At 45.0% G+C, this 57,671-nt stretch carries 51 protein-coding genes, 2 tRNA genes and 1 pseudogene; 16 read left to right on the forward strand and 38 right to left on the reverse strand.

Translation table 11 applies throughout. The features are described from left to right. Window positions 1–170 precede the first annotated feature (170 nt). Window positions 171–255, reverse strand: a tRNA-Tyr gene (locus CDZ87_RS11650). Between the two features lie 287 nt (window positions 256–542). Here CDZ87_RS11650 and CDZ87_RS11655 point away from each other — a divergent pair. Both CDZ87_RS11655 and vexH read left to right on the forward strand, forming a co-directional pair. After that, window positions 543–1,598, forward strand: coding sequence for an efflux RND transporter periplasmic adaptor subunit (locus tag CDZ87_RS11655; protein ID WP_100753709.1), 1,056 nt, complete (start codon window positions 543–545; stop codon window positions 1,596–1,598). Then, window positions 1,598–4,720, forward strand: coding sequence for a vibriobactin export RND transporter permease subunit VexH (vexH, locus tag CDZ87_RS11660; protein WP_100753710.1), 3,123 nt, complete (start codon window positions 1,598–1,600; stop codon window positions 4,718–4,720). Before CDZ87_RS11655 ends, vexH begins: the two co-directional genes overlap by 1 nt. Window positions 4,721–4,799: 79 nt before the next feature. On the opposite strand, the gene CDZ87_RS11665 is transcribed toward vexH, so the two are convergent. Further along, window positions 4,800–5,402 carry a YitT family protein gene (locus CDZ87_RS11665; RefSeq protein ID WP_100753772.1) on the reverse strand — a complete coding sequence of 201 codons (603 nt, stop codon included), beginning with the start codon at window positions 5,400–5,402 and terminating at the stop codon, window positions 4,800–4,802. Between the two features lie 366 nt (window positions 5,403–5,768). Here CDZ87_RS11665 and glyA point away from each other — a divergent pair, with 366 nt between their 5' ends. Further along, window positions 5,769–7,019 carry a serine hydroxymethyltransferase gene (glyA, locus tag CDZ87_RS11670; RefSeq protein WP_100753711.1) on the forward strand — a complete coding sequence of 417 codons (1,251 nt, stop codon included), beginning with the start codon at window positions 5,769–5,771 and terminating at the stop codon, window positions 7,017–7,019. A 69-nt stretch (window positions 7,020–7,088) separates the two neighbouring features. Here the strand turns inward: glyA and CDZ87_RS11675 are convergent, their stop codons facing one another. The 13 genes from CDZ87_RS11675 to leuS form a co-directional block, all read right to left on the reverse strand. Beyond that, window positions 7,089–7,418 (reverse strand): hypothetical protein, encoded by a 330-nt coding sequence (locus tag CDZ87_RS11675; protein ID WP_038175476.1) that lies wholly within the window; start codon window positions 7,416–7,418, stop codon window positions 7,089–7,091. A gap of 145 nt (window positions 7,419–7,563) precedes the next feature. Continuing rightward, window positions 7,564–8,529, reverse strand: coding sequence for a lipoyl synthase (gene lipA, locus CDZ87_RS11680; protein ID WP_100753712.1), 966 nt, complete (start codon window positions 8,527–8,529; stop codon window positions 7,564–7,566). Window positions 8,530–8,557: 28 nt separating this feature from the next. Next, window positions 8,558–9,205 carry a lipoyl(octanoyl) transferase LipB gene (lipB, locus tag CDZ87_RS11685; RefSeq protein WP_100753713.1) on the reverse strand — a complete coding sequence of 216 codons (648 nt, stop codon included), beginning with the start codon at window positions 9,203–9,205 and terminating at the stop codon, window positions 8,558–8,560. Between the two features lie 179 nt (window positions 9,206–9,384). After that, window positions 9,385–9,663, reverse strand: a complete 279-nt coding sequence (gene ybeD / locus CDZ87_RS11690) for a DUF493 family protein YbeD (RefSeq protein WP_038175479.1) — start codon at window positions 9,661–9,663, stop codon at window positions 9,385–9,387. A gap of 139 nt (window positions 9,664–9,802) precedes the next feature. Continuing rightward, the gene (locus tag CDZ87_RS11695) at window positions 9,803–10,981 is read right to left on the reverse strand and encodes a serine hydrolase (protein ID WP_100753714.1); all 1,179 of its coding nucleotides are present in this window, start codon (window positions 10,979–10,981) and stop codon (window positions 9,803–9,805) included. Window positions 10,982–11,071: 90 nt separating this feature from the next. After that, on the reverse strand, window positions 11,072–11,851 hold the full coding sequence (locus tag CDZ87_RS11700) for a septal ring lytic transglycosylase RlpA family protein (RefSeq protein WP_100753715.1): 780 nt from the start codon (window positions 11,849–11,851) through the stop codon (window positions 11,072–11,074). After that, window positions 11,852–12,973 carry a rod shape-determining protein RodA gene (rodA, locus tag CDZ87_RS11705; protein WP_100753716.1) on the reverse strand — a complete coding sequence of 374 codons (1,122 nt, stop codon included), beginning with the start codon at window positions 12,971–12,973 and terminating at the stop codon, window positions 11,852–11,854. It lies immediately after the preceding gene. Continuing rightward, window positions 12,973–14,853 (reverse strand): penicillin-binding protein 2, encoded by a 1,881-nt coding sequence (gene mrdA, locus CDZ87_RS11710; RefSeq protein WP_100753717.1) that lies wholly within the window; start codon window positions 14,851–14,853, stop codon window positions 12,973–12,975. Before mrdA ends, rodA begins: the two co-directional genes overlap by 1 nt. Before the next feature lie 6 nt (window positions 14,854–14,859). Further along, window positions 14,860–15,330 carry a 23S rRNA (pseudouridine(1915)-N(3))-methyltransferase RlmH gene (gene rlmH, locus CDZ87_RS11715; RefSeq protein ID WP_100753718.1) on the reverse strand — a complete coding sequence of 157 codons (471 nt, stop codon included), beginning with the start codon at window positions 15,328–15,330 and terminating at the stop codon, window positions 14,860–14,862. A 2-nt stretch (window positions 15,331–15,332) separates the two neighbouring features. Then, window positions 15,333–15,650 carry a ribosome silencing factor gene (rsfS, locus tag CDZ87_RS11720; protein WP_100753719.1) on the reverse strand — a complete coding sequence of 106 codons (318 nt, stop codon included), beginning with the start codon at window positions 15,648–15,650 and terminating at the stop codon, window positions 15,333–15,335. A 64-nt stretch (window positions 15,651–15,714) separates the two neighbouring features. Then, a complete protein-coding gene (gene holA, locus CDZ87_RS11725) occupies window positions 15,715–16,728 on the reverse strand; it encodes a DNA polymerase III subunit delta (RefSeq protein ID WP_100753720.1) in 1,014 nt (337 codons plus the stop codon). A gap of 5 nt (window positions 16,729–16,733) precedes the next feature. Beyond that, window positions 16,734–17,387 carry an LPS-assembly lipoprotein LptE gene (locus CDZ87_RS11730; protein WP_100753721.1) on the reverse strand — a complete coding sequence of 218 codons (654 nt, stop codon included), beginning with the start codon at window positions 17,385–17,387 and terminating at the stop codon, window positions 16,734–16,736. 125 nt (window positions 17,388–17,512) lie between these two features. Further along, on the reverse strand, window positions 17,513–20,101 hold the full coding sequence (gene leuS / locus CDZ87_RS11735) for a leucine--tRNA ligase (RefSeq protein ID WP_100753722.1): 2,589 nt from the start codon (window positions 20,099–20,101) through the stop codon (window positions 17,513–17,515). Window positions 20,102–20,291: 190 nt separating this feature from the next. Between leuS and CDZ87_RS11740 the strand changes: the two genes are divergently transcribed. Then, on the forward strand, window positions 20,292–20,762 hold the full coding sequence (locus CDZ87_RS11740) for a zinc ribbon-containing protein (protein ID WP_100753723.1): 471 nt from the start codon (window positions 20,292–20,294) through the stop codon (window positions 20,760–20,762). A gap of 69 nt (window positions 20,763–20,831) precedes the next feature. Here the strand turns inward: CDZ87_RS11740 and lnt are convergent, their stop codons facing one another. The 5 genes from lnt to miaB all read right to left on the reverse strand — a co-directional run bounded on the left by lnt (window position 20,832) and on the right by miaB (window position 26,468). Further along, complete coding sequence (lnt, locus tag CDZ87_RS11745) at window positions 20,832–22,340, reverse strand: apolipoprotein N-acyltransferase (RefSeq protein WP_100753724.1); 1,509 nt, start codon at window positions 22,338–22,340, stop codon at window positions 20,832–20,834. A gap of 35 nt (window positions 22,341–22,375) precedes the next feature. Then, window positions 22,376–23,275, reverse strand: coding sequence for a CNNM family magnesium/cobalt transport protein CorC (corC, locus tag CDZ87_RS11750; protein WP_100753725.1), 900 nt, complete (start codon window positions 23,273–23,275; stop codon window positions 22,376–22,378). 103 nt (window positions 23,276–23,378) lie between these two features. Then, window positions 23,379–23,843: an rRNA maturation RNase YbeY gene (gene ybeY, locus CDZ87_RS11755; RefSeq protein ID WP_100753726.1), complete on the reverse strand. Its 465-nt coding sequence runs from the start codon at window positions 23,841–23,843 to the stop codon at window positions 23,379–23,381. Further along, a complete protein-coding gene (locus tag CDZ87_RS11760; protein ID WP_100753727.1) occupies window positions 23,843–24,949 on the reverse strand; it encodes a PhoH family protein in 1,107 nt (368 codons plus the stop codon). The genes ybeY and CDZ87_RS11760 overlap by 1 nt, the downstream gene beginning before the upstream one ends. A gap of 94 nt (window positions 24,950–25,043) precedes the next feature. Continuing rightward, on the reverse strand, window positions 25,044–26,468 hold the full coding sequence (gene miaB, locus CDZ87_RS11765) for a tRNA (N6-isopentenyl adenosine(37)-C2)-methylthiotransferase MiaB (protein ID WP_100753728.1): 1,425 nt from the start codon (window positions 26,466–26,468) through the stop codon (window positions 25,044–25,046). Window positions 26,469–26,750: 282 nt separating this feature from the next. Between miaB and CDZ87_RS11770 the strand changes: the two genes are divergently transcribed. After that, window positions 26,751–27,923: a 2-octaprenyl-3-methyl-6-methoxy-1,4-benzoquinol hydroxylase gene (locus tag CDZ87_RS11770; RefSeq protein ID WP_100753773.1), complete on the forward strand. Its 1,173-nt coding sequence runs from the start codon at window positions 26,751–26,753 to the stop codon at window positions 27,921–27,923. Window positions 27,924–28,018: 95 nt separating this feature from the next. On the opposite strand, the gene crr is transcribed toward CDZ87_RS11770, so the two are convergent. From crr to cysZ, 5 genes are all read right to left on the reverse strand, one after another. Further along, window positions 28,019–28,528, reverse strand: coding sequence for a PTS glucose transporter subunit IIA (crr, locus tag CDZ87_RS11775; protein ID WP_038175495.1), 510 nt, complete (start codon window positions 28,526–28,528; stop codon window positions 28,019–28,021). A gap of 104 nt (window positions 28,529–28,632) precedes the next feature. Then, window positions 28,633–30,357, reverse strand: a complete 1,725-nt coding sequence (gene ptsI / locus CDZ87_RS11780) for a phosphoenolpyruvate-protein phosphotransferase PtsI (protein WP_100753729.1) — start codon at window positions 30,355–30,357, stop codon at window positions 28,633–28,635. A 137-nt stretch (window positions 30,358–30,494) separates the two neighbouring features. Then, on the reverse strand, window positions 30,495–30,752 hold the full coding sequence (locus tag CDZ87_RS11785) for an HPr family phosphocarrier protein (RefSeq protein ID WP_032552209.1): 258 nt from the start codon (window positions 30,750–30,752) through the stop codon (window positions 30,495–30,497). A 297-nt stretch (window positions 30,753–31,049) separates the two neighbouring features. After that, a complete protein-coding gene (gene cysK / locus CDZ87_RS11790; RefSeq protein ID WP_100753730.1) occupies window positions 31,050–32,018 on the reverse strand; it encodes a cysteine synthase A in 969 nt (322 codons plus the stop codon). Window positions 32,019–32,211: 193 nt separating this feature from the next. Next, window positions 32,212–32,958 carry a sulfate transporter CysZ gene (gene cysZ / locus CDZ87_RS11795; protein WP_100753731.1) on the reverse strand — a complete coding sequence of 249 codons (747 nt, stop codon included), beginning with the start codon at window positions 32,956–32,958 and terminating at the stop codon, window positions 32,212–32,214. A gap of 203 nt (window positions 32,959–33,161) precedes the next feature. On the opposite strand from cysZ, the gene zipA reads away from it, so the two are divergent. From zipA to CDZ87_RS11815, 4 genes are all read left to right on the forward strand, one after another. Continuing rightward, window positions 33,162–34,019, forward strand: coding sequence for a cell division protein ZipA (gene zipA / locus CDZ87_RS11800; RefSeq protein WP_100753732.1), 858 nt, complete (start codon window positions 33,162–33,164; stop codon window positions 34,017–34,019). 143 nt (window positions 34,020–34,162) lie between these two features. Then, window positions 34,163–36,178, forward strand: a complete 2,016-nt coding sequence (ligA, locus tag CDZ87_RS11805; protein ID WP_100753733.1) for an NAD-dependent DNA ligase LigA — start codon at window positions 34,163–34,165, stop codon at window positions 36,176–36,178. A 512-nt stretch (window positions 36,179–36,690) separates the two neighbouring features. Then, window positions 36,691–37,803 carry a porin gene (locus tag CDZ87_RS11810; protein WP_100753734.1) on the forward strand — a complete coding sequence of 371 codons (1,113 nt, stop codon included), beginning with the start codon at window positions 36,691–36,693 and terminating at the stop codon, window positions 37,801–37,803. A 125-nt stretch (window positions 37,804–37,928) separates the two neighbouring features. Continuing rightward, window positions 37,929–38,732: a DUF2057 domain-containing protein gene (locus tag CDZ87_RS11815; RefSeq protein ID WP_100753735.1), complete on the forward strand. Its 804-nt coding sequence runs from the start codon at window positions 37,929–37,931 to the stop codon at window positions 38,730–38,732. A 58-nt stretch (window positions 38,733–38,790) separates the two neighbouring features. On the opposite strand, the gene CDZ87_RS11820 is transcribed toward CDZ87_RS11815, so the two are convergent. From CDZ87_RS11820 to CDZ87_RS11845, 5 genes and pseudogenes are all read right to left on the reverse strand, one after another. Continuing rightward, window positions 38,791–39,246: an NfeD family protein gene (locus CDZ87_RS11820; protein WP_100753736.1), complete on the reverse strand. Its 456-nt coding sequence runs from the start codon at window positions 39,244–39,246 to the stop codon at window positions 38,791–38,793. A gap of 8 nt (window positions 39,247–39,254) precedes the next feature. Continuing rightward, the gene (locus CDZ87_RS11825) at window positions 39,255–40,175 is read right to left on the reverse strand and encodes an SPFH domain-containing protein (RefSeq protein WP_100753737.1); all 921 of its coding nucleotides are present in this window, start codon (window positions 40,173–40,175) and stop codon (window positions 39,255–39,257) included. Window positions 40,176–40,316: 141 nt separating this feature from the next. Next, window positions 40,317–41,171, reverse strand: coding sequence for a thioredoxin family protein (locus tag CDZ87_RS11830; RefSeq protein WP_100753738.1), 855 nt, complete (start codon window positions 41,169–41,171; stop codon window positions 40,317–40,319). A 379-nt stretch (window positions 41,172–41,550) separates the two neighbouring features. Next, window positions 41,551–41,631 (reverse strand): annotated as a pseudogene (locus CDZ87_RS11840) (short-chain dehydrogenase); the annotation flags it as partial. 50 nt (window positions 41,632–41,681) lie between these two features. Next, window positions 41,682–42,599, reverse strand: a complete 918-nt coding sequence (locus tag CDZ87_RS11845) for a TIGR01777 family oxidoreductase (RefSeq protein WP_100753739.1) — start codon at window positions 42,597–42,599, stop codon at window positions 41,682–41,684. Between the two features lie 253 nt (window positions 42,600–42,852). On the opposite strand from CDZ87_RS11845, the gene yfcE reads away from it, so the two are divergent. Further along, on the forward strand, window positions 42,853–43,398 hold the full coding sequence (gene yfcE, locus CDZ87_RS11850; RefSeq protein WP_100753740.1) for a phosphodiesterase: 546 nt from the start codon (window positions 42,853–42,855) through the stop codon (window positions 43,396–43,398). Window positions 43,399–43,455: 57 nt separating this feature from the next. Here the strand turns inward: yfcE and CDZ87_RS11855 are convergent, their stop codons facing one another. The 3 genes from CDZ87_RS11855 to CDZ87_RS11865 all read right to left on the reverse strand — a co-directional run bounded on the left by CDZ87_RS11855 (window position 43,456) and on the right by CDZ87_RS11865 (window position 45,341). Then, a complete protein-coding gene (locus CDZ87_RS11855) occupies window positions 43,456–43,734 on the reverse strand; it encodes an Rdx family protein (RefSeq protein WP_100753741.1) in 279 nt (92 codons plus the stop codon). Window positions 43,735–43,958: 224 nt separating this feature from the next. Then, window positions 43,959–44,474: a regulatory protein ToxS gene (locus CDZ87_RS11860; RefSeq protein ID WP_100753742.1), complete on the reverse strand. Its 516-nt coding sequence runs from the start codon at window positions 44,472–44,474 to the stop codon at window positions 43,959–43,961. Window positions 44,475–44,483: 9 nt separating this feature from the next. Next, the gene (locus CDZ87_RS11865; protein WP_100753743.1) at window positions 44,484–45,341 is read right to left on the reverse strand and encodes a winged helix-turn-helix domain-containing protein; all 858 of its coding nucleotides are present in this window, start codon (window positions 45,339–45,341) and stop codon (window positions 44,484–44,486) included. A gap of 263 nt (window positions 45,342–45,604) precedes the next feature. Here CDZ87_RS11865 and htpG point away from each other — a divergent pair, with 263 nt between their 5' ends. From htpG to hemH, 3 genes are all read left to right on the forward strand, one after another. Beyond that, window positions 45,605–47,509, forward strand: coding sequence for a molecular chaperone HtpG (htpG, locus tag CDZ87_RS11870; RefSeq protein ID WP_100753744.1), 1,905 nt, complete (start codon window positions 45,605–45,607; stop codon window positions 47,507–47,509). 311 nt (window positions 47,510–47,820) lie between these two features. Further along, window positions 47,821–48,465, forward strand: coding sequence for an adenylate kinase (gene adk, locus CDZ87_RS11875; protein WP_100753745.1), 645 nt, complete (start codon window positions 47,821–47,823; stop codon window positions 48,463–48,465). A 130-nt stretch (window positions 48,466–48,595) separates the two neighbouring features. Continuing rightward, complete coding sequence (gene hemH / locus CDZ87_RS11880) at window positions 48,596–49,552, forward strand: ferrochelatase (RefSeq protein WP_100753746.1); 957 nt, start codon at window positions 48,596–48,598, stop codon at window positions 49,550–49,552. Window positions 49,553–49,585: 33 nt separating this feature from the next. Here the strand turns inward: hemH and CDZ87_RS11885 are convergent, their stop codons facing one another. Then, window positions 49,586–50,026 (reverse strand): DUF411 domain-containing protein, encoded by a 441-nt coding sequence (locus tag CDZ87_RS11885; RefSeq protein WP_100753747.1) that lies wholly within the window; start codon window positions 50,024–50,026, stop codon window positions 49,586–49,588. Between the two features lie 10 nt (window positions 50,027–50,036). Then, on the reverse strand, window positions 50,037–52,733 hold the full coding sequence (locus CDZ87_RS11890; protein WP_100753748.1) for a heavy metal translocating P-type ATPase: 2,697 nt from the start codon (window positions 52,731–52,733) through the stop codon (window positions 50,037–50,039). A gap of 265 nt (window positions 52,734–52,998) precedes the next feature. Here CDZ87_RS11890 and gltX point away from each other — a divergent pair, with 265 nt between their 5' ends. Beyond that, the gene (gene gltX, locus CDZ87_RS11895) at window positions 52,999–54,426 is read left to right on the forward strand and encodes a glutamate--tRNA ligase (RefSeq protein ID WP_100753749.1); all 1,428 of its coding nucleotides are present in this window, start codon (window positions 52,999–53,001) and stop codon (window positions 54,424–54,426) included. Between the two features lie 104 nt (window positions 54,427–54,530). Here gltX and CDZ87_RS11900 read toward each other — a convergent pair whose 3' ends face one another. The 3 genes from CDZ87_RS11900 to CDZ87_RS11910 form a co-directional block, all read right to left on the reverse strand. Continuing rightward, complete coding sequence (locus CDZ87_RS11900) at window positions 54,531–55,037, reverse strand: Fe3+-citrate ABC transporter substrate-binding protein (protein WP_100753750.1); 507 nt, start codon at window positions 55,035–55,037, stop codon at window positions 54,531–54,533. 119 nt (window positions 55,038–55,156) lie between these two features. After that, window positions 55,157–55,233 (reverse strand) — tRNA-Arg (locus CDZ87_RS11905). Window positions 55,234–55,284: 51 nt separating this feature from the next. Then, entirely contained in the window at window positions 55,285–56,418 is a 1,134-nt protein-coding gene (locus tag CDZ87_RS11910) for a flagellar assembly protein FlgT (RefSeq protein ID WP_100753751.1), read from the reverse strand. Window positions 56,419–56,581: 163 nt separating this feature from the next. On the opposite strand from CDZ87_RS11910, the gene CDZ87_RS11915 reads away from it, so the two are divergent. Together CDZ87_RS11915 and flgP are read left to right on the forward strand one after the other, a co-directional pair. Then, window positions 56,582–57,217 (forward strand): FlgO family outer membrane protein, encoded by a 636-nt coding sequence (locus CDZ87_RS11915; RefSeq protein WP_100753752.1) that lies wholly within the window; start codon window positions 56,582–56,584, stop codon window positions 57,215–57,217. Between the two features lie 8 nt (window positions 57,218–57,225). Further along, window positions 57,226–57,657, forward strand: coding sequence for a flagellar assembly lipoprotein FlgP (gene flgP / locus CDZ87_RS11920; RefSeq protein WP_100753753.1), 432 nt, complete (start codon window positions 57,226–57,228; stop codon window positions 57,655–57,657). The last annotated feature ends 14 nt before the right edge of the window (window positions 57,658–57,671 follow it).

Genomic DNA, 57,671 nt, shown 5'->3' on the forward strand with positions numbered 1-57,671 from the left:
GTGCCAGCAGATTTACAGTCTGATCCCTTTGGCCACTCGGGAACCCCTCCAGGGTATTTTCCTATTCCTAACAGGAATAAGCTTAATTAGTATTTTCCCAACACGCTAATCAAGGTTTCTCGCAATTTATCCAGAGGTTTATACACCGCAAGAAAATCGCAAGGAAAATATGGTGGAGGGGGACGGATTCGAACCATCGAAGGCAGTGCCAGCAGATTTACAGTCTGATCCCTTTGGCCACTCGGGAACCCCTCCAGGGTGTTTTTCTATTCCTAACAGGAATAAGCTTAAGAAATGTTTTCCCAACACATTGCTCAAGTGCGGAGCGCATGATAGCAAACTCGTAAAAGCTGTAAAGCGTTTTTCCTATAATTTTACGCTGAATGATGTCTTTTTGGGCAAAGATGGTGAAAATCAACCACAAAGGCTAAACAATCAACGACTTTGCTTACATATTATTTCTCGTTCTTTACATTCCTTGACGTTTTTAATCCGTATAACTCGCTACAATATATCGAGTTTATTTATGCAGAATCTAAATCATGAAAAATAAAATTATTCTGAGTTTACTCTCCGTGTCTATGCTTGTTGCAGCGCCGAGTTCTTTTGCTAACCGAGTAAAATCGTCAGCAGTGACGGTGGTGACTGAACCGGTGCAAATCCATCAAGTATCTCAGTCGTTGGCTTTAGTGGGAAAAATGGATGCCGAGCAAGCGGTGATGATCTCATCGGAAGTGACAGGCAAGATTGACGTGATAGCGGTCAATGCCAACCAAAAGGTCAATAAAGGACAGTTATTGATAAAGCTTGATGACGATAAATCACGGGCGGCATTGGCTGAAGCCAAAGCGTATTTGAAAGATCAGCAGCGTATTTTGCAAGAGTATGAACGACTGGTAAAAAGTAGCGCAATTACACAGACCGCGATCAATGCGCAGAAAACCAACGTGGACATTGCTCAAGCTCGTCTTGATGCCGCCAACGCTAATTTAAAAGATTTGCATATTACCGCTCCCTTTGCAGGCACGGTCGGCTTGATTGACTTTAGCCGCGGCAAAATGGTGACAGCGGGCAGTGAGCTCATCACGCTCGACAACCTTTCGGTGATGCAACTTGATTTGCAAGTACCGGAGCGTTACCTCTCTCAACTGGCTAAAGGAATGAAAGTCAGCGCCACTACCGCAGCTTGGCCTGGTCAAGTGTTTGTCGGTGAATTGGTCGCGATTGACTCTCGTATTAATCAACAGACGCTAAACTTGCGAGTTCGTGTTCATTTTCCTAACCCAGACTTAGTTCTTAAACCGGGGATGCTCGTGTCCGCAGATATGAACTTCCCAGCGATTGAAGCGCCGATTATCCCGGTACAAGCGCTGGAGTACTCAGGCACTAAACGTTACGTCTATGTGGTAGATGAAGACAATAAAGCAACGCGAACCGAAGTGAGCTTAGGCGCTCGGATTGAAAACCAAGTGGTTATTGAGCAGGGCATCGCGATTGGCGATAAAATCGTCGTTCAAGGTATCGTCAATATGCGCGATGGCGTTGAAGTCAAAGAGCTTGGTCAAAACGCTAAAATTAGTCAGCAAGGAGTGAACTAATGCTGCTGTCTGATATTTCTGTCAAACGCCCGGTTGCCGCTGTGGTGTTGAGTTTGCTGCTGTGTGTCTTTGGTATTGTTTCTTTTAGTAAGCTCGCGGTGCGCGAGATGCCAGACATCGAAAACCCAGTTGTGTCGATCAGTACGCGTTATGAAGGTGCATCAGCGACCATCATTGAGAGTCAGATTACGTCGGTTCTAGAAGATCAGCTGTCTGGGATTAGTGGCATTGATGAGATTGAATCGACGACACGTAATAGTATGTCACGCATTACCATCACCTTTGAATTGGGTTATGACCTCAATACTGGCGTAAGCGATGTTCGTGATGCGGTTGCGCGTGCGCAGCGTTCACTTCCTGATGAAGCCGACGATCCTGTGGTGTACAAGAACAATGGTTCAGGGCAAGCCTCAGTGTATATCAACTTGAGCTCGTCTGAGATGGATCGAACGCAATTGACCGATTATGTTGAGCGGGTCTTACTCGATCGTTTTAGTTTGATTTCGGGGGTGAGTTCAGTCGACGTTTCTGGCGGTTTGTACAAAGTTATGTACGTCAAACTTAAGCCTGATCAAATGGCTGGCCGGGGGGTGACTACTTCAGACATTACCTCTGCACTGCGCAATGAAAACCTTGAGAGCCCAGGTGGAGAAGTGCGTAATGATCAAATTGTAATGTCGGTCAGAACAGCGCGCAGTTATAAGCAAGCGCAAGATTTTGAATACCTAGTGGTCAAGCGTGCTGGCGACAATACCCCCATTTATCTGCGTGATGTTGCCGACGTTTACATTGGCGCAGAAAACGAAAACTCAACCTTTAAAAGCGATGGTGTGGTCAATGTCAGCATGGGGATAGTGCCTCAGTCTGATGCCAACCCGCTCGATGTAGCTGAGTTAGTGCATAAACAAGTTGATGATATTCAAAAGTTTTTACCTGAAGGTACCCGTTTGGCGATTGATTATGACTCGACGGTGTTTATCGAGCGCTCAATCTCGGAGGTGTACAACACGCTATTTATTACTGGGGGATTGGTGATTCTAGTGTTGTATATCTTTATCGGCCAAGTCAGAGCAACTTTGATTCCTGCAGTAACGGTGCCAGTGTCTTTGATTTCCTCTTTTATTGCCGCTTACTACTTCGGTTTTTCGATTAACCTGATCACCTTAATGGCGCTGATTTTGTCGATAGGTTTGGTGGTCGATGATGCCATTGTGGTGGTCGAAAACATTTTCCATCACATCGAAAGAGGTGAGAAACCACTGTTGGCGGCTTATAAAGGCACACGTGAGGTCGGCTTTGCTGTTGTTGCCACGACACTTGTGCTCGTCATGGTCTTTCTGCCAATCTCTTTTATGGATGGTATGGTTGGTCTGCTGTTTACCGAGTTTTCGGTGCTGTTGGCGATGTCAGTGATTTTTTCTTCGTTAATCGCGTTAACGTTAACGCCTGTTCTGGGCAGTAAATTACTCAAAGCCAATGTAAAACCGAGTCGTTTTAATTTGTTTATTGATCGTCTGTTCGGTTATTTAGAGTCAGGTTATCGCCGTTCATTAACACTCGCCCTGCGTTGGAAGTGGGTGGCACCGATTGTGATTGCGGCCTGTATTGGCGGAAGTTGGGGACTAATGCAGCAGGTACCCTCTCAGCTGACTCCTTCTGAAGACCGTGGCGTGATCTTTGCGTTTGTACGCGGCGCGGACGCCACCAGCTATAACCGCATGGCTGAGAATATGGATGTGATTGAGCAGCGCTTGTTACCCTTATTAGGTCAAGGCTTCCTCAAGTCATTCAGTATTCAGTCACCAGCCTTTGGTGGTAATGCCGGTGATCAGACGGGCTTTGTGATTATGATCCTAGACGATTGGAACGAGCGAGAGCTGAACGCGCAGCAAGCCTTGGGTGAAGTGCGTAAAGCGCTGGCTGGGATTGCCGATGTGCGGGTGTTCCCATTTACGCCGGGCTTTAGAGGTGGTTCTAGTGAGCCGGTACAGTTTGTATTGGGCGGCTCTGACTTTCCAGAGCTTCGTATGTGGGCTGAAAAACTTGAGCAGTTAGCGGAAGCATCGCCTTATATGGAAGGGGCCGATATTAACTACTCAGAGAAAACCCCGGAATTGGTCGTCACTATCGACAAGCAACGCGCTGCAGAACTTGGCATCAGCGTGAAGAATATTTCCGATACCTTAGAGATTATGTTAGGCGGTAAAAGTGAAACCACTTTTGTCGAGCGTGGTGAAGAGTACGATGTTTATCTGCGTGGTGATGAAAACAGCTTTAACAATGCTGAAGATTTGAGCCAAATCTATATGCGTACCTCTTCAGGCGAGTTGGTGACATTGGATGCCGTAACCAAGATTGAAGAGGTTGCATCGTCGATTCGCTTATCGCACTACAATAAGCAAAAGTCGATCACCATTACGGCTAACTTATCAGAAGGTTACACCTTGGGTGAAGCGTTGGATTATCTTGATCAGCAAGCGATTGATATGCTGCCAGGTGATCTTTCGGTAAGCTATTCAGGCGAATCAAAAGATTATAAAGAGAATCAATCGAGTGTGCTGGTGGTGTTCGGTCTCGCTTTATTGGTGGCTTATTTGGTATTGGCTGCTCAGTTTGAAAGCTTTATCAACCCTTTGGTGGTGATGCTAACAGTACCTATGGGTGTTTTTGGTGGTTTCTTGGGTTTGATTGCGATGGGAGAAGGGCTAAACATCTATAGTCAAATTGGCATGATCATGTTGATTGGTATGGTGACTAAAAACGGTATTCTGATCGTCGAGTTTACCAATCAGTTGCGTGACCGTGGCATTGAATTTGAAAAAGCGATCATTGATGCGTCAGCGCGTCGTTTACGTCCGATCATGATGACTGCTTTTACAACGCTTGCAGGGGCGATTCCACTGATTCTCTCTTCAGGGGCCGGTTATGAGAGCCGCGTGTCTGTCGGTACGGTGATTTTCTTTGGTATGGCTTTTGCCACTTTGGTTACTTTATTCGTCATTCCGGCGATGTATCGTCTAGTGTCTGCTCGAACTCAGTCGCCTGGTCATGTTGAAGCCGAACTGAATAAAGAACTGGATCTTGATGTAAAAGCGCGAGCATCACATGGTGAGCTCAGTTAACCCAGAAGACAAGATAGATAGAACCAAGCCCGCGATAAATGCGGGCTTTTTTATAACTTGGATTTGAAGTGGGGTTAAGTTATTGGCCGTAATTGACTGAATAGCGAGTCGGTTTATGATTCATCGCAAGTACCAGGTTGAGCGCGACAGCACCGATAATCGATAACAGGATAGTTTGAGGTGAGACAAATAGCAGTGAGCCGAGCAAGATCGAAAAATCAATCGCGAGTTGAGTTTTCCCAACCGAGATACCGAATTTATCTTGAATATACAGACACAACACATTGAAACCACCCAAACTCGATCGATGACGAAACAGAATTAGCATACCCAAACCCATCAGCAAACCACCCGCCACAGAGCAGTAAACCGGATTGATGGCTTCGAGACTGATCACAAGGTAGAGATGATCAGTAAAAACAGAGACCAGTGCACCTGAAATCGCGCTATTAATTGCAAAGCGGGTACCAAAGCGTCGCCAAGCCAATAGATAGAAAGGGCTATTGGCTACAAAATAGAGCGTTCCCAACGATAAGGTGGTGATTTGGCTTGCAAGAAGCGCCAGTCCGGCGGTACCTCCGGTAAGAAGCGAGGCGGATTGGAGGAAGAAGAAGCCTTGGGCGACGAGAAAAGTGCCAGTTAGAATAGCGATCCAATCTTCTTTACGTGAGTGTTTTTCCATCAATTTTAAATTTATCGAGTAAATAATGGCGAGCATACTATGTAAAAAATAAGGATTTCGATAGCTTGGGGATGAAATTTAAGGTAAATCTATGTAATTATGGTTTTACGGAGTGTAAAGGACAAAATTGACACTTCTCTTGTTCTAAGGCGAGAGAAATGCCCAACATGATATTCTTCGTAAAGCATTATGAAAAAACGGCATGAGAAAAAATGAATTTTTCTCTTTATGACCCAGATCAAATTATGTAGAATGCGCGTCATTAGCTTGATGCAAACGTTTGCGCGGCAATAAATGCGCAAATTATAAGGATCAAATGTCAGTTTTTTTGCCACATTAAGTCTTAATCTGAGTCAGGAGATACAGATGCTAAAGCGTGATATGAACATCGCAGATTACGATGCGGAACTGTTCGCAGCTATCCAAGAAGAAACTCTTCGCCAGGAAGAACACATTGAACTTATCGCTTCTGAAAACTACACCAGCCCACGTGTAATGGAAGCGCAAGGCTCCCAGCTCACTAATAAATACGCTGAAGGCTATCCAGGCAAGCGTTACTACGGTGGCTGTGAGTATGTTGATAAGGCGGAAACATTAGCGATTGATCGTGCCTGTCAGCTGTTTGGCTGCGAATATGCCAATGTTCAGCCACATTCAGGCTCTCAAGCTAACAGTGCCGTGTACATGGCGCTGCTTAATCCTGGCGATACAGTTCTTGGTATGAGCTTGGCACACGGCGGTCACCTGACTCATGGTTCACCGGTTAACTTTTCGGGTAAGCACTACAACGTTATCCCTTACGGTATCGACGAAGCGGGTCAAATCAACTACGACGAAATGGAAGCACTGGCACTCGAGCATAAGCCGAAGATGATTATCGGTGGTTTCTCTGCGTATTCTCAAATCGTTGATTGGAAGCGTATGCGTGAAATTGCCGACAAGGCAGATGCTTACTTGTTTGTCGATATGGCGCACGTTGCGGGTCTTATTGCTGCTGGCGAATACCCAACACCAGTTCCTCATGCCCATGTTGTTTCGACAACAACACACAAAACGTTAGCAGGCCCTCGTGGCGGTTTGATTTTGTCAAATGCTGGCGAAGATATGTACAAGAAGCTCAACTCCGCGGTTTTCCCAGGTGGTCAAGGTGGCCCTCTAATGCATGTTATTGCTGGTAAAGCGGTGGCATTCAAAGAAGCGATGGAGCCTGAGTTTAAAGCCTATCAAGCGCGTGTTGTTAAAAATGCCAAAGCGATGGTCGGCCAGTTCCAAGAACGTGGTTATAAGATTGTTTCTAATAGTACTGAAAATCACCTGTTCCTCGTTGACTTAATTGACAAAGACATCACAGGTAAAGATGCTGACGCAGCACTAGGCTCTGCGAACATCACGGTTAACAAGAACTCAGTGCCGAATGATCCACGTAGCCCATTCGTGACCTCAGGTATCCGTATTGGTACACCGGCGATCACTCGTCGTGGTTTCACTGAGGAAGACGCGAAAGAGCTTGCGAATTGGATGTGTGATGTTCTAGATAACATCGGTCAACAAGATGTCGTTGAAGCGACCAAACAAAAAGTTCTAGCGATCTGTAAGCGCCTACCTGTTTACGCTTAATTGCTCTGCACAAGATCATAATAGCCTCCACGATGGAGGCTATTTTTTCCGCTGACGTTGGGTTACCCGTTACTTTGGCAGGCTCAACAAAGTGCCTGACTTACATCTAAACGAGTAGTACTTGCTACTTTCATTAAACTTACCTAACCCTTCACCATCACAATAGTCGATATTGATATCTCGCATTGTGCTGAGCGTTTCTTCGCTGGTCAGGGCAAATTTAGAACCATCAGAACAGACGATACGCACACGGCCATCATCACTGACTGAGTAAATATCCACTTCGGTGTTGCACAATTCGAATGACGCTTCACGGAAGTTATCTTGATCGGTGTTTGAAGCACAACCCGCTGTCACTGCCACTAATGCCGTTAACGCAATCAGTCCAAATGTTTTCATAGGAGATCCTTGGATGGTCTATTTGATTATTGTACGAATAGATATTGGTTAGTGGTTAGACTATATAAGAGTGCAGTTTGATTCAATAAGCGATATAAAAAAAGCTGACTTATTAGTCAGCTTATTTATTAAAGTTGAATATCGTTTAGCTAATTTCAACGCCTTGTGCTTGAAGGTCGGCGTGGTACGAAGAACGTACAAAGGGGCCACAAGCTGCGTGGGTAAAGCCTAGTTCAAGCGCGATTTCTTTGAGTTCATCGAACTCTGATGGTGGTACATAACGCTCGACTGGTAAGTGGTGACGGCTCGGAGCAAGGTACTGACCGAGAGTCAGCATAGTTACACCATGTGCACGTAAATCTTGCAGAACTTCTATGATCTCTTGTTTGGTTTCACCCAAGCCCATCATCAAGCCTGATTTAGTCGGAATATTAGGGTGTTGTTGTTTGAATTTCTGTAACAGCTCTAACGACCATTTGTAGTTGGCTCCCGGACGAGCTTTACGGTACAGGCGAGGAGCCGTTTCTAAATTGTGGTTAAACACATCTGGCGGATTGTCTTTCATCAGCTCAAGCGCTACGTCCATACGGCCGCGGAAGTCGGGAACCAAAGTTTCAATCTTAATGTTTGGGTTCAACTCACGGATCTCGCGATTACAATCAGCGAAATGCTGCGCACCACCATCACGAAGATCATCGCGGTCAACAGAGGTGATGACCACGTACTTTAGCTTCATGTCTTGAATGGTTTTCGCCAGTTTTTTAGGCTCATCGTTTTCCGGAGCCAGTGGGCGACCATGGGCAACATCACAGAATGGACAGCGACGAGTACAAATGGCGCCAAGAATCATGAAGGTCGCCGTGCCGTGATTGAAACATTCAGCAAGGTTTGGGCATGATGCTTCTTCACAAACAGAGTGCAGGTTATTTTTGCGCATCGCTGACTTAATGTCTTGGATACGTTGGCTATCTGCTGGCAGTTTGATCTTCATCCAGTCAGGTTTACGAAGAACTTGTTTCTGCTCGGTTGGCATGTTCTTTACAGGGATCAATGCCATCTTATCAGCGTCACGATATTTAACGCCTTTTTCCATTTGGATTGGTTTACTCATGCTTCTCTTACTTCTCATTGCTGATGGTCTATTGATTGGTTAGTGAGACAGTGTTCACTTGCTCATAACCAAGCAGTGCGACTAGCTCTTCGACTAGCTTATTTTCAACCTGAGCGATATTATCAGGTCCACCCAATTGGCTGACCTGAGCCATCTCCATACCGGCATACCCACAGGGATTAATGCGCTGAAAAGGAGAAAGGTCCATGTTGACATTCAGAGCTAAGCCGTGAAATGAACAACCTTTGCGGATTCTTAGTCCTAAAGAGCAGATCTTTTTACCGTCGACATAAACGCCGGGAGCATCTGGACGGGCCGCGGCGTCAATATTGTATGCTTTTAGGGTATGAATTACGAGGTTCTCGATATGCGTGACGAGATCTCGTACACCGAGTTTTTTACGACGAAGGTTAATTAGGAAGTAGGCGACCAGTTGGCCTGGGCCGTGATAAGTCACTTGACCGCCACGATCACTTTGAACAACAGGAATATCACCGGTATTCAGTAGGTGTTCCGCTTTACCGGCTTGTCCTTGAGTAAATACAGGGTTATGTTCGACCAGCCATACTTCATCGGGCGTGTTGTCCGTTCGATTGTCGGTAAAGTTATGCATTGCTTGCCAAATTGGCTCGTAATCCTGTCTTCCTAGATGTTTTATTACAAGCTGGTTGTGCATTGCTTACTTCCATCGTCGATTAATAAAGTGAAAGGATTATAAACTGCTTCTGCATAAGGCTCTATATCTCAGCAACACATTTTTAACCTTAGTAATGCCATTGTCTTTCTATCTATTTGATCTATAAAAAGAAAGCAGCTCGCGCTGCTTTCAAAAAATTTTGATTAAATCAAATTAAATTATAGAACCATACGTACTATGTCGATTTCACCCAGTTCTTTATACAGAATTTCTACCTGTTCAATCGATATCGCTGTGATGTTGATTGAGACTGAGTGGTAGTTACCTTTCGCACTTGGTTTGACTGAAGGACTGTAATCACCTGGAGCGTGACGTTGAATCACTGCTAGAACCTTCTCTGGCAGTTCTGGCTTCGCGTGGCCCATGACCTTGTATGTGAAAGAACAAGGGAACTCAAGCAGGTCTTTCAGCTTTGCATCTGAGTTAATGTTCAGCATTTTGGAACTCCAAGTTTAGAAAATCGTCGTTATCAGCGCGAAATAGTACTGCCAATTGACAAGGATCTCAAGCTGCCACGATAGTGAGGTAAATGAAAAAAGCCGCACTAGGCGGCTCTTTATAAACTAACTGTATGAATTACAAGAAGCTCTTAACTAGCATTACAATGTAATCCCACAGGCGGCTAAATAGGCTGCCTTGCTCAACATCCTCAAGAGCAAGAAGAGGGTACTCAGCAATGTCATCCCCTTCTAGTTGGTAGTATAGCTTACCAACTACATCGCCTTTCATTACTGGTGCTTCAAGCTCCTTTTCAAGGATAAAGCTTGCTTGCAAGCTTTTCGCCTGGCCGCGTGGAAGGGTTACGTATGTGTCTTGATCTAAGCCAAGCGCAACGGTGTCTTTATTGCCCATCCAGATTTTTTCTTCAACAAAGGTTTCACCTGCTTTGTGTGGCGCAACAGTTTCGAAAAAGCGAAAGCCATAGCTAAGTAGTTTTTTACTTTCTGATTTACGGGCATTGGTATCCCGTGCGCCCATTACGACCGCAACTAAACGCATTTTACCTTCAGTTGCTGAGCTGACTAAACTATAGCCAGCATTGCTCGTATGGCCGGTTTTGATACCGTCAACGTTCATACTCTTATCCCAAAGCAGACCATTACGGTTGTATTGGGTGATGCCGTTGTAAGTGTATTTCTTTTCAGAGTAGATGCGATATTCGTCGGGCACATCACGAATCAACGCGCGACCAAGCAGTGCCATATCATAAGGGGTCGAGTAGAGGTTTGGATTGTCTAAACCGTGGACGTTGGCAAAATGAGTATCTTTCATTCCGATGGTATCGGCCCAAGCATTCATCAGATCGACAAAGGCATCTTCTGAACCGGCAATATGCTCAGCCATCGCAACACAAGCATCGTTACCTGATTGAATGATAATGCCACGGTTGAGCTCGTCCACTTTAACGGTGGTACCCACTTCGATGAACATTTTCGACGAGTCAGGGAAGTTTTTCGCCCAGGCATTTTTACTGATGGTCACATCGTCTTGCAGTGAAATATTGCCGCGCTCAAGTTCTTGGCCAATGACGTAGCTAGTCATCATCTTGGTCAAGCTCGCTGGTGAGAGCTTAGTATTCATCTCTTTTTCTGCAAGCACTTTGCCTGAATGGAAGTCCATCAGAACATAGCCTTTTGCCGCGATTTGAGGAGCATCAGGAACCACAATAGGTGATGCGAAAGCACTCGATGCGAACGTTGCAGAAAGTGCAATAGAAGATGCAAAGGCGGTTTTAATTAGCGTTGTTTTTTTCATAGTCACTACAGAATTATCTTTAACTGTCCATATCTTAACAGAATCAATCACTCAAATCAGTGTTGCTCAATGGAAACACTGGATTGAAGACTAACGAGATTTAACAAAAGCACTGGTATAACCGAGCGCTTTCACTTGTTCAAGCGCTTTTTGAGTCGACATATAGTCGCTAAAAGGGCCTAAAAAAACGCGATGTAAGCTGTCTGAAGAACCAACATGGCTTTTTACTGCAAGCTTTTGACTCAGATCTTGCGCTAAAGTTTCAATGCGGTCTTTATGCTGTGATGAAGCAACTTGTATCACGTATTGATGAAGTGATTTATTACGGCGAGGTTGAGAGGGTTTATTAACGCTAATCACTTCAATACTCACATTGGCGGTACCAGTGCGGATGACATCTAGCTTAATGGCTGCTGCATAACTCAGATCAATAATGCGCCCTTGGTGAAACGGACCACGGTCATTGACTCTTACGATGGCGGTTTTACCATTATCTTGGTTCGTCACTTTTACATAGCTTGGAATCGGCAGTTCTTTATGCGCGGCTGACATTGAATACATATCATAGATTTCGCCATTGGAGGTCAGGTGGCCGTGAAATTTTTTACCGTACCAAGATGCCGTGCCCTGCTGATTAAACCCTTTGGGCTGTTTGATGATGTTATAACGCTGCCCACGTAGGGTGTAATCACTATTGCCCCCTAAACTGTACGACTCATATTGTGGTGTAGCATCTTCGATATGGTCGACATTGATCGGCGCATCGGGAGCGACATCGTCATCAATGCTGTAGCGACTCGATGAGGAACAACCCGCGAGCGCGGTTATTAATAGAATAATCGCCGCGGCGATAAGGGGCTTATGAGTCATTTAAATTGCCTTTGAGAATGCTTTTCTATGAGTGTGGATTGACATTAAGATGCCAAAACCAGCCATCAAGGTCACCATTGAGGTGCCGCCATAACTGATGAGAGGTAGCGGTACACCTACCACAGGCAAGATGCCACTGACCATGCCAATATTGACGAATACGTAAACGAAGAAGCTCAATACGATGCTGCCTGCCATCATGCGCCCAAATGCGGTTTGTGCTTTACTGGCTAGCATCAAACCACGACCAATAATAAAGAGGTAAAGGCTGAGTAACACTAAGATACCTATCATGCCCCATTCCTCAGCTATTACCGCAAAAATGAAATCGGTATGGCGCTCAGGAAGAAATTCGAGTTGAGACTGGGTGCCTTGTAACCAACCTTTGCCTGATAAGCCTCCGGAACCAATCGCAATCTTACTTTGAATGATGTGATAACCTGCGCCGAGGGGATCGGATTCTGGGTTGAACAGCGTTCGTACCCTGACTTTCTGGTACTCACGCATTAAGAAAAACCATAACACAGGCAAAAAAGCCCCGACGCCGCACACCGCAGCGAAGATGATCTTCCAACTTATTCCTGCTAAGAAGATAACAAAGATACCTGAAGCTGCAATTAAGATAGAGGTGCCCAAATCAGGTTGTTTAGCAATTAAAATCGTTGGTACAAGTACCATCACTAATGCCATCACTAGCGTTTGTAGTGAGGGGGGAAGTGGACGCTTGCCGATATATCGAGCAACCATTAACGGCACCGCCAGTTTAAGCAGTTCTGATGGTTGAAAGCGGACAAAACCTAAGTTGAGCCAGCGCTGTGCACCTTTTGATGCTTCACCAAAAAACAGCACTCCGAGCAGTAATACCACACCACCGATAAACATTAAAGGGGCGAGAGCTTCGTAAGTACGTGGCGGAATTTGTGCAAGTAACAGCATAATGCAGAGAGAGAGAGCCATACGCATTGCTTGTCTGTCCATCATGGCGAAGCTTTGGCCACTGGCGCTATACATCACCACAAGACCGAACCCCATCAAAACCAAAATACCGAGTAGCAATGGTAGATCAATATGAAAACGCTCAAACATGGCGCGATTTTGGCCGGTTGAAGGATCCAATTCCATTATTTTTCAGCCTCTTTACCTAAAATAGCGCGATCAAATATTTTACGCACAACAGGTGCTCCATTGCTCGAACCACCACCTGCATTTTCAAGGACTAAGGTCACAACGAGCTTGGGATCATCAACTGGTGCAAAGCCTGTAAATAGAGCATGGTCGTGGAGGTGTTCGGCTAACTCATCGGCATTATAAACTTGATTTTCAGCCAAGCCGAAGACTTGCGCGGTACCGGATTTTCCGGCGCTAACGTATTTTAAATGCGTAAATGATCGGCGAGCCGTCCCTTTTTTACCATGGTTGACAAGTCGCATACCATTGATTGCGATGTCCCAATAGCGCTGAGGCACTTCATCAATCGGCGGTGCCGTTTCAAGTGCTGATAGCTGTTGTTTATTCAGCGCCTCGCCATTGTTGAGTGTTGAGCGTAACAAGTGTGGCGCGATGACTTTGCCGTGATTGACGAGTACAGACGTTGCTTTAGCAATTTGCATGGGCGTCGATGTCCAATACCCTTGGCCAATGCCGACTGGAATCGTATCACCTTGATACCAAGGGGTCCTATGGCGCGCCATTTTCCATTCACGTGTTGGCATATTGGCTTTGCCTTCTTCGTAAATGTCTAAACCAGTGTAGTCCCCGAAACCGAACCTGGTCATCCAATGAGATAGACGATCAATACCTAAGTCGTATGCTATCTGATAAAAGAAAGTATCGACAGACTCCTCAATGGCCTGAGTAATATCAACACGTCCATGCCCCCAGCGTAACCAATCTCTAAACGGTCGTGTTTTAGAATTTGGGATGACCCAATACCCTGGGTCGTTGCGTGTAGTCGAAGGCGTAATAACACCTTCTTGAAGCGCAGCAACAGCAATAAAAGGCTTAATTGTTGAACCTGGAGGATAAATGCCTAATGTCGCTCTATTGACCAATGGTCTATCAGGATCATTGAGTAAGGCATTATACTCGGTATTAGAAATACCATGCACGAAAGGGTTGGGATCATAACTTGGACTAGACGCCATGGTAAGCACGCCGTTATCTTGCGGATCTAGGACTACAATTGAGCCTCTGCGATCATTGAGTAGTTTGTGCGCATAAAGCTGTAATTCAATATCTAAGCTTAACACAATGTCTTTCCCGGCGACTGGAGGGACGTATTTTAAAGTGCGAATAATTCGGCCTCGGCTATTTACCTCAACCTCTTGATATCCCGCTGTACCATGTAAGACATCTTCGTAAAATCGCTCAATACCCAGTTTACCAATATCCCGAGTGGCTTGGTAATTCGCTGCACGTTCTTGACGTTTCAAACGCTCCATATCTCGATCGTTAATTCTAGAGACATAGCCGATAACATGAGTAAGAACTTCACCGTATGGATAATGACGTTTCAGGGCCGCATTTATACTAACGCCTGGAAAATTGTGTTGCTGAACAGAAAATTTAGCCACTTGCTCTTGAGTTAACTGAGTGAGTATTGGTACCGATTTAAAGTGACGTGCCTGATGACGCTCTTTATTGAAACGCTCAATTTGCTCTGGAGTAATGGTGAGAAATTGTTGCAAACGTAGGATGGTGTCATCCATGTCTTTAACTTTTTCTGGAATAATATCCAAGCTAAAAACCGGTCGGTTCTCGGCGAGTAGTTTGCCATTTCGGTCATAGATCAGACCGCGGTTTGGCGCAATGGGTACCACTTTAATCCGGTTGTCGTTAGAGCGAGTTTTATAGTCTTGGTATTGATTGATCTGAATGTTGTAGAGGTTAGTGATCAGTACACCAATCATGGCGATAATACCGATGAAAGCAAAAACAGCGCGATTTTTAAATAATCGCGCTTCTTCATGGTAATCCCTAAACTGGGTACGTTTCCTTAACATCTACGTTTATTCTCGATGGTATGGGTGGTTGGCAGTAATGCTCCACGCTCGATAAAGACTCTCTGCCATGACAATACGCACCAAAGGATGAGGCAGTGTTAGCGCAGACAAAGACCAGCTTTGATCTGCCGCGGCTTTACAATCTGGTGATAATCCTTCTGGTCCGCCAATCAAAATAGAGACATCTCTGGCGTCGAGTTTCCAGCTTTCTAATTGCTCTGCCAGTTGTGGGGTATCCCACTTTTTCCCCGGGATGTCGAGAGTAACAATTCGGTTGCCTTTTGGCACGGCCGCCAGCATCGCTTCACCTTCTTTTTGCAGAATTCTTGCAATGTCGGCATTTTTGCCACGTTTTCCGGCGCTTATTTCCACCAGCTCAAGTGGCATATCATGTGGAAAACGGCGACGATACTCTTGGAATCCTTCTTCAACCCATTTTGGCATTTTGGTTCCGACAGCGATAAGCTGGATCTTCATGATTAGCTCCAAAGCTTCTCAAGTTGATAGAGCTCGCGTTGCTCTTCTTGCATGACATGGACAATGGTTGATGCCATGTCGAGTACAACCCATTCACCTTGTTCTTGACCATCAATACCAAGAGGTTCGATACCGAGCACTTTTGATTCTTTGGCCACATGCTCGGCGATTGACGCGACATGACGTTTAGAGGTTCCGGTACAGACAATCATGAAGTCAGTAATGCTTGATTTACCTCGCACATCAATGGTTTTGATATCTTGTGCTTTCATATCATCCATTTTGTCGATTAATAATTCGTTTAACTGTTCAAGTTGCAAGGTCTTGCCCTCATTATTCTGGGTGATTAACTGTTTTTTACGGCGGCGAATTATAGCACGCTTTTCATATCCGCACTGACGGCAAGCATAGCTCGCAGCTTAACTGATGCAATAATGGCCAGCATGATCGCTCATATTGCGTTTTTACCGTCACTTCAGCTTGCGCCAACAACTGTAGTTGCTTTGTGAGGTTGGATAAACTGAGCCTTTGCAAAGCCGCAGAGTAGAGTGGGCGTTTAGATTGCCAAATTCGATAGTGTTCGAAAATCTGCCCCATTGGCTGACTTTGCATTAAGCTCGCCATACTCATTAGCTGGGTGAGCTCTTTTTGTAAGGTTCGAATTAGAATCACCGCTTCGACGCCTTCTACTTCAAGCTGTCTTAATATCCGCTGTGAGCGTTTGGCTTTTCCTGCCAATAGCGCATCGACCCAATGAAATGCAGTGAAATGGTTATGACGACTTAGTGCGTGCTCCAAGCGAACTAAGTTCAACTCACCGTCAGGGTAGAGTAGAACCAGTTTTTCTAAACTTTGAGTCAGAGCAAACAAGTTTCCTTCATGCCACTGCGCCAACATTTGTATCGCTTCAGGGTCGGGTTTTAGGCCCAATTTACGGCAGCGCGCTTGGACGAATTGTGGTAATCGCTGAATGTCGGGGGTTAGGCAACTGACCCAGCAACCATGTTGGTTTAACGTTTTGAACCACTTTGCGTTTTCTTGCGCTTTGGTTAGCTTAGTACCAATTACCAACAAGAGAATATCTGGATGCAACACAGAGGCGATGGCGAGCAATTCTTTACTAATCGCGGCATTAACGCCGCTTTCTGGCAATTCAAGCTCAATCACTTGGCGCGCGGAAAATAGACTCATCGCCTGGCAACAGTCATAGACTTGATTCCAGTCGAGTGAGTTATCGACGGCGAAACGATGGCGCTCTTCAAATCCTTGCGCCAATGCCGCTTGTTGTATCGCTTGACGAGACTCTTGCACCAACAAGGGCTCATTACCAAAGATCAGGTAAATAGGGTCGAGTCGCTTATTGAGCTGCTCTGTCAATCGATCAGCGAAAATTCGCATAACAGTTATGGATTCACATTGGTGTGAGTAGACGATGAGTTCTGAGCCTCATCAGAATAGAGCGTCTTGATCTGGTATTGCTCTTCTTCTGCGCCAAGTTGAACTTCTTGTTCTGACTCTAGGATTTCGTTGGCTTCAATGTCGGCTTTTAAACGCGCCATTTGGCGAATAATTTGCGCAGAGGCCAATTTACGCATTTCATCTTCGATCATGTCACGTTCGACGGATTTCGCCAGTGCGGTGAGCGGGTTATCGAGATAGCTGCGCGTCACGCTGGTTGAGAATGTTTTTGCGCCGAGCTCAGGTAGCGTCACGCGGTAAGAGGCTCTAAAGGTTAACTCTTTCTCAGCGGCACGGGTATTTTGATATAAAGACAGGGTGCGCTCGCCAACGCCTTCGCTAATCAAGTGCAAGTTAGGCACATTGGCCGCGGGTGGCACAACGTCAATCTCACTCATACGTAGCTGGCCTTTCATCATACGGGTAAAGCTACTGTATTGGTCATAGCTGGTCAGTGACATTGTCTCAAGTTCATCAGGAACCGAGTAATCACCACGCAGATGAAAGCCACAAGCCGACAACAAAGAGGCAGCGAGAACGAGGGTGGTCATTTTGATTGAATGTGTAGTAAATAGTGCTCTTACTCGTAGAGGGAACATAGTTTGATGGCTCTCGATGATTATTGGAATACTTATCTTAAAACTCTACCTCAAGCAGAGCTGCTAAAGTGTTAAGATAAGTAAAGCAGGGCAGTGCGCCCTGCTTTAACGTTAGTGAGCGATGATTAGTTCGCCACGATGTTCAAAAGCTTGCCAGGTACGAAGATAACTTTACGGATAGTTAAGCCATCTAGGAACTTCTTAGCATTCTCGTCGTTCAGGCCAAGCTCACGAACTTGCTCTTCTGTTGCGTCAGCAGCAACGGTTAGTTTTGCACGTAGCTTACCGTTGATCATGACAACAATAGTCTTTTCGTCTTCAACTAGGGCTTTCTCGTCAAACGTTGGCCATGTTGCTGAGTCAATGTTTGCTTCGCCAAGAGCAATCCACATTTCGTAACAGATGTGCGGAGTCATTGGGTAAAGCATGCGAACGACCGCTTTTAGCGCTTCATCAAGGATCGCACGATCTTGGACAGATTCTTGAGGTGCTTTCGCCAGTTTGTTCATCAGTTCCATGATTGCAGCGATGGCGGTGTTGAACGTTTGGCGACGGCCGATATCATCCGTTACTTTGGCGATAGTCTTGTGGATATCGCGACGAAGTGCTTTTTGAACGCCAGATAGAGCAGAAGCATCAACCGATTCAGCAGCTCCTTTAGACGAGTGAGCGTGAACCAGTTTCCAAACTCGCTTAAGGAAGCGGTTTGCACCTTCAACACCAGATTCTTGCCACTCAAGAGTCATGTCAGCAGGTGAGGCAAACATCATAAATAGACGAACGGTATCTGCACCATACTTGTCGACCATCTCTTGTGGGTCGATACCGTTGTTCTTAGACTTAGACATTTTGATCATGCCTGAGTGATCAACTTCGCGACCTTGGTTGTCGACAGCTTTTTCGATGCGACCTTTACCATCACGTTCAATCGTTACATCCGTTGGAGCAACCCACTCTTTGGTGCCCTTCTCGTTGGTGTGGTAAAACGCATCAGCTAGAACCATGCCTTGACATAGTAACTGCTTGAATGGTTCATCAGAGGTGACATAACCTGCATCACGTAGAAGCTTGTGGAAGAAACGCGAGTAAAGTAGATGCATACAAGCGTGCTCGATACCACCAACGTATTGGTCAACCGGTAGCCAGTAGTTGGCTTTTTCTGGGTCTAGAATGTCGTCAGCTTGTGGTGAACAGTAACGAGCGTAGTACCAAGATGATTCCATAAAGGTATCGAACGTATCCGTTTCACGCAGAGCTGGCTCACCGTTAAAGGTGGTCTCTGCCCACTCTTTGTCTGCTTTGATTGGGCTTGTTACGCCGTCCATGACCACGTCTTCAGGAAGAATAACGGGTAGTTGGTCTGCTGGTACTGGGTGAACTTCGCCGTCTTCAGTCGTGACCATTGGGATTGGTGCCCCCCAGTAACGTTGACGAGACACCCCCCAGTCACGAAGACGGAAGTTTACTGTCTTTTTACCATTGCCTTCAGCTTCAAGCTTTGCTGCAATTGCGTTGAACGCTTCTTGGAACGCAAGGCCATCGAATTCACCAGAATCGAACAATATGCCTTTTTCAGTGTATGCCGCTTCAGAAACATCTAGCTCAGAACCGTCTTCAGGTTTGATTACAGGGATGATATCGATGCCGTACTTAGTCGCGAACTCGTAGTCACGTTGATCGTGAGCTGGGACCGCCATGACTGCGCCTGTACCATAATCCATCAGAACAAAGTTGGCCACGTAAATAGGAACCTCACGGCCGTTCAATGGATGAATAGCAGTAAGGCCAGTCGCCATACCTTTCTTTTCCATTGTTGCCAGTTCAGCTTCAGCGACTTTGCTGTTCTTACACTCATCGATGAATGCGGCAAGCTCAGGGTTATTTTCGGCAGCAATGGCAGCAAGTGGGTGACCTGCGGCGATGCCTACGTAAGTCACACCCATAAGTGTGTCAGGACGGGTGGTGTACACTTCTAGATCTTGCTGACCGTTTACTTCACCATCCTTCAAGGCAAATCGCAGTTCAACCCCTTCAGAGCGGCCAATCCAGTTACGCTGCATGGTTTTAACCATTTCTGGCCAACCATCAAGATTATCAAGATCATCAAGCAATTCTTGTGCGTACTCAGTGATCTTAATAAACCACTGCGGAATCTCTTTCTGTTCGACTTTCGTATCACAACGCCAGCAACAACCATCTTCTACTTGTTCATTGGCCAATACTGTTTGGTCATTTGGACACCAGTTTACCGATGACGTCTTTTTATACACTAGGCCTTTGTTGTAAAGCTTAGTGAAAAATGCTTGTTCCCAACGGTAGTACTCAGGCGTACAGGTCGCAAACTCACGATTCCAGTCGTAGCCAAAACCGAGCAGTTTAAGCTGGTTTTTCATGTACTCAATATTTTCATAAGTCCATGGCGCAGGAGCAGTATTATTTTTTACGGCTGCATTTTCTGCTGGTAGACCAAATGCGTCCCAACCGATAGGTTGCATAACATTTTTACCTTGCAGACGTTGAAAACGAGATACCACATCACCGATAGTATAGTTACGCACGTGACCCATGTGCAGTCGGCCACTTGGGTATGGGAACATAGACAGACAGTAGAATTTTTCTTTGTTTGGGTCTTCACTGACAACAAACGTTTTGTTGTTATCCCAGTGCTGTTGAACTTTCTGTTCAATATCTTGCGGGTTATATTGTTCTTGCATCGATGATATCCGGTTATCTTGGAATTTGTGAGTTCGGTTAGAACAGACATTAATAGATCGTCATAGAATACCTAAAGGAAAGGTGCACAACAATAGTCAATCCATAGTCACATCGTCTTAACTCTGCCTTGAGTGATCACCTGAGGTGCGATTATGAACAGGTTGATGTAATTCATCATGGAGATCCGCTATGCCAAAACGAAAAGCAGGTTATGAAGAGATGCTTGAGGATGTGGTTGAAACATTGAAACACAGCCCCGAAGAAATCAATCATGTGCTCGAGAAATCGGGGCAAGTGGCAAAGGCGGCCAATGATTTATCTAAAGATGAGCTTTCGCTGGTGTCGGCGTACGTTAAATCGGATTTAAAAGAGTTTGCCGATAGCTATCAACAATCTAAAAGCGGGCCATTTTATCTGATGATCGCTGACTCTATCTGGCAAGGGCTACTTGAAATTACCGATAGAACGAAAGTCGAGTGGGTCGAGTTATTTGAAGATTTAGAGCATCAAGGGCTCTACCAAGTTGGTGAAGTGATTGGTCTTGGGGTATTAGTTTGTGACGATTGTGGTCATAAAACTCACTACAACCATCCGACAGTGATTATTCCCTGCATTAAATGCGGTTGTAAGGGCTTTAGCCGTCAGCCACTCAAGCCGTAACGGCACGCTCTAGCTGTAAGATAAAAACCAAGGGTTGATGTTATCCATTAACCCTTAATCTGTTACTGGTTAGCCTTTTAAGCGCCATCCGGCGATCAAGCTCAATACGACCCACAGATAAATAGGCCAGGAGCCCAAATGTCGATAAGGTGTGTCACCTTGTATTGACGGTATTTCTGCGCGCAATACGGCCGTCTCAAATTGAGGCACCTTGGCAATGATATGACCTTTGTAGTCTGTGACTGCGGTAATACCATTATTGGTTGCACGTATTACCGGTTTACCCAATTCTAGTGCTCGCATCCGCGCGATTTCCATATGTTGCAGCGGCCCGATAGAGCGGCCAAACCACGCGTCATTCGATAAGGTGAGGATAAAGTCAGTATCATCAGTAATATTTCGTCTTACCTGTTCATTAAAAATGATTTCGTAACATAAAGCCGGTGCAAGCTGTTTGCCGTTAGCATCGATATTAGGCTGAATGAAGTCACCTGGGGAAAAAGAGGACATGGGTAAGTTGAAAAAGGGCGCGATAGGGCGCAGTACACTTTCAAATGGGACAAACTCACCAAATGGCAGTAGGTGGTGCTTGTGGTAGCGCTGCTCCATATCATACTGGTAACCTAACTGCGGCTTTTTTCCTAGGGTCAAAATGCTGTTATAGAACTTTTTATTGTCACCTTGATTGACTATGCCAGTGATAATCGTGCTGTGATTCATGGCTGCTGCGGAATCTAGGTTGCTGAGATACGACGATATCTCAAACTCAAACGCTGGGATAGCCGCTTCAGGCCAGATGATAATATCCGCGTCCCAGTTGTCTCGGGTCAGATCGGTATATTTCATTATGGTTGGCCAGCGTTGGCTAGGCTGCCACTTAAGTTCTTGCGCGATATTGCCTTGGATGAGGGCGACTTTGGTTGGTTCGCTGTCTCGTGGGCTTACCCATTGGGCCGATTGGAGTGCAAAGCCAGACAATAAGATGACCGCAGGAACAACCAGTGTTGACCACTTTCGGTGCAGCATAGCGTAGCTGATAGCGCCACTGCAGATAATTAACAACAGCGTGATTAACTCAACACCGGCAAGCGGTGCAAAATGAGCGAGTGGGCCATCAATCTGGCTGTAGCCAAGCCATAACCAAGGGAACCCCGTCATTACCCAGCCGCGCAGCCAATCAAAAATAAGCCACAATGCAGGTGCAGCAAGCAGTAAACGTGAACGCTTAGATTGCGGAAAAAAGCGGTTTAAACTCCAGCTAAACAATGCGCTGTAGATGGCTAAATAGCCGACCAGTAGCGCCATCAGTACCACACTGGCAATTTGGGGCATGCCACCAAAGTTATCTATGCTAACGTGAACCCAGCTAATGCCAGTCGCGAACTGACCTATCCCCCAAAAGTAACCAAGCGTCAGTGATTGTTTTGGGCTTTGCTTGTGAATAAGTAGCAGCAAAAGTGTCGGAGAGACGATTGCCAGCGGCCAAATTTGATAGGGCGCGAAGGCAAGGGTGGTTAAAGCGCCAACAAAAACGGCCGCGAGCGGCCGTTTTAGGCGATGAAATAGTGTACTTATCATCGGACTTATCTTGATTCTCCATAAGGAGCGTTGCGTTACTCGCCAACTACGTTTAAAGCTGACTCTTCGTCTGGTATGGTAACTTGTAATTGAACCACGCGGCGGTTATCGGCGGCGGTTACTTTGAAGTTGTAGCCGTCAATGCCGACCACTTCACCACGCGAGGGTAAGTGACCCAGAGCGGTCATGACCATGCCACCGATGGTATCGACCTCTTCATCACTAAAAGAGGTACCAAAGGTATCGTTAAACTCTTCGATCGTGGTTAGCGCTTTCACCGCAAAGGTGTGTTTGCTTAACTTACGGATGTCGAGTTCTTCCTCGTCATCAAACTCATCTTCAATTTCCCCAACAATTTCTTCGAGGATATCTTCAATGGTCACCAGCCCTGATACGCCACCAAATTCATCGACCACAATAGCCATGTGGTAACGCTCTTGGCGGAATTCTTTAAGCAGACGATCGACGCGTTTGCTCTCAGGAACAACGACGGCAGGACGTATGACCTGCTCAATGTTGAAAGGTTCACTGTCTGAGCCTAAGTATTTCAGTAAGTCCTTCGCAAGCAGAATGCCTTCTACATGGTCTTTGTCTTCGCTGATCACTGGGTAGCGTGAGTGCTGAGCCCCTGTGATAAGGTTAATCAAAGTGTCTAAGTCGTCACTTCGATCGACAGTAACCATTTGCGAACGCGGCAACATAATGTCGCGCACGCGCATCTCAGAAATCTCCATCACACCTTCAAGCATATCTCGAGTGTCATGGTCGATTAGGTCATTTTCTTCCGAGTCGCGAATGGCATCGACGAGCTCTTGGCGATCTTTAGGTTCACCTTGGAATAATTGACCTAGGCGTCCGAAGAAGGACTTTCTACTCGGACCTTCAGATTTTTCTTTCTTACCTTCTAGAGAAGAGGGCGAATTGTCTTCGTTCATTGTTTCTCAAACTAGTAACGCTATCAGAAGTGTGATAGCACACATTAGTGACGTTAATGGTGCGGGCAAACTGCGAAAACGCGTTCAACCCAGATGATCAACGTTACTCTTTTTCTGCAATGTAGGGGTCATTGAACCCCATGCTTTGCATAATTTCTGTTTCGAGTGACTCCATCTCTTCGGCTTCGTCATCGTCGATATGATCATAACCTAGCAGATGCAAGCTACCATGTACAACCATATGCGCCCAGTGCGCCATAAGAGGTTTATTTTGTTCGATAGCTTCACGTTCAACCACTTGACGACAAATAATCAAGTCACCTAGCAAGTCAAGCTCGATACCCGGAGGGGCTTCGAAGGGAAAAGACAGCACGTTAGTTGACTTATCTTTACCACGATAGTCATGATTTAACTGGTGGCTCTCTTGCTCATCGACAATACGAATGGTCAGTTCCGCTTGCGGCTGGAACGGAATGATCGTTTTATCGAGCCAAGTTTGAAAATCGTGCTCAGTCGGAAGCCCTTTTTCATTTTCAACCGCAAACTGTAGATCGAGTTGAATGCTCATTATTTACCTTCAGTCACTTCTGCTTGAACTTGTTTGGTCAGTTCCGCTTTAGCGGTTTCAATCAGTTGAACTTCACGCTCTTCACGACGTTTCTTCTCAAACTCTTTACGCTCTTTTTGATCTTGCGCTTCCCATTTTTCATAAGCGTTGACGATGCGCGCGACCACTGGGTGACGAACAACGTCGTCGGCTTGGAAGAAGTTAAAGCTAATATCATCGACTTCGCTTAGTACTTCAATAGCATGGCGAAGGCCCGATTTTGCGCCGCGTGGTAAGTCAATCTGAGTAATGTCACCGGTGATTACTGCGCGCGAGTTAAAACCAATACGGGTCAGGAACATCTTCATTTGTTCCACCGTGGTATTTTGGCTCTCATCGAGAATAATGAACGCGTCATTGAGTGTCCGGCCGCGCATGTAGGCCAAAGGTGCAACTTCAATCACGTTGCGCTCAATCAACTTCTCGACCTTTTCGAAGCCGAGCATTTCAAACAAAGCGTCGTAAAGTGGGCGCAGATATGGGTCCACTTTTTGACTTAAATCGCCGGGTAAAAAACCGAGTTTTTCGCCAGCTTCAACCGCAGGGCGGGTTAGCAAAATACGACGAATTTCTTGGCGCTCCAGTGCATCTACCGCCGCTGCTACGGCTAAGTAAGTCTTACCTGTCCCTGCCGGGCCAATACCAAACGAAATGTCATGAGTTACCATGTTGACTAAGTATTGAGCTTGATTTGGTGTGCGGGGTTTGATCACGCCCTTTTTGGTCTTAATAAGGACTTCTTTACCATGCTCGATATTGGACTCAAGGTTTTGCTCAAGTACACCCGTTTGTTTGATCGCTAGGTGGATCTCATCGGGTTCAATATCTGGGATATTGCCACGAACAGGCGAGGTATTAACGTAAAGCGTTTGGATAATTTCCAATGCAGCAGCACTGGTATGAGGCTTTCCTACAATAGTAAAAAAGTTGCCTCGGTAGCTGATTTCAACACCGAGCCTGCGCTCAAGGTGTTTAATATTGTCGTCGAAAGGACCGCACAAGCTGGCAAGACGGCGGTTATCTGAAGGTTCTAGATTAATCTCTAGCGTAATAATTTTAGTGCTCAAAGTTGCCTCTCATTTGTGGCAGTCCGATTGAGACCGGACTGCCAATGGCTTATCTACCTCTCTAAGATGGTTACTTACAGAGATAATTTCAAGCTTACGGCGTAAAAGTCGCCACACCGAGCTCATCTTGACGTTTCGTTTTCGCGATCATTTGCGTTGGGGAAATGATGCTGCGCAGATCCATATCTTTTTCAGTACGAATCAGTTCACCACGTAACGAGTTAGCAAAAACATCGGTGACCTTCACATCAACAAACTGGCCGATGAGATCAGCACTGCCTTCAAAGTTCACCACGCGGTTATTCTCTGTACGTGCGCGAAGCTCCATTAGATTCTTTTTCGATGGACCCTCGACCAGTACACGCTGCTCGGTACCCAACATCAGACGTGAGTAACGCATCGCTTGGCTGTTGACGGTTTGTTGCAGTTCGTACAAGCGCTGTTTCTTCACTTCTTCGGACAGGTCACACGGGTAATCTGCGGCAGGCGTGCCTGGGCGTGGTGAGAAGATAAAGCTAAAGCTCATATCGAAATCAACGTCTTTAATCAGCTTCATGGTGTCTTGGAAGTCTTTATCTGTTTCACCAGGGAAGGCAACGATAAAGTCTGAGCTGATTTGAATGTCAGGACGCGCTTTACGTAGCTTACGAATAATCGATTTGTACTCAATCGCGGTATGTGGACGCTTCATCATGGTTAAAATACGGTCACTGCCACTTTGTACGGGTAAGTGGAGGAAGCTAACCAGTTCAGGTGTGTCTTCGTAAACGGCAATGATGTCGTCAGTAAATTCGAGCGGGTGGCTGGTGGTGAAACGAATACGGTCGATACCATCGATAGACGCCACCAAACGAAGTAGCTCAGCAAAAGAGCAGATCTCGCCATCGTGAGTTGGACCACGGAAAGCGTTAACGTTTTGACCCAACAGGTTAACTTCACGCACACCTTGTTCAGCCAGTTGGGCGATTTCAAATAGGACATCATCCATTGGACGACTGACTTCTTCACCACGTGTATATGGAACCACACAGTAAGTACAGTACTTAGAGCAGCCTTCCATAATCGACACAAATGCGGTTGCACCTTCGGCGCGTGGTTCGGGTAAACGGTCAAATTTTTCGATCTCAGGGAAAGAGATGTCCATTACAGGGGCATGATTGCTTTGCGACTGCTTAATCATTTCTGGTAAACGGTGCAGGGTTTGTGGACCAAAAATAACATCAACAAATGGCGCGCGTTCACGTATATGGTCGCCTTCTTGAGTAGCAACACAACCGCCAACACCGATCACAACGCCTTGTTTTTTGTCTTTGAGTGTTTTCCAACGACCAAGTTGGTGAAACACCTTTTCTTGCGCTTTTTCACGAATAGAACAGGTGTTGAGCAGGAGTACATCTGCCTCTTCTGGTTTTTCTGTCAGCTCATAGCCGTTAGCCGCGTTCAGTAGATCCGCCATTTTTGATGAATCGTATTCGTTCATCTGACAGCCCCAGGTTTTAATTAGCAGTTTCTTACTCATGTTTTCGCTCGATCGTTAGTTTAAATTAAGGGAGCAAATTGCCCAGTGTGACAATTATCCATCTATCAATGTTTTTCTGATGGTTTTTTCTTCTCGCATATTAGCGAGCCGGGTATTGTACTGCTTTAAAAACCGACTGACTAGTGCCGTGGTTGAATCAATTGCAAGCGTTATTGTACAAGGGATTAGACCATCTCTAACATGAGGTTTTAGGTTACATTTTTAGCAATGAAATCGTACAATAAAAAACAGTTAAAGAATCAACATGATGAAATACAAAATATGAGCAGATTTGATGTTGCCGTAATTGGTGGGGGCATGGTCGGAGCCGCTGTTGCCATCGGTTTTGCCAAGCAGGGAAGACGAGTAGCGGTTGTAGAAGGCTTGGCGCCTCGTCCTTTTTCCGCTGAGCAAGCGATGGACATTCGTGTTTCCGCCATTTCCGAACATTCAGTTTCTGTTTTAGCAAGCCTAGGAGCGTGGCAGAACATTGCTCAAATGCGTGTGTGCCCTTATCGCCGCCTAGAAACTTGGGAGCACCCAGAGTGCCGTACCCGTTTTCATTCTGATGCGCTTAATTTGGAGCGTTTAGGCTACATTGTCGAAAATCAAGTGATTCAGTTGGGACTATGGCAACAATTTGAATCCTGGCCTGAGATTGAACGGTTCTGCCCTGATACGCTGGATGATATTGAGTTTGGTGAAATAAACCAATTGACTCTCTCTTCTGGCGCAACGTTAGAGGCTGATTTAGTCGTTGGTGCGGATGGCGCCAACTCTAAAGTACGAACACTCGCGGGAATTGGCGTAACGGCCTGGGACTATCGCCAACATTGTATGTTGATCAATGTGGAAACAGAGCTCGCTCAGCAAGACATTACTTGGCAACAGTTTACCCCATCAGGACCACGCTCTTTTCTGCCATTAAGCTCTTTAGAGAGAAATGGTCACATGGTAGGTCAAGGCTCCTTGGTTTGGTATGACTCACCGAAACGAATTAAGCAGTTGTCGGCCATGACTCCTGAACAACTACGCCAAGAAGTGTTAACACATTTTCCTCGCGAGCTTGGCGACATTCATGTACTACAACACGGCTCGTTCCCTCTTACCCGCCGACATGCACAAACATACGCCAAACAGCGCTGTGTTTTAGTTGGCGATGCTGCGCACACAATTAATCCGCTAGCAGGTCAAGGTGTGAACCTAGGCTTTAAAGATGTCGAGGCTCTGTTGGCCGTGTGTGAGGGTAAGGGTGTGATTAGCCAACCAATGTTAGCCAAATATCAACGCCAAAGGCGACCAGATAACTTGCTGATGCAGACGGGGATGGACGTGTTCTATAAAGGTTTCAGTAACGATATTGCGCCGTTAAAACTTGCACGTAACGCAGCGTTAAAGTTGGCAGAGCATAGCCCATTAAAAACGCAGGTTCTAAAATATGCTTTGGGATTGTGATATCAATCTGATCAGATTGATATTATTGAACAAAAAACAAAAAACAAAAACGCAGCCATGAAGGCTGCGTTTTTTTGTGTTTGGCTAAGTAGTGATTACTTAGTGACACGTAGTACTGGTGTTTCACCAACAGTCACAGAACCAGAAAGCTTGTTCAGCTCTTTGATTTCGTCCATGTTAGAGATAACAACAGGAGTCAGTGTAGACTTCGCTTTCTCTTCAAGTAGAGCGAGATCGAATTCGATGACAGTGTCGCCTGCTTTCACAGATTGACCTTCTTCAGCGATGCGCGTGAAGCCTTCGCCTTTCAGCTCAACAGTGTCAATACCGAAGTGAACAAATAGCTCAACGCCATCGTCAGATTCAATAGAGAACGCATGGTTAGTTTCGAAGATCTTACCGATAGTGCCATTTACAGGAGCTACCATCTTGTTGCCTGCTGGCTTGATAGCAATACCATCACCAACAATTTTCTCTGCGAAAACAACATCTGGCACATCTTCAATGTTGACGATTTCACCAGATAGAGGTGCGATGATTTCGATTGCACCGGCGTCAGCGCTGTCGTCAGATACTAGCTTCTTAAGTTTGTCAAACAGACCCATTGTGTCATGCTCCTAACGTTTTTATTAATTCTGTCGAATAATAGTATACCAATCTCACAAGATAGACGACAAATTTCGCCGCCTATCTTATTGGTATTGCCTGATTATTGCGTTTTCTCTGCGATAAACTTTTCTACTACGGCTTCAATTTCTGCCGCCGTTGGAAGAGACAGGGCTTGTTCCGCCATCGCTTTCACTTCAGCGAAGTTAGAGTTACGGATAACTTTCTTCACTTTAGGGATAGAGATACCACTCATCGAGAATTCATCAAGGCCCATACCAAGTAGGAGCAGCGTTGCACGTTCATCACCTGCAAGCTCGCCACACATACCTGTCCATTTACCTTCAGCGTGAGAAGCGTCAATGACTTGCTTAATCACGGTCAGTACTGCTGGCGACATTGGGTTGTAAAGATGAGAAATCATCTCGTTACCACGGTCAACCGCTAGGGTGTACTGTGTTAGGTCGTTGGTACCAATAGAGAAGAAGGCTACTTCTTTGGCTAAGTGGTGGGCGATCGCAGCCGCTGCTGGCGTCTCAACCATTACACCAACTTCGATGCTTTCATCAAAGGCATGGCCTTCTTCACGCAGTTCAGCTTTGTACTCCTCGATGGCTTTTTTCAGCTCACGAATTTCCTCAACAGAAATAATCATTGGGAACATGATACGCAGTTTACCATGTGCAGACGCACGTAGGATGCCACGTAACTGGTCACGAAGGATTTCACGACGGTCTAAACTGATACGCACGGCGCGCCAGCCAAGGAACGGGTTCATCTCTTGTGGCAGATCCATATATGGAAGATCTTTGTCACCGCCGATGTCCATGGTACGGATGATTACCGACTCACCATGCATGGCTTCAGCCACTTCTTTGTAAGCTTGGTATTGCTCTTCCTCAGTTGGAAGTGCATCACGATCCATAAATAGGAATTCAGTACGGTACAGACCAACGCCTTCACCACCGTTACGAATGATACCATCACAGTCTTTTACAGTACCGATATTACCGCACACTTCTACGCGATGACCGTCAGTGGTCTCAGCGTGTAGGTCTTTCAGTTTGGCAAGTTCTTCTTTTTCAGCAATGAAAGCGGCTTTCACTGCTTTTGCTTCTGCAAGTTCAGCGTCTGATGGGTTGATAACGATCTTGTTGTTCATCGCATCAAGAATCAGCATATCGCCGTTTTTCACTTTTTTAGTGATGTCGTTAGTACCGACAATCGCAGGAAGTTCAAGAGAACGAGCCATGATTGAAGTGTGTGAAGTACGACCACCGATGTCACACGCAAAACCAAGCACGTAGTCTAGGTTGATCTGTGCAGTCTCAGACGGTGTTAAGTCGTAAGCAACTAGGATCACTTCTTGATCGATATCGCTTAGGGATACGATGTTGATGCCGAGTGCATTTTTCACAAAACGTGTCCCAATATCTCGGATATCAGTGGCACGTTCTTTTAAGTATTCGTCGTCTAGAGATTCTAGAGCGGATGCTTGCTCTTCGATAACGGTGTAGATAGCGTTATCAGCGTGCATCTTGTCATTCTTGATAAGTGCTAGGATTTCTTCCTCTAGCTCTTCGTCTTCAAGAAGCATGATATGACCTTCAAAGATCGCTTCTTTCTCTTCACCAAAGGTTTCAAGTGCTTTCTGTTTTACCATTTCTAACTGAGCTGAAGATTTGTTACGAGCGTCAAAAAAGCGCTGAACTTCAGCTTCAATTTGATCATCAGAAATAGCGTGTGTGTTTAGGACAATTTCATCTTCTTGAAGTAGTAGTGCTTTACCGATAGCAATACCAGGAGATGCTAGGATGCCTGAAATCATAGCCTTACCTTAAATTGGTCAACTTTAAAACGGGAGAATAATGGATGCGCTAACGAATAGTTTTAGCTTATATTTTAGTTTATTTCCAACAAAGCCATTTTGTTGTGCAAAATGGCTTTGAGAAACTAAAAACTGAATTAGTGCAGTTGGTCCATTAGAGCAACTAGGTGGTCAACAGCTTGTTGAGCCTGTGGGCCCTCAGCTGAGATAGAAACTACTGTACCTTTAACTAGGCCAAGAGTTTGTAATTTGAAAAGGCTTTTAGCGCTAGCGCTTTTACCGTTAGAAGTCACTGTGATGTCCGCATCGAATGATTTAGCTTCTTTAACGAACTGTGCTGCAGGACGAGTGTGAAGGCCATTTTCTGCAGTGATTTCTACTTGCTTCTCGTACATGTTATATACCCCAATTAATTTATATTTTGATAGTTTCTTAACCAGTTTTAGCTTAACCATAAAAAAGCATTTCTGCTAGTAGGCTAACCTAGATTGCGTGTTAGAACCGCGACTGGTGATTAATTTCTCAATCACGATTTCAGTCTGTGCTGTTTTTCGTCATTGAGAGTAATTCTTTTCTGCTTTTATTTTGCAGCTAGAAATAAAACAATCGTGATATTACCAAAGGTAGGGCAGGGATCAACAAAAAAGCCCCTGTACGGGGCTTTTTTAAACGAAAAATTGATTTGACACAGTTTACTGTTGGTTCTCTTTCTCGGTAAATATACCGGCGAATAGCGGGGTACTTAGGTAACGTTCACCCGAGCTAGGAAGGACGGTGACAATGGTTTTACCTGCAAATTCAGGTAGTTCTGCGATGCGGTTCGCTGCGACAACGGCCGCGCCTGAAGAGATACCAGCCAAGATACCTTCTTCTTCCATTAAGCGTCGAGCCATTGCGATAGCTTCGTCAGAGGTTACGGCCTCAACGCGGTCAATCAGCTCCAAATCGAGGTTACCAGGAATAAAACCAGCACCAATGCCTTGGATTTTGTGCGGCGCCGGTTGAATTTCTTCTCCTGCTAACGCTTGAGCAATGACTGGTGACTCAGCAGGTTCAACCGCTACAGAGACAATATTTTTTCCTTTTTCGCCTTTCAGGTAGCGACTTGTACCAGTAATGGTACCGCCCGTTCCCACACCTGCAACGAACACATCGACGTCGCCATCGGTTGCATCCCAGATTTCGGGACCAGTGGTTTTTTCGTGAATTTGCGGGTTGGCTGGGTTGTTGAATTGTTGAAGAAGTAAGAATTTTTCTGGATTGCTCGCTACGATCTCTTCTGCTTTAGCAATCGCCCCTTTCATACCTTTTGCCGCTTCTGTCAACTCAAGGTTTGCACCCAGTGCTTTAAGTAATTTACGACGTTCAAGGCTCATTGACTCCGGCATGGTTAGGGTAAGCTTGTAACCACGAGCGGCGGCAACGAAAGCAAGAGCCACACCAGTATTACCACTGGTAGGTTCAACAAGTTCAATGCCAGGCTTAAGTGTACCGGCTTGCTCTGCTTCCCAAATCATGTTGGCACCGATACGACATTTTACGCTGAAGCTTGGGTTGCGGGCTTCAATCTTGGCCAGAACTTTACCATTACTGACTTTGTTTAGGCGCACAAGAGGGGTGTTACCAATGGTTTGGGAATTGTCTTCGTAAATCTTGCTCATGGTGTGATCCTTCATCTTTATTTCACTTCGGTTTGATTGAACTACCAGACCGAGTGGTATTAAGAAATAGTTGTTGATGTAGAGAGTAGGGCAGGTTCAAAAGCGAGAAAAGGATTAAATAGTTATATGATATGAAAGAGCAGCAAGCATACATCGATTCGTGAACTTACTGCTCTCAAGCCGTTGTCGCTATTTATTTATGATGATGTTTAAATTCGGCCACCCACATCGAGGTCGCGCCGCAGACCGCGACAGGCATAACAATAAGGTTCAGGATCGGAATGGTGGTAAATACCGATACCAAAGCGCCAAAACTGTACGCTTTGCCCTGTTTTTGTTTCAAATTGTAACGCATATCATTGAACGGGACTTTATGGTTATCGAACGGATAATCACAATACTGAACGGCCAAGATCCACGCGGTAAAGATAAACCACAAGAAGGGGCCTAAGGTCTGGCCAAGTGCCGGGATAAGCAGCAGTAAAAATAGACCAATGGCTTTGGGTAATACATAAACCAGCTTGCGCCATTCGCGAGCCAAAATACGAGGTGTATCTTTGATAATGGCCAACATCCCATCATCATTCACCTTTTGCTTGGTTAAATGCTCCTCGACCTTTTCCGCTAATAACCCATTCAGTGGCGCCGCTATAAAATTGGCTAGCGTACTGAAAAAATAGGAAAAAGTAGCAAGGATGGTCAATGCTAGTAGTGGCCAGAGTAGGTAACTGAGCCACGATAAAAAGTCAGGCAGTTGACCTATCAGTTGCTCAATCCAAGTATCTAAATGAGAAAACAGGTAAAATAGGGCACCACCGACTAACAGTATATTAGCGAGTAGTGGCAAAATAACGAAGCGGCGTATCCCTGGAGTGAGCGCAAGCGCTAATCCATGAAAGAAATAACCAAATCCAGAACGTTGTTGTATATAAGTATTCATAATGAGTCGATTGTTGTAAAAACGAACGCTTGGTATCTTAGCAAGAAAAAAGCGTGTTCAAAATCACAACATTAGTGGAACTTCTCACATTAAGTTGTTCTAAAACAGGGTCGAGTTTTGGTAGAGTAACTCACAGTTAGGGTTTAATCGTTTCTTTACGGCCAACTTTACATCGTGCTGTAACGAACAAATGAGAGCTAAAGATGCAGGAACTGCGATTTGTACTCATAATTGTCGGAGCCATAGCGATTGCCGCTTTGCTGTTCCACGGTTTATGGACGAGTAAGAAAGAAGGCAAGGCGAAGTTTAGTAGTAAGCCGCTTGGTAAGCTAGACGTTGATAGTAAATCGTCAGACTTGCTCTCTGAGCGCGCGTTTGCCCCGGAAGATGATTTTGAAATTATCAAGAAACAGCGTAAAGAGCCGGGTTTTGTCGCGCAAGATGAGATCATCGCTGACCCGCTTATCGATAATTATCAACAACCCACAGACTCAGATCTTTTGGCTAGTAAAGAGGAAGAGCTAGACGTTCCTTCATTCTCTACTCGGTCTATCGACGATGTTGTTGTCCCTGAGCCTGATGTTGAGCGCCAAATTGACGAGGTGCCCATTGCTGAGATTGAAGATGAGCAAGAGCCTGCGTTAGAAGTGATTGTGCTTAATGTGCATTGTGCAGGCAATGAGCCTTTTGTCGGCACTAAGCTGTTTGACAGCATGCAGCAAAATGGTTTGATCTATGGTGAAATGGATATTTTTCATCGCCATGCAGATTTATCTGGAACAGGGAAAGTGCTGTTCAGCGTGGCGAATATGATGAATCCAGGAACGTTAAAACATGACGATCCTGCGGCGTTTACCACCAAAGGCATCTCGTTCTTCATGACCGTCCCCTGTTTTGGCGATCCAGAGCAGAACTTTAAATTGATGCTAAAAACGGCGCAGCAAATTGCAGATGATTTAGGTGCCAATGTTCTTGATGATGCAAGAAACCTGATTTCGCCCAATCGTATTGATGCGTATAAAGCGCAAATACAACAGTTTAAAGCGGCGCAGAAAGCCTAAGTTATTGATAAATAGTAGAGAGGCTCCGTATGGAGCCTTTTTTGATTAAGGCGGTGTTGCGCAAGGTGGGGTGGGTGTTGATAAACCATCGATTGCCCCAAAGCTCTTCAAGACACCGTTTTTTAAAGTAGCAGAGTTCCCCTATGTCAACAGAGATCCAACAACAGCTAAACCAACTGCGAGAGACACTCCATCGCCACGGAGTGAAATATTACGTTGAAGACAGCCCGGAAATTCCAGACGCGGAATATGACCGTCTGATGCGCGAGCTTCTTGAACTCGAGTCTCAACATCCTGAACTGGCAACTTCAGACTCACCAAGCCAACGTGTCGGCGGTATGCCGTTGAGTGGTTTTGAACCTGTTACTCATGAAATTCCAATGTTGTCGCTGGATAACGCCTTTGATGATGGTGAGTTAGATAGCTTCTATAAACGTATGTGTGATCGACTGTCCACTCAAACCATCGCCAGTTTTTGCTGCGAACCGAAGCTAGATGGTTTAGCGGTAAGCTTACTTTACGAACAGGGTGTATTGGTGCAAGCCGCAACACGAGGAGATGGCGCGGTTGGTGAGAACATTACCGAAAATGTCCGCACCATCAAATCGATTCCTTTAAAACTGTACGGCTCGGGCTGGCCTGAACGGCTTGAAGTACGTGGCGAAGTGTTTATGCCGAAGGCTGGCTTTGAACAGCTTAACCAACAAGCCCTTAAAAAAGGCGACAAAGTGTTTGTTAACCCGCGCAATGCCGCAGCAGGAAGCTTACGTCAGTTAGATTCACGGATTACTGCGACAAGGCCCTTAAGTTTTTATGCTTACAGCGTTGGCGTTGTTGAAGGTACCACTCTCTCGCAAAGTCACTATGAACGTTTCTTACAACTTAAAGGGTGGGGCCTGCCTATGTGCCCAGAGACAAAGCGAGTTGCGGATATGCAGCAAGTAAAAGCTTATTATCAAGACATATTGTCTCGCCGTGACGAACTGGCTTACGAAATCGATGGTGTGGTGATTAAAGTCGATGCGATTGCACAGCAAGAGCAACTTGGTTTTGTTGCCAGAGCGCCACGCTGGGCGATTGCCTATAAATTCCCGGCTCAAGAAGAGATGACCACTCTTAATTATGTTGAGTTTCAGGTCGGACGAACTGGGGCAATCACCCCCGTGGCTAAGCTTGAACCCATTTTCGTTGGCGGGGTCACTGTCAGTAATGCCACCTTACACAATGCTGATGAAATTGAACGTTTGGGTGTGATGATTGGCGACTGTGTCGTGATTCGTCGCGCAGGTGATGTGATTCCCCAGGTCGTTTCTGTGGTTAAACAGCGTCGCCCTGACAATGCCCGAGCCATAGAATTCCCGGTAAATTGCCCAGTTTGTCACTCAGATGTTGAGCGTGTCGAAGGGGAAGCGGTTGCACGCTGTACTGGCGGATTGGTATGCCAAGCTCAACGAAAACAAGCGTTGAAGCATTTTGTGTCACGAAAGGCTCTCGACGTTGATGGCCTTGGCGATAAAGTGATTGAGCAGTTGGTCGATCGTGAAATGGTTGAAACACCGGCGGACTTATTTAAGCTGTCGGCCGGAGTATTGACTGTTCTGGATCGTATGGGGCCTAAGTCTGCGCAAAATGTGGTCGATGCTCTGAATAAGTCAAAACAGACAACATTAGCGCGGTTTTTGTATTCACTTGGTATTCGTGAAGTTGGTGAGGCTACTGCAGCAAACTTGGCCCATCATTTTAAAACCCTCGATAAGGTGATGGCTGCCAGTCATGCACAGCTCGTCGAAGTACAAGATATTGGTGCGATTGTCGCAAGTCATATTACCGCCTTTTTTGCTGAGGATAAGAATCGCAGCGTTATCGAAGCGTTATTAGAGCAAGGTGTGCACTGGCCGGATATTGAAGCGATAACCCTTGATGTTCCCCAGCCTTTAGCAGGGAAAACGGTTGTGCTTACAGGGTCGTTATCGCAATTGACTCGAAGTGATGCCAAAGCGGCCCTTGAAAGTTTAGGTGCTAAGGTAACCGGCAGTGTCTCGAAAAAAACCGATATATTGTTCGCGGGTGAAAATGCCGGTTCTAAGTTAACTAAAGCTCAAGAATTAGGTATTGAGATAAAAACAGAAGCCGACATCGTGGAACTTATCAAAAAATAACCTAATATCCTTATAATACAAGCTACCTAAAACCTCAAAATTAGTAATTTTGAGGTTTTATTTTTCCTGTAAATTAAGTTGTCGTAATAATCGTTAACCGATCCAATTAGTTTCCGTGACAACGATCTCCAATCTAAGAATTATCGCATATTAATCAGAACCTATGCGACACACTTCAATAATTCAGAACTTATTTATAATATAAGGCATTGAAATATAATGGCTTGTTTTGTTCTTATTTAGTTCCTGATAAAAAGTAGATCTTGGTCACTTACTTGACAAAAATTTGTAGTGGCTCATATTTTTTTACTTAGAAATTAAGTTCTCATTGATGTTTTCCGATGCGAAGTTAGTCTTACACACATGGATACACAAGGTGTATGCAGGAAATAGAAAATCAGCGGTTAATGATTCATTGGCGATTTTCTACACAAGAAATGATTTCTCCCTTCGGCGGCCAACTTAAGGTGAGAAAACAAAAAACAGCTATATCCACTTTTTAGGAGTTTTCCATGGACAAAATGTTTAAACGTACGCTTTTAGGTGCGGCAGTTGCACTCGCATCAACCAGTGCTTTTGCAAATGCTGAATCATCACAAGTCGGTGTTATTTCAGATTTTAATGTACAAGCTTATGGTGTAGCGGCAATCAGTGCGTACACTGAAAAAGATCAGAAAGGCTACCAGTGGGACAACGAGTCTCGTATCGGTTTCCGAGCAAGTAAAGATTTCTCAGACAATGTGAATATCTTTATGCAAATTGAATCAGGTTGGGTTGGTGTTGGTGAAGACGGAAAAGGTGCTACGCTGGGTAATCGCGATACTTTCTTAGGTTTACGTGGCGACTGGGGTACGCTTCGCGCTGGTCGTATGCTAACTCCTATGTATGAGCTTGTAGACTGGCCATATTCGAACCCAGGCCTCGGTCGAATTTGGGATTCTGCATGGGCAGCTGACGTCGCTTACCATCGCGATCGCCAGGGTAACCAACTTCGTTACGACTCTGCCCAGCTTGGTAACTTTAACTACAGCCTCTCTACTGGTGTGGGTGACACGGGGGTTGACAATAACTTCTTCTACGGCGCGAAAGCATCTTTAAAAGCGGGTGATATGTTCACTTTCCACGCGGCAGTCGAAACTGAGAAAAACCGCCAGAAGAAAGAGGCAGTAGCTGAAGCATGGGAAATTTGTACTGATGCCTCTGGTTGTGGTGCTGGCATCGCGCAGGGTGATAATTATGAAAAAGCCGGCACTGCAGCTGAAATGGTCGACACACTAGGTTACTTGATTGGTTTTGAAGCATCTCTTCCGGGTGGTTTTGGACTTTCCGCTGCGTATAAAGCAGGATCAAGTGATGTTCAAGGTGGAGCGAAATCTGAGCAAGGTTCATACTCTGTAATCGGTCAATACTGGAATGGACCTTGGGGCTTCAAACTTGGCTATGCAGCTAACCTCGATTATGAATTAGATGGCGCTGAGCAAAAAAATACTGCAGATAACGTAGTATCTGGTCAGTTAATGTATGTTAAGGATGGTTTTGTTCCTTATCTCCGAGTAGGTTCTTTCACTAAGAATGATGGTGACTCAACGCCGTTCGTTCGTTTAGGACTAGAATACGGGTTCTAAAATAAATTTATATCTTACTTTAAAGTTACGCCGGTCTTTTTGGCCGGCGTTTGCTATAGCTAATCGTTACATCCCTCTATGTTGAGTGATTCGAATCAATAATGGTTTTTACCCAGGTAGTTTGCATGAAAAAAATAATATTAATGAGTATATCCCTCGTTATTACGGGCTGCTCTACGTTGGATGTGGATGATGACTTTTCTGATTCTGTTAGTCAGATCGAAAGTAAACAAAACTACCAAGTAGTGACGGGAAAAACACTGACACCTGAAATAATCAATATTAAAGGAGGTCAACTTGTTAAATCTACATTGGAGTTTAATTATGTGGTGTCCAATTTAAAACAAGGCGTACCTGATTCTTATATTACAATGGAGCTACAGTACTTCAAGAACTACAACCAATTTCATTCAGTCGTTTTTAGTCAGAATGGCTCAACTGAGAAGATAAATACCTACGCAGCAGCAACAGAAACCTGTGGTGATATCTGCACTACCACTCAATATATTAAGTTTCCAGTTGATGAGGCGCTGTTTTTAGATATGCCTGATCAAGACCTTCACTTCGATGTTGCTGCATCGAAAAACTCGTTATTTAGCTTCTCTGTGCCAGCAGGATATATTAAGGCGCTTGTTGAAAGTGGAAATAACAGTGTTGCTGGGCAAAAACAGTCAGTCAATGTTGCGCCAGAAGCGAAAGCAGTGCCAGCATCGCAGCAATCTAAAGTCTTTGAAATGTCACAATACTGGTATGAACAATTAGCAAAGTCTGAGCAAGACAGTGCTATTAATTGGGCTATTACGAATCGTAATCAATGGTTAGACGAGCCACTTAGCGCGTCAAAAGAAGCGGAAATGTTTAGTTATTGGTATAAAAAAGCCAGTGTCGATGAGAGAAAAGAGATCATTAAACAATTATTAGAGTTATAGAATAACAAAGGAGCCAAAGGCTCCTTTGTTATTAATGGTTAAAGAGAAACTGAGGTTTCTAACAAGCTTTAGCTCTAATGGTTAAGATGATTCCATCTACGTCGATGATTTCCACCATAGTGTTTGCTGCAATAGCCTTATCTGAGCGCGCAGTCCAAGTCGAATCAGCAAACTTTATTCGTCCTTTACCTGCGGGGAAGTCTTCATCTAAACGAATGGTCTGTCCGATTAGCTGTTGCTGCTTTTGATTGAGCGTTCTTGCTGCATCATCTTGTGTGTCTGACTTCAGTTGTCTGCGCCACCACAACCAAGTGGTGGCAAGAGAGAACACCCCAAAAGCGACCCACTGAAGCTGCCAGCTGATGGGTAAGATGCTTAACAAAGCACCCACCACGATCGCGGATAGCCCCAGCCAAAGAAAATAGCCTGCCGTGCCGAGTAGCTCACAAGCCAGTAAAGCCAAACCGAAAGCAAGCCAATGCCAGTAATTAATACTTTCCATCAACTCAATCATGAACGCCTCTACTTATTTTGTTGTGAATGTTTAAACATTTCAGCCACGCCTGCGATCGAGCCCATTAGGCCTGTCGCTTCCAGTGGTAACATAACGATCTTGCTATTTTCTGCCTGACCAATACTTTTTAGTGCATCAGTATAGCCTTGAGCGATAAAGTAATTGACCGCCTGCATATCTCCTTTAGCGATCGCTTCAGATACCATGGTCGTTGCTCGTGCCTCAGCTTCTGCGGCGCGCTCACGTGCTTCTGCTTGAAGTATAGCGGCTTGTTTATCTCCCTCCGCTTTTAAAATCTCCGATTGCTTATGCCCTTCAGCACGTAAGATTTCAGCTTGTCTAACGCCTTCGGCTTCAAGAACTTCTGCACGTTTATTTCGTTCCGCCTTCATTTGAGCGTTCATTGCTGCGGTAAGATCCGCAGGAGGCTGAACATCTTTAATCTCAATACGGGTGACTTTAACGCCCCAAGGGTTCGTCGCTTCATCAACAATAGACAGCAGTTTGACGTTGATCATATCGCGCTGACTGAGCATCTCATCGAGTTCCATTGAGCCGAGAACAGTACGAATGTTGGTCAGAGTAAGATTGCGAATCGCGTGCTCTAGATCGTTGACTTCATAGGCGGCTTTGGCTGCATTAATTACTTGAACAAAACACACCGCATCAATGGTTACATTCGCATTGTCTTTGCTGATCACTTCTTGGGCAGGGATATCCATGACACGCTCCATCATGCTGATTTTATGACCAATGCGATCAATGAACGGAATAATTAAGTTAAGTCCCGGCTGAAGGGTATGAGTATAACGACCAAAACGCTCGACAGTCCAAGTACTGCCTTGTGGGACGGTTTTTACCGCAGCAATAATCACTGCCATAATAGCAATAATAAAAATGCCAATAGTAATCAATGAATCAATAGCCATCTGTGAGTTCCTTTATGATGATAGTGATTCGATTGTTGCTTAATTCATTCTCACAAACAATGGTAGAAATGAGACTCCGACTCTGTTTTAGATATAAATAAAGCCGGCACTGCCGGCTTTAACTCATTTATTTAGGGTTACCTAATATAATATTGAGTACAGTTGGCGGCGATATTTACCCGCGGTAGGGTTACCTTGTCCTAGCGCAGCTAAAATATCCATAAACAATTTTTTGATCTCACCATCTAGCGCATTTAAGTCACTGCGTAGTGAGCGCCATAGTAGCTCGAGAGCATCTTCATCACGATTGACTTGATGATAGCTCAGCGCCAATTCGTGCACTCGTTTTAAGTTGGTTGGCTGTTGCTGTAATGCCTGTTCTAGCGATTGAATTTCAGGGCTGTTAGCTGCTTGATCGTGTAGTTCGAGTTTAGCCGCTAGCCCTTTGTAATAATTGTCCTGATACTCCAAAGGAATATGAGTGAGCAATGCTCTTGCTTGGTCAAAGTCTTGTGTCTCGAGATAACAATCGGCCAGTGCAAGCTTTACTTGCGCTTTCTGGTGCCATTCAGGATCCAAGCTTTCGAGTAGCGCCAGTGCTTGGGTATGCTGCCCTGTTTGAATCAATTCAAGCGCTTGCTTAACGTGTTGTTCACCTTGATTTGGTAGATGCTTATTTAACATCTCTTGGATTGCGCCGAGAGTTTGTGGGCCACCTAAACCATCAACTGGTTGACCATTTACAAACAATGCAATCGTCGGTAGAGCTTGCACACCAAACTGGCTAGCAATCACTTGTTCTTGTTCGCAATTTAACAAGGCTAGAGTGAAGGCGCCGTTGTATTGCTGGGCTAGCATTTGCAGTTCAGGAATCACCTGAGTACTCTCTTCACTCATTGGTGCCCAAAAGTGAATCAGTACCGGGGTTTGCATCGAGCCTTCAAGGACTTGACGGAAGTTTTGTTCGTTTAGTTCAACGATGTATGGTGATTGCATGTAACCTTTCCTCGTGACGCGGTATTTGGTATTTGCTTTAGAGATATGGGCGAAAGGGGACAAGTTCAAGTTAGTGGTTTGAATTAACAGACATCAAACGCCCTTATCGATGCTTCAACGATAAGGGCGTTTCATGTTGCAATAAGCGAAGGTGTTTATAGAACGATAAATAAGGTTAGCGCAACACCCACACTCAGCCAGTTTAACTGGTTTAGGGTCATATTATTATTCCGAATGTAGCGCATTAATTGTTAGAGCTTGGCTCTGATTGTTAATTTAGCGTCTCATTGTTACGAAATAATGACATACCTATCTGTTTTTATGCGGCTCTACTCAATATTTTATCGAATGCTGAGGTGGGTAAAAGACGCTTGAGTAACGCGATAACGTGGTAGCCGCGCTGTTGGAGTGCATGGGCGCAGGTGTAGCCGATGCCTGTCGAACAGCCCGTGATCAGTATCTGTTTTTCATATCTATTTAATCAGTCGGCGTGAGGCCCACCTTAGGTTATTAATCGTGATGTTGTAATAAGTTGTTCAACGCAGGTTCAATACGTGAGTAGCTAAAGCGAAAACCTAACTCTGTCAACTTCTTCGGTTTAGCTCGTATGCTATCAAATAACAAAACAGAGCTTTCACCCATTAACAATTGCATTCCCCACTTGGGCGTGAAAAGTAAATGGGGCCGTTTAAGCGCTTTAGCTAACGTCTGACTAAATTCTTTATTGGTGACTGGGTGTGGGGCGCACAAATTAAACTCCCCCAGGGCGTGTGGAGTCTCAAGTAAATAGACAATCGCTCTAACCATATCCAGCATATGAATCCAAGGCATATATTGGCGTCCGCTGCCTAATGGGCCACCAACTCCTAATTTATAAGGGGGGAGCATTTTCTTCAGAGCACCACCTTCAGGAGCCATTACAACACCTGTGCGCAATAAGCACACGCGAGTCATATCGGAGCGAGCACGGCTAGCGATCTGTTCCCATTTTGCACAAACTTGATGGGGGAATCCGTTGTTCTCAGTGACACGAAGTGTTTCATCAAAAGGGTGTTGTTGTTGATCGCCATAAAAACCAACGGCGGAGCCACTGATAAAGACATTCGGTGGGTTGGTGCTAGCGTGGATGAGTTCGACTAATTTTTCAGTTAATCGCCACCGACTGTCACAGATGATCTTTTTCTGTTTTTTTGTCCAACGCTTATCGGCGATCGGCTCGCCAGCTAAGTTAATCACGCCATCAAAGTCATTGAGGTGCTGCAGGCTATCTAAATCATTAATATAGGTAACATTCCCCATATCGGTATGATTGAGTGCCTGTTGCGCTGCTTTTGTGTTACGTGTGAGCAGCACGATCTCGTGTGTTGTTAAATGCTTTAACAGTTCGCGCCCAATAAATCCCGAACCACCAGTCAGCAATAGCTTCATTTTACATCCTTAATCTTAGCCACTTTTTGTAAGCGAGAGTCTAACCATAGTCAACTATTGTTACTAATTATAGCGACTTAGAATAAAAAGTGGTCATATGTAGCAATATCACAAAATTAACATTTTGTTACGCTTATCTTCATCTACGCTGCTGAAATCACATCGCTATTAACGGCATGATGGAAGGTGACTAATCGGACGGCCCTGGGTAAAATCATCCCGCTATTGATTAAGTGATTAAGGGGATGATGTCGTGAAACTGTTTTTTGCCTCAGACTTGCATGGCAGTTTACCTGCCACAGAAAAAGTTCTGGCTAAATATCAACAATCGGGAGCTGAGCATTTTATTTTACTCGGCGATACGTTAAACCATGGGCCGCGGAATCCGGTTCCTGAAGGGTATAATCCGCCTGCAGTGAGCGAATTACTCAACCGCTATGCTGAGGATATTATTGCGGTGCGAGGGAACTGCGATAGTGAGGTGGATCAAATGTTGCTGTCGTTTCCTATGATGATGGATTATGCGTGGGTATTATTGGCAAGTGGTCAGCGTTTGTTTCTTACTCATGGACACCTTTATAATGGCACAAAAAGGCCATCACTTCGCCCAGGAGATATTATTGCTCATGGCCACACTCACATTCCTGTGGCGCACAAAGACGGAGAGCAGATTATTTTTAACCCCGGTTCGGTGACGTTTCCACGTGATGGTTACGCACCTAGTTATGGCGTGTTGGGAGATAATCAGCTAAAGGTTCTGACCTTTGATGATGAGATAATCGTTCAAATTTTTCTCTAACCAACAGTGAATAAGCAAAGCCAGTGATCCTCTGCCTATCGCTAAATCTGATTATCGTTACTTGCGGTCGGAATGACCAAGATCTCGCTCAGGATCAATCTGATCGCGGACGCGCTGTTTGAGCACTTTGGCCTCTGGAAATCCACCATCCTGCTTGCGTTCCCATATCTGTTGCCCATTACAGAAAATTTCAAAGCGGCCGCCAGTATCGGGGTGGAGCGATAGCGTTTCAATCTCTTCACTAAAGGTGTGCAGTAGTTCTTGCGCAAGCCAAGCTGAACGTAACATCCAATTGCATTGGCGACAGTAGTAAATATCAATGATAGCCTTATTCATATGAGTCCTATTAAAAATAAGCATTTATCTGAATTCAAGTCTGAGCAGTTCGAAACAGGATTTAATTGATGGTGAGTGTAGGTCGTTAGGTAGGTACTTAGACAGTTATCAGATATTGAGGCAAAAGGGGACTTGTAATATGTGAGCCTAACAGTAGCCAAGAGCGTGTATCCAATCCATTTGACCTGAAATAAAAAAGGGGCATTATGCCCCTTTGAGTGAGATTAATTACTAAAAAGTACCGTAGAACCGTAACTTAAGCTAGTTAACAGTAAGGTTTTTTCATGGATAATATCAATGCGGCGACTCTGCTGGGCATCCATCTTGAAAATTTGCGTGATGAGAGCTAACTGTGCAGGAGTGAAGTCCTTGTTCTGCGCTGAGGAGACCTCTTTAAACTCTGTTGGTGAGATCAACAAGTAATTGTCACTGATATCCCATTCACCTGTTTCTGAAATATTGATGACGCTTTCGGTTGTGCCATTTTCTGGGTAAAGCCGTACGTTCGATACACGAATGTAGGTGTTGTTGGGCAAATATTTCACATTCGTCATGACGTTGACTTTGCGCAATGGACCCGCAGATTTTCCTTGTAAAGGTTCGGCAATGACGGTAACCATGTTTGATTGCCATTCTTTAGAGGTGAGTATTTGCTCAAGTTTTAAGTCGCCGCCCCAGTATAGCCAACTACTAAAAAGTGCAGAGACAATCAGTAAGATGATAGCGAATTTCTGATTCATAGTGGTTTCCTAGTTGCAGACTTTACCCAGGTTTTGTTGCTCGGTAACGATGCGTAACGTAATGTTTTCTCCAGAGTTTGTTGGAGAGTGAATATAGTTAAGAATGAGTTGGTTATTTTGCCCACCCGTTGCAATCACTTCTATTGGGGTAAGCGCACCTTGATGATTTTTATTGTATTGCTTAATGCATTGTTCGATCGATGGGTACCACTGAGTGAGATCAGGATGATTGAGTGGTGTTTTAACGGGAGTATTATCATAAATACCGATGTCACGGAATTTTGACTCGGCTGGGTTGGTTAACAGAACCACGCAAATAGGCAGGAAAATAGCCACAATCAGCATTACTTTGGTTAATAACGCCATGGTAGGTTTCTTCGGTGAAGGTACTGACACTGGTCTTTGCTCTGGTGCTGCTGGTGGCACTTTAACCGCGCTCTCTTTACTCACTACTGTCATGTCATGAGCAGCATCGTCACTCGGTGTCATGTCTTCCGCTTTATTGTCCCCACTCATTAATGGCGTAACACGATCGACAGTACAAATGAGTTGGTAACCGCGTTTTGGTACGGTTTTGATGTACATTGGGGATTTAGTTGAATCGTTAAGTAGTTTACGTAGCGTAGAGATAGCTTGAGTGAGGCTTGAATCGTCAACTTCAAACCCCTGCCGGCGCCAAACAAAGTCGTGCAGGTCGTTGCGTGAAACTATTTCACTCGGTTTTTCACACATTAGTAGCAGAATACGGCTTTCGTTACTTCCTAGACGGATAAGCTCGTTATTGCTCTCTTTATCCATAAGAGAGTTGGTGTTGGGATCAAAGGTAAATCTGTTTGCAAGATTAAATTTAGTACCTATGTTACTCATCAATCTATAGCCATTTTATTAAAAGTTTCAGGGGAGCAAGCTACTCGAAAGCTCAGTTTATTGCCGTTAAACAGCTAGTTTATGTTTTTTTGATTTTTAAGGTGTCAAGAATAGTCAAAATAAAAATAAAAAAACACTGTTTTTATCTTTGTTGACCTTGAATTTACATTTGTCACCCTCATGTTAATGTACGGATTAGAGTCAATAGCAAATTAGAGTAATTAACTTATTGGCTTGATATGTAAAGTACTTATGGAGTTATCATGAGCGAAACCGTTACCCACAATAAAGAAACTCGTGGCTTTCAGTCTGAAGTTAAGCAATTACTTCATTTAATGATTCACTCTCTTTACTCAAATAAAGAGATCTTCCTGCGCGAGCTGATTTCTAATGCGTCTGACGCTTCTGACAAACTGCGCTTCCAAGCGTTGTCTAATCCTGACCTCTATCAAGGTGATGCTGAACTTGGCGTTAAACTTGCCTTCGACGAAACGGCAAATACACTGACCATTTCTGATAATGGTATTGGTATGAGTCGTGATGATGTGATTGAACATTTAGGGACAATCGCAAAATCAGGCACCGCTGAATTTTTCTCGAAATTGTCAGATGAGCAATCAAAAGACTCGCAACTGATTGGTCAATTTGGCGTTGGTTTCTACTCAGCATTCATTGTTGCTGATGCGGTAACGGTGCGTACTCGCGCAGCGGGCTTGCCAGCGGATCAAGCGGTACAATGGCATTCTGCCGGTGAAGGTGAGTACACGATTGAAGACATCAATAAAGAGTCGCGTGGCACGGACATTATTCTTCACATGCGCGAAGACGGCAAAGAATTCCTTAACGAGTGGCGTCTGCGTGAAGTGATCAGTAAATACTCAGATCATATCGGAATTCCTGTTGCTATTCAGACCGCAGAGCGCGATGAAGAAGGCAACGAAACGGGTGAGAAAAAGTGGGAGCAAATTAATAAGGCTCAAGCGCTTTGGACTCGTAACAAAGCAGATATCTCAGACGAAGAGTATCAAGAGTTTTATAAACACGTGTCACACGATTTTGCAGATCCACTGGTGTGGAGTCATAACCGCGTTGAAGGTAAGAACGATTACACTAGTCTGCTTTACATCCCAGCGAAAGCACCATGGGATATGATGAACCGCGATCATAAATCAGGTTTGAAGCTTTATGTACAGCGCGTGTTTATCATGGATGATGCCGAGCAATTTATGCCGTCATATCTACGTTTTGTTCGTGGCTTGATTGACTCTAACGATCTACCGCTTAACGTATCACGTGAAATCCTGCAAGATAACAAAGTGACTCAGTCGCTACGTAATGCATGTACCAAACGCGTGCTGACCATGCTGGAACGAATCGCCAAGAATGATGAAGACAAATACCAATCATTCTGGAAAGAGTTTGGCTTGGTGTTGAAAGAAGGCCCTGCTGAAGACATGAGCAATAAAGAGAAAATTGCTAGTCTACTGCGCTTTGCATCAACAGAAGTTGATTCAGCAGATCAAACGGTGAGCCTTGCTTCGTATGTTGAACGTATGAAAGAAGGTCAAGATAAGATCTACTACCTCACGGCTGACAGCTATGCAGCGGCAAAAAATAGCCCTCACTTAGAGCAATTTAAAGCCAAAGGCATCGAAGTTATTTTGATGTTTGATCGCATTGATGAGTGGTTGATGAATTACCTCACTGAGTTCGATGGTAAGTCGTTCCAATCGATTACTAAAGCGGGTCTTGATCTGAGCAAGTTTGAAGATGCAGCTGAGCAAGAAAAACGCAAAGAGACAGAAGAAGAATTCAAGTCAGTTGTTGAGCGCACTAAAACCTATCTAGGTGACCGTGTTAAAGAGGTGCGTACAACCTTCAAGCTTGCGACAACCCCTGCAGTAGTAGTAACTGACGATTTCGAAATGGGCACACAAATGGCCAAGCTACTTGAAGCGGCAGGTCAAGCCGCACCAGAGGTGAAGTACATTTTCGAAATTAACCCGGAGCACCAATTGGTTAAGCGTATGGCGGACGAAGCGGACGAGGAAGCTTTTGGTCGTTGGGTTGAAGTGTTACTCGGCCAAGCAATGTTAGCTGAACGTGGTTCGATGGAAGATCCGTCTCAGTTCCTTGGCGCCATCAATACCCTTTTGACTAAGGGCTAATAACCTAAAAGACTCAAAAAGCTCGCATCTTGCGAGCTTTTTGGTTTAATTGCATTAATTGTGAATGAAACCCCGCGATGTTGCAGATGATAGTGAGTGTTTAAGCATTCTTTAGTCGTAATTCGCTCTCGGTCTTCAATTTGTATGGTAGAATGCAATCTTGAAACGAAACGATCAGGCGTGTAATGTGCACGCCTGTTTTATTGTTAACCGAAAATAATTATACCGAAACTTACCGTGAGCCGCGTTAAAGCCACGGCCTGACATAGTGAGCTTCGGTATAAAACATCATTATCTTAAGAGGATTCAACATGCGCATCATTCTTCTAGGTGCTCCAGGTGCAGGTAAAGGCACACAAGCTCAATTCATCATGGAGAAATACGGTATTCCACAAATCTCTACCGGTGACATGCTACGTGCGGCTATCAAAGCAGGTACAGAACTTGGCAAAAAAGCAAAATCTGTTATCGACGCTGGTCAACTAGTTTCGGATGAAATTATCCTTGGCCTGATCAAAGAACGCATTGCTCAAGATGACTGTGAAAAAGGTTTTTTACTTGATGGCTTCCCTCGTACGATCCCACAGGCTGATGGTCTGAAAGAGATGGGTGTCGAAGTAGACTACGTGATCGAATTTGACGTTGCTGATGACGTTATTGTTGAGCGTATGGCTGGTCGTCGTGCTCACCTACCTTCAGGTCGTACTTACCATGTTGTGTTCAATCCGCCAAAAGTGGAAGGCAAAGATGACGTAACTGGTGAAGACTTAGTTGTCCGTGATGACGACAAAGAAGAAACCGTACGTGCTCGTCTTGGTGTTTACCACGAACAAACCGCACCGCTAATTAATTACTACGGTAAAGAAGCACAAGCGGGTAACACTCAGTACCTTAAGTTTGATGGTACTAAGCAAGTGACTGAAGTTAGTGCAGATATCGAGAAAGCACTGGCATAATTCGCTAAGCGTGAACTTGGAAAATTTGTTATAGTAAAAGCGACCTGCATAGGTCGCTTTTTTATTGCTGTACGTTGATCGATAAGACTCTTCGTTACGTAACCACTCATTTCTGTGTTGATAGGAAGCTATGCAAAATCATAAAAAACAAGGTGTGTTATTAGTGAATTTGGGCACACCGGATGAAGCGACAGCCCCTGCAGTCAAGCGTTTCTTAAGCCAGTTTCTCCATGATAAGCGTGTTGTGGATATGACTCGCTGGTTATGGTGCCCGATTTTACATGGTGTGATTTTGCCCATTCGTGCGCCAAAAGTGGCGAAGCTCTATCAAAGTGTATGGATGGAAGAAGGCTCGCCTCTAATGGTCTACTCGAAGAGACAGGCGAATAAGCTTGCTCGCAAGATCGAGCTTCCTGTTGAAGTGGGGATGACTTACGGCAATCCAAGTTTGCAATCTGGTCTTGAAGCCTTGTTATTACAAGGGGTAGAAGATGTCATCGTACTGCCCTTATACCCGCAATATTCAGGAACGACGAGCGCAGCAGTCTCTGATGGCCTGACTAAAGCGTTTAAAAATATGCCTGTCATGCCTGGCTATCGGTTTGTCCGAGATTACTACCAACACCCCATGTACATCAAAGCACTTGCTCAAAGTGTCAGACGCTCTTGGGAAAAGAACGGTAAAGGCGATTACCTACTGTGTTCTTATCATGGTATTCCTAAACGTTATGCTGATAATGGTGATGTGTATCCGCAGCATTGTGATCGTACAACGACATTATTGGCGCGAGAGCTTGAATTGGCTCCCAACCAAATTGGTATGACTTACCAGTCGCGTTTTGGACGTGAAGAGTGGTTACAACCTTATACCGACAAAACGCTAGAGACATTACCAGATAAAGGTATTAAGAATCTCGATATTATCGCTCCTGCTTTTTCCGTTGATTGTTTGGAAACTCTCGAAGAAATTTCCGATCAATGCCGTGAGATCTTTATGGAAAAAGGGGGGGAGAAATTTACTTATATCCCGTGTTTAAATGATGATGAGCTGCATATTGAGATGATGGCGGAGCTGGTCAAACCTTAAGTTAAAACCCAGTGTAAACTGGGTTTAATGCGATCATTTTGCTTTATAATGGCGGTATTCAAACATTTGGCCTTGCTGATTAAAGGCATAAACCGAGTACTCGTCTTGCTTATCACCATATTCCATTCCAGGTGAACCCATCGGCATTCCTGGTACAGCCAAACCTTGCGCATTACGGGGCGGATTGGCTAAAAAGGCTTTGATGTCTTGTGCTGGAACGTGACCTTCGAACACGTAACCATCGATCTCTGCAGTGTGGCATGAGGCGAGCTCTGGTGTGATACCAAGCTTTTGTTTAATCGGATTCATGTTGTCATGCAGCTTTTCTTCAACGTTGAAGCCAGCCTCTTGCATATGCTTGGTCCAATCGCTGCAACAACCGCAGTATGGTGATTTATGGTTGAGTACATCAGTTGCCATCGCTTGGCCAGATAGCACAGCGAGTGCTGCCAAAGCAAAAAGTTTTTTATTCATATAGTCATTCCTAAGAAGTTTTAAATAATCGTAAACGGTTAGCGTTGCTCACGACCGTGATGGAAGAGAGCGCCATCGCCGCTCCGGCAATCACAGGGCTCAGTAAGAAACCAAAGCTTGGGTAAAGCACCCCAGCAGCGATCGGAATACCTAATGAGTTGTAGACAAAGGCACCAAATAAGTTCTGTTTCATATTTTTTACCGTTGCCTTAGACAATTCGATCGCTTTCATTACCGCTAACGGAGAAGAGTTGAGGAGAGTCATCTGCGCACTGTCAATGGCAACGTCACTGCCGCTGCCCATGGCAATGCCGATATCAGCAAGTGCAAGTGCAGGTGCGTCATTAACGCCATCACCAATCATAGCCACGCAATGTCCTTCTTTTTGCAGTTGCTCGATATGGTGCGCTTTTTCATCGGGTAGCACTTGCGCGATGACACGTTCGATACCGAGTTGGGTTGCGATGACCTCAGCGACAGCTTGGTTATCACCAGTTAACATTACAGGGATGATCTTGCTGGCTTTTAAACGATCAACGGCTAGCTTGGCATCTGCTTTGAGCGGGTCGGCTATTGCGATAATCCCGATAATGTTCTGATCCGCTGCAACAATCACTGGAGTCCATGCATTGGCAAGATAGCGTTTAAGCGGTGGTTCAATTTGACTAAGATCCCATTGTTGTTGCTTGGCAAAACTGACCGAGCAAATGGTAACTTGTTGACGGCCAACTTGTGCCACTACACCTTGACCTCGGCGGTTATCAAAATTGTTTGATTCAACGAAACTAAGTTTTTGCTGCTGAGCTTTTTGGACGATCGCTTTTGCCAGAGGATGTTCAGAATACTGTTCGACAGAGGCGGCAATCGAGAGTAAGCGATCACTATCAACATTAACACAGAACAGGTCTTCCACCGCTGGTTTGCCTTGAGTCAAGGTTCCCGTTTTATCAAACACCACCATATCTATTTTGCTGGCTGATTGCAGAGCATCCGCATCTTTAATCAAAATACCCATTTCAGCCGCTTTGCCGACGCCAACGGTTACTGAAAGTGGTGTCGCTAAGCCAAGCGCACAAGGACAAGCAATAATTAACACGGTTGTTACCACCACTAACATATAACTGGCTTTGGGTTCAGGTCCGACTGCAAACCAAATCGATGCTGCAACCAGCGCAATCATGACGACCACGGGCACGAACACGGCTGAAATTTGATCGGCAAGTTTGGCAATAGCAGGTTTACTGCTTTGTGCTTGGCGAACCATACTGATAATTCTCGATAGCATGGTGTCACTGCCAACCCCTGTGGCTCTGAACAGCAGTGCGCCATCTTGATTGATGGTCCCGGCTGAAATAGTATCACCTTGAGATTTGGCTACAGGGAGTGGTTCACCTGTGAGCATTGATTCGTCGAGGTAAGAGTCGCCAGATAATACTTCGCCATCAACCGCGACTTTTTCGCCCGGTTTGACTCTTAGAGTCATGCCAACAGTAATGGCATCAATGGCGATCTCTTGATCCCCTTGTTCAGAAACGAGGGTGGCTGTCTGTGGCTGTAAATTAATGAGTGACTGCAAAGAGCGAGTCGTTTTCGCTTTTGCTTTAGCTTCGATATAATGGCCTAAAGAGATCAGGCCGACAATCATCGCACTGGCTTCAAAGTAGACGTGGCGTGAAGCAAGCGGAAACCATTGAGGAAAAACGACCACCAACATAGAGAATAGCCATGCGGCACCTGTCCCGAGTGCAACTAAGGTGTCCATTGTGGCGCGTTTGTGAGTGAGCGCTTGCCATGCATTAGTGAAAAATGAACGTCCAGCGGTTGCCAATAACCACAAGCAAAGCATGCCCACAGCACCCCAAGCGAGTTGGTCATTGCTGTTGCGGATCATCATATTGCCGCCGAAAATCCCCCAAAGCATTAATGGCGCACCAATCAGTATTCCACGGATAGCACTCTGTTTGTGTCCACTTTGAACGATTTGCTGCTGTTCAAGTTGCTTTTGTTGTTGGGTAGCAGGGTCATCGACCACTTGAGCTTGATAACCTGCTTGTTGAATGGCATCGGTTATCGGCGAGATCAACTCATCACGTTCAGATGAGGCAAACACCAATGCGCTCTGCTCGGCCAAGTTAACTTGAGCTCGCTCTACGCCTGTGACCGAAACCAGCGCTTTTTCTACCGAAGATACGCAACTTGCACATGTCATTCCTGAGATAAGTAAATGTAGCGGTTGCGTTGCGAGCGGTGAATTCACTTTGTTATCTGGTGGTGTCACTGTATCTGCTGGTTCAATGCTGGGTTTAATGTTGGGTTCAACAACGGGTTGTTCATCGGCTTGATAACCAAGCGAGTGAATCACCTGTTTAATTGAGTTTGCATCATTGAGCGTTGTAATCTCAAGATCTGTTTTCGTCACACTAAATTGTATATTGGCACTGTCGTCGGTGAGTGCATTTTCTACTTTTGCCACACACTTGCCACAGTTAAGTCCCTGAAGAGAGAAGTGATAATGATGACCTGCTTGATATCCCAACGCCTCAATCGACTCAACTAAGGCTTTCAGTGTGCTATTGCTTTCCAGACAGATAAAAGTAGGAGATAGATCAAGAATTTTTGCATGGTGATCAGCAAGCATTACCCGTTCTACTTTTCTTGCACATCCCATGCAGTTGAGCCCTGATAGGGGAATATCAAACTTAGTCATCACATCACCTCGAAAACGTTACTTTTGCTAAGCGTAAACCTTACCGCAAGGGTAAGGTCAAGCCATTTAGCTAAAAGAATAATAATACCCCTGTGTGCATCATGATTTATAAGGCGTTTGGCTAGGCACGTGATTGGATTGTTCCAAACTTAAATGATGACAAAGATTGTAGATTTGCATATCAGTGCTAAAATAACGCGCAATTTTGGCATCACTTATCTTTTATGTTGAGGATGCGGTCATTTAGACAATCAAGGTATTTTACATGACGGTTAAAACTCGTTTTGCTCCTAGCCCGACAGGCTACCTTCACGTTGGTGGTGCACGTACTGCACTTTACTCTTGGCTATACGCGAAAAACCAAGGTGGGGAATTTGTTCTACGTATCGAGGATACTGACCTTGAGCGTAACTCTAAAGAAGCGGTCGATGCGATTCTAGAAGGGATGGAATGGCTAGGTCTTGAGTGGAACGAAGGCCCATACTTCCAGACTCAACGCTTTGATCGTTACAACGAGATGGTTGATAAGCTGCTAGCAGAAGACAAAGCCTACAAATGTTACGCATCTAAAGAGCTGCTAGACGACGTTCGTGCCGAGCAAGAAGCCAACAAAGAGATGCCTCGTTACGATGCAAATCACCCAAAAATTAAAGCGGCAAACGAAGCGGCGAAAGATGGCGATCCATGTGTTATCCGTTTCCGTAATCCGAAAGAAGGCAGTGTCATTTTTGATGACCAAATCCGTGGTCGTATCGAAATCAACAACAGCCAAATGGATGATTTAATCATCCGTCGTACCGATGGTTCTCCAACCTACAACTTCTGTGTTGTAGTTGACGACTGGGATATGGGCATCACTCACGTTGTACGTGGTGAAGACCATATCAACAATACCCCTCGCCAAATCAATATCTATGAGGCGCTCGGTGCACCTGTTCCTACATTCGCACACTGTGCAATGATTCTCGGTGACGATGGTGCCAAACTGTCTAAACGTCATGGTGCGGTATCAGTGATGCAGTATCGTGATATGGGCTACCTACCTGCGGCACTGAACAACTACTTAGTGCGTCTAGGCTGGTCTCATGGAGACCAAGAGATTTTCACTCAAGAAGAGATGATTAACCTATTTAGCCTAAACGCTGTCTCTAAGTCGGCATCAGCGTTTAATACTGAAAAGCTACAGTGGTTGAACAACCACTACATCAAAAACTCAGATCCTGCCTACGTTGCAGAGCACCTGCAATGGCACCTAGAACAGCAGAAACTCGATGTAACTAACGGGCCGGCGATTACTGATGTGATTTCGTTAGTTGGTGAGCGTTGCAACACGTTAGTAGAGCTAGTTGAGCAAATTCGTTACTTCTACGAAGATTTCGCTGAGTTTGAAGCGGGCGCAGCGAAGAAGCATCTACGTGGTGTGGCAAAAGAGCCTCTTGAACTAGCACTTGCAAAAGTAGAGGCACTCTCTGATTGGACAACCGATAATATCAAACAAGATGTGATTGCTGTGGTTTGTGAAGAGTTAGACATTGGCATGGGTAAAATCGGTATGCCCCTACGCGTTGCGGTTACCGGTGGTGGTCAATCGCCATCTGTCGATGCCGTGATGGAGCTGGTAAGTAAAGAGCGTTGTATCGCTCGTATTAAGATGGCGCTTGATTTCATTGCTGAGCGTGAAGCCAACGCTTAACCGAGCCTGTAATATTTGTTTAAAACCGCAGCTTTTTCTGCGGTTTTAAACATTCTCTATCGGTTCGATTGCTATAGCACCAAGGATTTTACGTAATGAGACGGTTACTTAAGATCAATGCTGTTTAATCGCCCCATAAATTCTAAAATTTCCAAGTTCCCTTTGTTGGCCTCGAGCAGTGCTTTTTTGGTCTTAGTATAAGCGGCAAGTCGTCCATGTTTTTTAATCGAACAGACTACGCTTCTATAAATCAATTTGCCATTTTCATCATAGTTGCGCCATGCCGCGATGTAACACTCATCTTTAGCATTAGGGCTTTCTTTGGTTGGTCTGGGCTTAAAAATTATCTTAGGTTCAATAGAGTGGGGAAGGCGAGTCATTAAGTAAGGGTCTTTCAGTAACCGGCGCCAAAATTTCCCCCACATTTCGCTACCAAGTTCATTGCGTAACTTTATTGCTTTCTTCAGGCCTTTTTCTTCCCCAATACGGATATAGCCTACAGAACGATGTAAAACGGTATCAGAAGGCGTATGAATATGAATTTTAAACGCAGTCTTTGCTTTGGAGATAAAACGGTGACCTGTGTTGGTTTCCAAATTACTTTTCTTCATAATTCATTTCAGTTTATCGATAACTTTGTTACTACCATTTTAGATGAATCTTACTCGATGGTGAAGATAAGAAAAACAAAAGGTCAGAAATGAGAGACATTTCTGACCTTTTTCATCTTTGGCGCTCCCGACAGGATTCGAACCTGTGACCTGCCCCTTAGGAGGGGGCCGCGCTATCCAGCTGTGCCACGAGAGCGTATTGTTATAATACTGAATTTAAAGAATAAGTTAAGCACTGTTCATGTTTTTACATTTGTTTGTGCATAACATCGCCAATTTGAATGCTACCTGCAAGCTCGGCTTGATCTACGATCAGTTCCGCTTCATTTTCGTAGACACGTGAAACGGTCAATGTAATATCCGTAGCGGTTACTTTGTTGCGCGGTAAGCCACGTTGGTCGATAAATGAACCGGTATGCCAAAGCTGCAAGGTATCGCCTTGCTCGACACCATGAACACGGCCTAAATCGATAGTGATAGTGTTGCCCCATTTGGCGACGACTTGCGGTAGGGTAATTTTGCAAGATATTTCCGCCTCTAAATCAAGCATGATGTTACGACTGACTCGCAGCATCATATTGCCGTAAGTCGAGGCCCAAAAGCGCGCACTTCGTGTATCAACTTGGCTGGTTTTCGCAAAGGGCCAACTTGCGACCTCGCGGTAATTTCGGTTGTAAACTTCGTTACCGGTTTTACCATCGTAGACAGTCATTTCAAGAGCAAACTGACGGTTGATAACATCACTGCTAAGCAATTTACTGTCAATGGTTGCGGTTAGATCGGTGATGACACCACCAATAATGTACTGAGCCCCCGTATCTTGTGCGATCATTTTCAGACGCTGTGGGTTACGTTTATCTATCTCAAAGTCAGTGGTTCCGACTGAGACAAAGTTGACAGACTCTTGGTCGAGTTGGCGGTTGATGATGTTAGCAAAATCATCTCCAATATCATAAATCTGGCCCATAACCGCTTGTTGAGGTGAGGCAATATCAACGTTGCCGACCAAAAATGTCTTTTTATACTGATTGACGTGGCAACCCGTTGCCGATGGATAAATGTCGATACGTGCTTTGACAAACATAGTGTTGCGACGTTTTCTCTGTTCATCGACCACAATGTAGCGTATTTCGCTATTAGTAAATTGGTATTCGTTACGGTTACTCTCTAGTATTGGACGTATGTTGGCAATACTGCCGATATCGGCACCAGAGAAACTGACAGCCTTATACAGCGCATCCTCTAGTGCATGGATACGGGCAACCTCTTCAGAAGAGACTATTGTGGCCGAGCCTGTGACTTCATACCAACCCGCAGATGCAACTTGACTCCACAAACTGACATAAAAAGTTGATAACAAGATAAGTAGAGATTTTTCCATGTTTATTTACCAAGTTGGTTCATTTTTTGCTTGTTAGATATTAGCGGATTTAGGTGTTGCCTTTCAAAACGATTACATAGTTTGAAAAGCAAGGAATGTTCCACTTTTAGATGAGAGCTAAAAGATTCGACATTTTAAGCCTTAATGTATCGGAGATTAGAGAATGAAAAAATGGCTATTGCTAGTGCCTGTGGTGTTTCTCACTGCTTGTGCCTATGCTCCAATTTATAATGGTAAAGAACCTTATGCTGGCTCACAATTTATGCTGATGGAGAGTCCGCGTCATACTCTTGACTTCTTTGTAGAGAGCTTGACGGAAGATTTAATGATCTCCAATTCGAGTGTTTCGGCACGGACACCGATTGCCGTGACCTCTTTTGTCGATTTGCAGAATATGGATGCAAGTAACTGGTTGGGTAATTCAGTCTCGGAAGGGTTTATCCATCAATTCCAACGTCGCGGATTTAAAGTGATCGATTTTAAAACCACAGGGTCGATTCAAGTGACACATCAGGGTGATTTCGCATTTAGCCGCGATTGGAAAGATCTCGCTCAAGAACAAGATATCCAATATGTATTGACTGGCACCATGCTACGTCAAGAAGGAGGGGTGTTAGTTAATGCTCGTGTGGTGGGTATGCAATCGCGAGTGGTTGTTGCAACAGCGCAAGGCTTCCTACCTGCAGATCGTATTGGTCGAGATCTAGATACGCTCAATAGTATTCGTACTCAAGATGGTGTACTTATCCGTTCAGACCCAACTATTACTCAACCTTACACGGTTATATTGCGTCCATAGGTGGTAACATGAAAAAACTATTTCTCTTAGCGGTGGTATTGTTCATGGTTGGTTGTCAGCCATTGAATAACATGCGTCCGGATGATTTTCTGACGGCGGTGGGCTATGCCAGCATCGGTGAGCAGATCGGCCGCAATGAAGAAGAAAAGCAAGTGCGCGCGATGCGAGCTTCTAAGATTGATGCATACCGAGAATTAGCAGAACAAGTTTATGGTATGCGCGTCAGTGGCCGGGCTGATTTAAGAGATCAACGTTTAGGTACGGAATTAACCTCTGGCGCTGTGGATGGTGTGATTCGTGGCGCTGAAGTGGTGCGCAGCTATAAAGTTGGTGACAGCTATGTCACAGAGTTACGTCTTGATATCCAGAAAATGAATAAGTTGCGCGATTACGGTGAAGTACAACAAGTTCCAGAAAAACGGCAACAAACCCTGTTCTAAATATCTTCTCTCTT

Source organism: Vibrio salilacus, assembly GCF_002811245.1.
GTDB lineage: Bacteria > Pseudomonadota > Gammaproteobacteria > Enterobacterales > Vibrionaceae > Vibrio > Vibrio salilacus.

Coding starts and splice junctions, on each gene's coding strand:
- lipA (WP_100753712.1), bottom strand. CDS start 8,529: ATGAGTAAACCAATCCAAATGGAAAAAGGCGTTAAATATCGTGACGCT.
- lipB (WP_100753713.1), bottom strand. CDS start 9,205: ATGCACAACCAGCTTGTAATAAAACATCTAGGAAGACAGGATTACGAG.
- CDZ87_RS11865 (WP_100753743.1), bottom strand. CDS start 45,341: ATGAGTAACATAGGTACTAAATTTAATCTTGCAAACAGATTTACCTTT.
- CDZ87_RS11830 (WP_100753738.1), bottom strand. CDS start 41,171: ATGCAATCACCATACATCGTTGAACTAAACGAACAAAACTTCCGTCAA.
- CDZ87_RS11770 (WP_100753773.1), top strand. CDS start 26,751: ATGAGCAGATTTGATGTTGCCGTAATTGGTGGGGGCATGGTCGGAGCC.
- CDZ87_RS11675 (WP_038175476.1), bottom strand. CDS start 7,418: ATGAAAACATTTGGACTGATTGCGTTAACGGCATTAGTGGCAGTGACA.
- corC (WP_100753725.1), bottom strand. CDS start 23,275: ATGAACGAAGACAATTCGCCCTCTTCTCTAGAAGGTAAGAAAGAAAAA.
- CDZ87_RS11910 (WP_100753751.1), bottom strand. CDS start 56,418: ATGGAAAAATCTCTACTTATCTTGTTATCAACTTTTTATGTCAGTTTG.
- lnt (WP_100753724.1), bottom strand. CDS start 22,340: ATGATAAGTACACTATTTCATCGCCTAAAACGGCCGCTCGCGGCCGTT.
- CDZ87_RS11845 (WP_100753739.1), bottom strand. CDS start 42,599: ATGAAGCTATTGCTGACTGGTGGTTCGGGATTTATTGGGCGCGAACTG.
- holA (WP_100753720.1), bottom strand. CDS start 16,728: ATGCGAATTTTCGCTGATCGATTGACAGAGCAGCTCAATAAGCGACTC.
- CDZ87_RS11785 (WP_032552209.1), bottom strand. CDS start 30,752: ATGTACGAGAAGCAAGTAGAAATCACTGCAGAAAATGGCCTTCACACT.
- ligA (WP_100753733.1), top strand. CDS start 34,163: ATGTCAACAGAGATCCAACAACAGCTAAACCAACTGCGAGAGACACTC.
- rlmH (WP_100753718.1), bottom strand. CDS start 15,330: ATGAAGATCCAGCTTATCGCTGTCGGAACCAAAATGCCAAAATGGGTT.
- cysZ (WP_100753731.1), bottom strand. CDS start 32,958: ATGAATACTTATATACAACAACGTTCTGGATTTGGTTATTTCTTTCAT.
- CDZ87_RS11890 (WP_100753748.1), bottom strand. CDS start 52,733: ATGACTAAGTTTGATATTCCCCTATCAGGGCTCAACTGCATGGGATGT.
- CDZ87_RS11810 (WP_100753734.1), top strand. CDS start 36,691: ATGGACAAAATGTTTAAACGTACGCTTTTAGGTGCGGCAGTTGCACTC.
- CDZ87_RS11915 (WP_100753752.1), top strand. CDS start 56,582: ATGAAAAAATGGCTATTGCTAGTGCCTGTGGTGTTTCTCACTGCTTGT.
- zipA (WP_100753732.1), top strand. CDS start 33,162: ATGCAGGAACTGCGATTTGTACTCATAATTGTCGGAGCCATAGCGATT.
- hemH (WP_100753746.1), top strand. CDS start 48,596: ATGCAAAATCATAAAAAACAAGGTGTGTTATTAGTGAATTTGGGCACA.
- CDZ87_RS11695 (WP_100753714.1), bottom strand. CDS start 10,981: ATGAAAAAAACAACGCTAATTAAAACCGCCTTTGCATCTTCTATTGCA.
- ybeD (WP_038175479.1), bottom strand. CDS start 9,663: ATGCTGAACATTAACTCAGATGCAAAGCTGAAAGACCTGCTTGAGTTC.
- leuS (WP_100753722.1), bottom strand. CDS start 20,101: ATGCAAGAACAATATAACCCGCAAGATATTGAACAGAAAGTTCAACAG.
- CDZ87_RS11700 (WP_100753715.1), bottom strand. CDS start 11,851: ATGACTCATAAGCCCCTTATCGCCGCGGCGATTATTCTATTAATAACC.
- CDZ87_RS11815 (WP_100753735.1), top strand. CDS start 37,929: ATGAAAAAAATAATATTAATGAGTATATCCCTCGTTATTACGGGCTGC.
- CDZ87_RS11825 (WP_100753737.1), bottom strand. CDS start 40,175: ATGGCTATTGATTCATTGATTACTATTGGCATTTTTATTATTGCTATT.
- CDZ87_RS11900 (WP_100753750.1), bottom strand. CDS start 55,037: ATGAAGAAAAGTAATTTGGAAACCAACACAGGTCACCGTTTTATCTCC.
- crr (WP_038175495.1), bottom strand. CDS start 28,528: ATGGGTCTGTTTGACAAACTTAAGAAGCTAGTATCTGACGACAGCGCT.
- cysK (WP_100753730.1), bottom strand. CDS start 32,018: ATGAGCAAGATTTACGAAGACAATTCCCAAACCATTGGTAACACCCCT.
- mrdA (WP_100753717.1), bottom strand. CDS start 14,853: ATGTTAAGGAAACGTACCCAGTTTAGGGATTACCATGAAGAAGCGCGA.
- htpG (WP_100753744.1), top strand. CDS start 45,605: ATGAGCGAAACCGTTACCCACAATAAAGAAACTCGTGGCTTTCAGTCT.
- glyA (WP_100753711.1), top strand. CDS start 5,769: ATGCTAAAGCGTGATATGAACATCGCAGATTACGATGCGGAACTGTTC.
- CDZ87_RS11855 (WP_100753741.1), bottom strand. CDS start 43,734: ATGAATAAGGCTATCATTGATATTTACTACTGTCGCCAATGCAATTGG.
- miaB (WP_100753728.1), bottom strand. CDS start 26,468: ATGAGTAAGAAACTGCTAATTAAAACCTGGGGCTGTCAGATGAACGAA.
- ptsI (WP_100753729.1), bottom strand. CDS start 30,357: ATGATTTCAGGCATCCTAGCATCTCCTGGTATTGCTATCGGTAAAGCA.
- ybeY (WP_100753726.1), bottom strand. CDS start 23,843: ATGAGCATTCAACTCGATCTACAGTTTGCGGTTGAAAATGAAAAAGGG.
- CDZ87_RS11860 (WP_100753742.1), bottom strand. CDS start 44,474: ATGAATCAGAAATTCGCTATCATCTTACTGATTGTCTCTGCACTTTTT.
- CDZ87_RS11820 (WP_100753736.1), bottom strand. CDS start 39,246: ATGATTGAGTTGATGGAAAGTATTAATTACTGGCATTGGCTTGCTTTC.
- CDZ87_RS11730 (WP_100753721.1), bottom strand. CDS start 17,387: ATGTTCCCTCTACGAGTAAGAGCACTATTTACTACACATTCAATCAAA.
- CDZ87_RS11740 (WP_100753723.1), top strand. CDS start 20,292: ATGCCAAAACGAAAAGCAGGTTATGAAGAGATGCTTGAGGATGTGGTT.
- adk (WP_100753745.1), top strand. CDS start 47,821: ATGCGCATCATTCTTCTAGGTGCTCCAGGTGCAGGTAAAGGCACACAA.
- flgP (WP_100753753.1), top strand. CDS start 57,226: ATGAAAAAACTATTTCTCTTAGCGGTGGTATTGTTCATGGTTGGTTGT.
- vexH (WP_100753710.1), top strand. CDS start 1,598: ATGCTGCTGTCTGATATTTCTGTCAAACGCCCGGTTGCCGCTGTGGTG.
- CDZ87_RS11655 (WP_100753709.1), top strand. CDS start 543: ATGAAAAATAAAATTATTCTGAGTTTACTCTCCGTGTCTATGCTTGTT.
- CDZ87_RS11665 (WP_100753772.1), bottom strand. CDS start 5,402: ATGGAAAAACACTCACGTAAAGAAGATTGGATCGCTATTCTAACTGGC.
- rodA (WP_100753716.1), bottom strand. CDS start 12,973: ATGGAATTGGATCCTTCAACCGGCCAAAATCGCGCCATGTTTGAGCGT.
- CDZ87_RS11885 (WP_100753747.1), bottom strand. CDS start 50,026: ATGAATAAAAAACTTTTTGCTTTGGCAGCACTCGCTGTGCTATCTGGC.
- gltX (WP_100753749.1), top strand. CDS start 52,999: ATGACGGTTAAAACTCGTTTTGCTCCTAGCCCGACAGGCTACCTTCAC.